The organism is Waltera acetigignens (assembly GCF_025567015.1).
GTDB classification, from domain to species: Bacteria; Bacillota; Clostridia; order Lachnospirales; family Lachnospiraceae; genus Acetatifactor; species Acetatifactor acetigignens.
In genome coordinates this window covers 24,402-69,091 of the sequence record NZ_JAOQJO010000003.1, presented here as the reverse complement: position 1 = coordinate 69,091, position 44,690 = coordinate 24,402, and the positions used below count along the sequence as shown (strand labels likewise).

Annotated in this window: 43 protein-coding genes and 3 pseudogenes; 10 read left to right on the top strand and 36 right to left on the bottom strand. The window is 38.6% G+C overall.

Going from position 1 to position 44,690, the window contains the following annotated elements:
• The 4 genes from yaaA (OCV96_RS19585) to OCV96_RS04510 form a co-directional block, all read right to left on the bottom strand.
• On the bottom strand, window positions 1–167 hold a 167-nt coding region (gene yaaA / locus OCV96_RS19585; RefSeq protein ID WP_425609804.1), incomplete at its 3' end, for a peroxide stress protein YaaA.
• A complete protein-coding gene (bcp, locus tag OCV96_RS04520) occupies window positions 164–622 on the bottom strand; it encodes a thioredoxin-dependent thiol peroxidase (RefSeq protein WP_117467542.1) in 459 nt (152 codons plus the stop codon). The genes bcp and yaaA (OCV96_RS19585), both read right to left, overlap by 4 nt.
• 51 nt (window positions 623–673) lie before the next feature.
• A complete protein-coding gene (locus tag OCV96_RS04515; RefSeq protein ID WP_227063394.1) occupies window positions 674–1,630 on the bottom strand; it encodes an aromatic acid exporter family protein in 957 nt (318 codons plus the stop codon).
• 38 nt (window positions 1,631–1,668) lie between these two features.
• Window positions 1,669–2,109 carry a flavodoxin family protein gene (locus OCV96_RS04510; RefSeq protein WP_227063399.1) on the bottom strand — a complete coding sequence of 147 codons (441 nt, stop codon included), beginning with the start codon at window positions 2,107–2,109 and terminating at the stop codon, window positions 1,669–1,671.
• Window positions 2,110–2,295: 186 nt separating this feature from the next.
• Here OCV96_RS04510 and OCV96_RS04505 point away from each other — a divergent pair, with 186 nt between their 5' ends.
• Entirely contained in the window at window positions 2,296–2,625 is a 330-nt protein-coding gene (locus tag OCV96_RS04505; RefSeq protein ID WP_227063401.1) for a hypothetical protein, read from the top strand.
• Between the two features lie 63 nt (window positions 2,626–2,688).
• Here OCV96_RS04505 and OCV96_RS04500 read toward each other — a convergent pair whose 3' ends face one another.
• Window positions 2,689–2,916, bottom strand: a complete 228-nt coding sequence (locus tag OCV96_RS04500) for a type II toxin-antitoxin system MqsA family antitoxin (protein ID WP_021925096.1) — start codon at window positions 2,914–2,916, stop codon at window positions 2,689–2,691.
• Window positions 2,917–2,921: 5 nt separating this feature from the next.
• A complete protein-coding gene (locus tag OCV96_RS04495) occupies window positions 2,922–3,233 on the bottom strand; it encodes a DUF4258 domain-containing protein (RefSeq protein WP_022153072.1) in 312 nt (103 codons plus the stop codon).
• Window positions 3,234–3,712: 479 nt separating this feature from the next.
• Between OCV96_RS04495 and OCV96_RS04490 the strand changes: the two genes are divergently transcribed.
• Window positions 3,713–3,862, top strand: coding sequence for a hypothetical protein (locus tag OCV96_RS04490; RefSeq protein ID WP_227063403.1), 150 nt, complete (start codon window positions 3,713–3,715; stop codon window positions 3,860–3,862).
• Window positions 3,863–3,968: 106 nt separating this feature from the next.
• On the opposite strand, the gene OCV96_RS04485 is transcribed toward OCV96_RS04490, so the two are convergent.
• The 6 genes and pseudogenes from OCV96_RS04485 to OCV96_RS04460 form a co-directional block, all read right to left on the bottom strand.
• Window positions 3,969–5,084, bottom strand: coding sequence for an anaerobic sulfatase maturase (locus tag OCV96_RS04485; protein ID WP_022152699.1), 1,116 nt, complete (start codon window positions 5,082–5,084; stop codon window positions 3,969–3,971).
• A gap of 205 nt (window positions 5,085–5,289) precedes the next feature.
• Window positions 5,290–5,550 (bottom strand): annotated as a pseudogene (locus OCV96_RS04480) (hypothetical protein); the annotation flags it as partial.
• Between the two features lie 6 nt (window positions 5,551–5,556).
• Window positions 5,557–6,369, bottom strand: a complete 813-nt coding sequence (locus OCV96_RS04475) for an HAD-IIA family hydrolase (RefSeq protein WP_227063405.1) — start codon at window positions 6,367–6,369, stop codon at window positions 5,557–5,559.
• A 156-nt stretch (window positions 6,370–6,525) separates the two neighbouring features.
• Window positions 6,526–7,326 (bottom strand): AraC family transcriptional regulator, encoded by an 801-nt coding sequence (locus OCV96_RS04470; RefSeq protein ID WP_262593652.1) that lies wholly within the window; start codon window positions 7,324–7,326, stop codon window positions 6,526–6,528.
• A 111-nt stretch (window positions 7,327–7,437) separates the two neighbouring features.
• On the bottom strand, window positions 7,438–8,835 hold the full coding sequence (locus OCV96_RS04465; protein WP_262593651.1) for an MFS transporter: 1,398 nt from the start codon (window positions 8,833–8,835) through the stop codon (window positions 7,438–7,440).
• A 158-nt stretch (window positions 8,836–8,993) separates the two neighbouring features.
• Window positions 8,994–12,032, bottom strand: coding sequence for a glycoside hydrolase family 2 TIM barrel-domain containing protein (locus tag OCV96_RS04460; protein ID WP_262593650.1), 3,039 nt, complete (start codon window positions 12,030–12,032; stop codon window positions 8,994–8,996).
• Between the two features lie 201 nt (window positions 12,033–12,233).
• Here OCV96_RS04460 and OCV96_RS04455 point away from each other — a divergent pair, with 201 nt between their 5' ends.
• Window positions 12,234–13,097, top strand: a complete 864-nt coding sequence (locus tag OCV96_RS04455) for an AraC family transcriptional regulator (RefSeq protein ID WP_262593649.1) — start codon at window positions 12,234–12,236, stop codon at window positions 13,095–13,097.
• A gap of 319 nt (window positions 13,098–13,416) precedes the next feature.
• Here the strand turns inward: OCV96_RS04455 and OCV96_RS04450 are convergent, their stop codons facing one another.
• The 8 genes from OCV96_RS04450 to OCV96_RS04415 all read right to left on the bottom strand — a co-directional run bounded on the left by OCV96_RS04450 (window position 13,417) and on the right by OCV96_RS04415 (window position 20,394).
• Complete coding sequence (locus OCV96_RS04450) at window positions 13,417–13,893, bottom strand: VOC family protein (protein WP_227733916.1); 477 nt, start codon at window positions 13,891–13,893, stop codon at window positions 13,417–13,419.
• Between the two features lie 16 nt (window positions 13,894–13,909).
• Window positions 13,910–14,413, bottom strand: coding sequence for a VOC family protein (locus OCV96_RS04445; protein ID WP_172594680.1), 504 nt, complete (start codon window positions 14,411–14,413; stop codon window positions 13,910–13,912).
• Between the two features lie 30 nt (window positions 14,414–14,443).
• Window positions 14,444–15,118 (bottom strand): SDR family NAD(P)-dependent oxidoreductase, encoded by a 675-nt coding sequence (locus OCV96_RS04440; RefSeq protein WP_118538754.1) that lies wholly within the window; start codon window positions 15,116–15,118, stop codon window positions 14,444–14,446.
• Between the two features lie 10 nt (window positions 15,119–15,128).
• On the bottom strand, window positions 15,129–15,965 hold the full coding sequence (locus OCV96_RS04435; RefSeq protein ID WP_118538752.1) for a sugar phosphate isomerase/epimerase family protein: 837 nt from the start codon (window positions 15,963–15,965) through the stop codon (window positions 15,129–15,131).
• A 6-nt stretch (window positions 15,966–15,971) separates the two neighbouring features.
• The gene (locus OCV96_RS04430; RefSeq protein ID WP_118538750.1) at window positions 15,972–17,063 is read right to left on the bottom strand and encodes a Gfo/Idh/MocA family protein; all 1,092 of its coding nucleotides are present in this window, start codon (window positions 17,061–17,063) and stop codon (window positions 15,972–15,974) included.
• A gap of 31 nt (window positions 17,064–17,094) precedes the next feature.
• Window positions 17,095–18,015: a carbohydrate ABC transporter permease gene (locus OCV96_RS04425; RefSeq protein WP_243026400.1), complete on the bottom strand. Its 921-nt coding sequence runs from the start codon at window positions 18,013–18,015 to the stop codon at window positions 17,095–17,097.
• A gap of 9 nt (window positions 18,016–18,024) precedes the next feature.
• Window positions 18,025–18,876, bottom strand: coding sequence for a carbohydrate ABC transporter permease (locus OCV96_RS04420; protein ID WP_118538748.1), 852 nt, complete (start codon window positions 18,874–18,876; stop codon window positions 18,025–18,027).
• A 63-nt stretch (window positions 18,877–18,939) separates the two neighbouring features.
• The gene (locus tag OCV96_RS04415; protein WP_118538746.1) at window positions 18,940–20,394 is read right to left on the bottom strand and encodes an extracellular solute-binding protein; all 1,455 of its coding nucleotides are present in this window, start codon (window positions 20,392–20,394) and stop codon (window positions 18,940–18,942) included.
• Window positions 20,395–20,739: 345 nt separating this feature from the next.
• Here OCV96_RS04415 and OCV96_RS04410 point away from each other — a divergent pair, with 345 nt between their 5' ends.
• Window positions 20,740–21,609, top strand: a complete 870-nt coding sequence (locus tag OCV96_RS04410) for an AraC family transcriptional regulator (protein WP_118538744.1) — start codon at window positions 20,740–20,742, stop codon at window positions 21,607–21,609.
• Between the two features lie 18 nt (window positions 21,610–21,627).
• On the opposite strand, the gene OCV96_RS04405 is transcribed toward OCV96_RS04410, so the two are convergent.
• From OCV96_RS04405 to OCV96_RS04360, 10 genes and pseudogenes are all read right to left on the bottom strand, one after another.
• Window positions 21,628–22,419, bottom strand: a complete 792-nt coding sequence (locus tag OCV96_RS04405; protein WP_118540027.1) for a hydroxypyruvate isomerase family protein — start codon at window positions 22,417–22,419, stop codon at window positions 21,628–21,630.
• A 23-nt stretch (window positions 22,420–22,442) separates the two neighbouring features.
• Window positions 22,443–23,396 carry a beta-galactosidase small subunit gene (locus OCV96_RS04400; protein ID WP_262593648.1) on the bottom strand — a complete coding sequence of 318 codons (954 nt, stop codon included), beginning with the start codon at window positions 23,394–23,396 and terminating at the stop codon, window positions 22,443–22,445.
• Window positions 23,380–25,299 carry a glycoside hydrolase family 2 TIM barrel-domain containing protein gene (locus OCV96_RS04395; protein ID WP_118540028.1) on the bottom strand — a complete coding sequence of 640 codons (1,920 nt, stop codon included), beginning with the start codon at window positions 25,297–25,299 and terminating at the stop codon, window positions 23,380–23,382. The genes OCV96_RS04400 and OCV96_RS04395 overlap by 17 nt, the downstream gene beginning before the upstream one ends.
• A gap of 152 nt (window positions 25,300–25,451) precedes the next feature.
• A pseudogene (locus OCV96_RS04390) lies at window positions 25,452–25,748 on the bottom strand (anaerobic sulfatase maturase); the annotation flags it as partial.
• A 21-nt stretch (window positions 25,749–25,769) separates the two neighbouring features.
• Window positions 25,770–26,330, bottom strand: a complete 561-nt coding sequence (locus tag OCV96_RS04385) for a chromate transporter (RefSeq protein ID WP_118505531.1) — start codon at window positions 26,328–26,330, stop codon at window positions 25,770–25,772.
• Window positions 26,327–26,899, bottom strand: a complete 573-nt coding sequence (locus OCV96_RS04380) for a chromate transporter (protein WP_118505533.1) — start codon at window positions 26,897–26,899, stop codon at window positions 26,327–26,329. The genes OCV96_RS04385 and OCV96_RS04380 overlap by 4 nt, the downstream gene beginning before the upstream one ends.
• Window positions 26,900–27,013: 114 nt before the next feature.
• Window positions 27,014–28,507 carry an ABC transporter substrate-binding protein gene (locus OCV96_RS04375; protein ID WP_118505535.1) on the bottom strand — a complete coding sequence of 498 codons (1,494 nt, stop codon included), beginning with the start codon at window positions 28,505–28,507 and terminating at the stop codon, window positions 27,014–27,016.
• Between the two features lie 40 nt (window positions 28,508–28,547).
• On the bottom strand, window positions 28,548–29,390 hold the full coding sequence (locus OCV96_RS04370) for a carbohydrate ABC transporter permease (RefSeq protein WP_022152703.1): 843 nt from the start codon (window positions 29,388–29,390) through the stop codon (window positions 28,548–28,550).
• 12 nt (window positions 29,391–29,402) lie between these two features.
• Window positions 29,403–30,350, bottom strand: coding sequence for a carbohydrate ABC transporter permease (locus OCV96_RS04365; protein ID WP_022152704.1), 948 nt, complete (start codon window positions 30,348–30,350; stop codon window positions 29,403–29,405).
• Window positions 30,347–31,858: a sulfatase-like hydrolase/transferase gene (locus tag OCV96_RS04360; RefSeq protein ID WP_262593647.1), complete on the bottom strand. Its 1,512-nt coding sequence runs from the start codon at window positions 31,856–31,858 to the stop codon at window positions 30,347–30,349. The genes OCV96_RS04365 and OCV96_RS04360 overlap by 4 nt, the downstream gene beginning before the upstream one ends.
• Window positions 31,859–32,015: 157 nt before the next feature.
• Between OCV96_RS04360 and OCV96_RS04355 the strand changes: the two genes are divergently transcribed.
• From OCV96_RS04355 to OCV96_RS04345, 3 genes are all read left to right on the top strand, one after another.
• Window positions 32,016–32,897 (top strand): helix-turn-helix domain-containing protein, encoded by an 882-nt coding sequence (locus tag OCV96_RS04355; RefSeq protein ID WP_118505539.1) that lies wholly within the window; start codon window positions 32,016–32,018, stop codon window positions 32,895–32,897.
• Window positions 32,898–32,996: 99 nt separating this feature from the next.
• Window positions 32,997–33,374, top strand: coding sequence for a hypothetical protein (locus OCV96_RS04350; protein WP_262593646.1), 378 nt, complete (start codon window positions 32,997–32,999; stop codon window positions 33,372–33,374).
• 431 nt (window positions 33,375–33,805) lie between these two features.
• On the top strand, window positions 33,806–36,145 hold the full coding sequence (locus OCV96_RS04345) for a phage tail tip lysozyme (RefSeq protein WP_262593645.1): 2,340 nt from the start codon (window positions 33,806–33,808) through the stop codon (window positions 36,143–36,145).
• A 117-nt stretch (window positions 36,146–36,262) separates the two neighbouring features.
• Here the strand turns inward: OCV96_RS04345 and OCV96_RS04340 are convergent, their stop codons facing one another.
• The 3 genes from OCV96_RS04340 to OCV96_RS04330 all read right to left on the bottom strand — a co-directional run bounded on the left by OCV96_RS04340 (window position 36,263) and on the right by OCV96_RS04330 (window position 39,387).
• A complete protein-coding gene (locus OCV96_RS04340) occupies window positions 36,263–37,543 on the bottom strand; it encodes a hypothetical protein (protein WP_262593644.1) in 1,281 nt (426 codons plus the stop codon).
• A gap of 483 nt (window positions 37,544–38,026) precedes the next feature.
• On the bottom strand, window positions 38,027–38,755 hold the full coding sequence (locus OCV96_RS04335) for a hypothetical protein (RefSeq protein ID WP_262593643.1): 729 nt from the start codon (window positions 38,753–38,755) through the stop codon (window positions 38,027–38,029).
• A gap of 308 nt (window positions 38,756–39,063) precedes the next feature.
• The gene (locus OCV96_RS04330) at window positions 39,064–39,387 is read right to left on the bottom strand and encodes a helix-turn-helix domain-containing protein (protein WP_262593642.1); all 324 of its coding nucleotides are present in this window, start codon (window positions 39,385–39,387) and stop codon (window positions 39,064–39,066) included.
• 236 nt (window positions 39,388–39,623) lie between these two features.
• Between OCV96_RS04330 and OCV96_RS04325 the strand changes: the two genes are divergently transcribed.
• Window positions 39,624–40,859 carry an accessory gene regulator B family protein gene (locus OCV96_RS04325; RefSeq protein ID WP_262593641.1) on the top strand — a complete coding sequence of 412 codons (1,236 nt, stop codon included), beginning with the start codon at window positions 39,624–39,626 and terminating at the stop codon, window positions 40,857–40,859.
• On the opposite strand, the gene OCV96_RS04320 is transcribed toward OCV96_RS04325, so the two are convergent.
• Window positions 40,807–41,046, bottom strand: coding sequence for a hypothetical protein (locus OCV96_RS04320; protein WP_022154489.1), 240 nt, complete (start codon window positions 41,044–41,046; stop codon window positions 40,807–40,809). The genes OCV96_RS04325 and OCV96_RS04320 overlap by 53 nt on opposite strands.
• 451 nt (window positions 41,047–41,497) lie before the next feature.
• Here OCV96_RS04320 and OCV96_RS04315 point away from each other — a divergent pair, with 451 nt between their 5' ends.
• Window positions 41,498–41,872, top strand: coding sequence for a desulfoferrodoxin family protein (locus tag OCV96_RS04315; protein WP_022154488.1), 375 nt, complete (start codon window positions 41,498–41,500; stop codon window positions 41,870–41,872).
• 4 nt (window positions 41,873–41,876) lie between these two features.
• Entirely contained in the window at window positions 41,877–44,048 is a 2,172-nt protein-coding gene (gene nrdD, locus OCV96_RS04310) for an anaerobic ribonucleoside-triphosphate reductase (protein WP_118548260.1), read from the top strand.
• Between the two features lie 90 nt (window positions 44,049–44,138).
• On the opposite strand, the pseudogene OCV96_RS04305 reads toward nrdD, so the two are convergent.
• Together OCV96_RS04305 and yaaA (OCV96_RS04300) are read right to left on the bottom strand one after the other, a co-directional pair.
• Window positions 44,139–44,363 (bottom strand): annotated as a pseudogene (locus OCV96_RS04305) (TraX family protein); the annotation flags it as partial.
• Window positions 44,360–44,690 (bottom strand): peroxide stress protein YaaA (gene yaaA, locus OCV96_RS04300; RefSeq protein WP_262593640.1); only part of this gene is annotated, 331 nt, incomplete at its 5' end. The gene yaaA (OCV96_RS04300) and the pseudogene OCV96_RS04305, both read right to left, overlap by 4 nt.

The window sequence follows — 44,690 nt, the reverse complement described above, 5'->3', positions numbered from 1 at the left end:
GCAATCTTATCGTTACATTTCCAGACTGCTTTCAGCTCCTCTTCGGACTGACTCTTCATAAAACTCAATATCTCTGCTGTCTGATCCATATGTTTTGGCACGTTAACCGGTGCAAGGCTGTCCGTATCGCTTACCATCTTTTTTGCTGGAGACAGTATGATTTTCATCCTTCTAATTCCTTAAGCATATTTTCAGGGTCATCTGCTGCTTTGACTTTATCATTAGCCTTGATGATGACTCCCTGTTCATCGATAAGATATGTGGTCCTTACCACGCCCATAGATATTTTTCCATAATTTTTCTTTTCTTTCCAGACATCATATGCTTCAATGACTTTACGCTCCGGATCAGCTAAAAGTGTAAATGCCAGACCATATTTTTCTTCAAATCTCTTATGAGAAGCCACGGAATCTTTACTGACTCCAAGAATGACCGCACCCTTTTCCGCAAACTGCGGATATCTCTCTGAAAAACCGCATGCCTGTTTCGTACATCCTGGTGTGTTATCCTTTGGATAAAAATATAAAATCACTTTTTTGCCTGCATAATCACTTAATTTATGCATTACACCGTCCTGATCCGGCAATTCAAAATCGGGTGCTTTTTTTCCTGCTTCTAACATATATGTTTTCCTCCACTTTCTTATCTAATTTGGTTTTTACATTATAATACATCACCTTGCTGTGATAAAGTCTTTTTTGATGTCAAGAAACGCTTTCATGTCTTCCAGGATATGATACAACATGGACCGGTTTTCAAATTCCTGTCGTGTGACCGGGAGCTGCTGCTGTTCATAGTGGTGGCGCAGTCTCTCTAACTCCGACAGCAGGGTTTCCACATTATTTTGTTCTGCAAACTCATCGGCAGTCTGCCGTATAAAATCTGCCAGTGCTTTTCCCTGCTCCGGCGTAGTGGTCAGGCGGATGATGTCCGCATATATTCTTTTCAGTATCACGCACTGTCTCGCTCTCATCTGCATATATTCATAATAGTAATCATCCTCTGTGATCAGATGATTATTCATATATCGTAATGCCTCTTTTTTCAGATTCACGAGCATTGCATCCAGTTCATCAAAACAGCTTCCTGTATAATCCGTCTTGTCCTCCAGTTCTATGTAGATCGCCATTCTGTGTAAGATGTATACGATTTTGTCATCCACGGTTTTCTGATACTCTAACAGTTGCCTTCTGCCATCCGGCATATAGAGATTCCACAGTGTGCCTATCCCCGCTCCGATCATAAGAATCAGAAATTCGTTCAGAATCATGGACGGACTGCAGCTCTTTGCTGAAACATAATGCGTACAAAGCACTGCAATAGGAGCAATCGCTTCCTTCATGTCTAATGCCATGCAGCTAAACAGATATGGGATCAGTACAATACCGAATGCCCATACGTGATATCCGGCAAGCGGAAAGATCACTGCTGACAAGATCGTCATGATCACAAATATGATCATGCGCTTCGCTGTTATCCGCACAGTTTCCTTCTTCGTATCCTGGATCGTCAGGAGAGTGATAATTCCTGCGGCATACGCAAACTGAAGCTGCAGGGCTGCTGCAAGCAGTACGGCCGCTACGGAGCCGGTAACATATTTGATAAGTTTTATGGTTTCCTCAGTTTTCATTTTACTATCTCGAATCTTTGATCCTTTGCCATTTCTGTCTACCTCCGAATGATTCCTTTATAAAATGTTACCGCATCTGCTAGATCTTTGTCATTGGGATGTCCCTTTGCAATCCCCCCAACCAGCTTGAACGGTCCGAAGGTATCGTACCCCTTACAGGAAAATTTCCCGGCAATCTTCCCCTGCTTGCTTTTTACAATTTCTTCTATTGACCGGAATGCCGCATTGCCGCCACAGGTGCAGATCAGAAAAGCATCTTTATCTGCCGGTAAATTGACAGAAGCAAAATTGAGTACTGTCTGATGAAATTTTCCATAATACACCCCGGAAGCAAAGCCGATCAGGTCATATCCAGACAAATCTCTTTCTTTTTCCTTCGTGGCATCGATCAGATCTACCACGTTTTCACCGGCGATTGCTTCCACCACCTTTTTGGTATTTTCATGGTGAACCGATGCATAAATAATTGCTGCTTTCATGTACTCATTCTCCCTGATAATTTTCTCTGTTTATCATGCTATTTCATGTTCTAGCAATGGTTTAATTTTACTATAAATAACCGTCCCCTGCCGCCTGTCGCAGTTCCTTTTCTTTGTGCCATGTTTTTTCGACCATTATAAACTATCTTTCTGACTTTATCTTATCATGCTAAAAATACCAATTCAATGAAATTTGAACAGAATATCCGGACAAATGACCGCCAGTCTTCAAAAGGAAATCAGTTAAAATGGGAAAACGAAGGTATATGGTATAAAGCTGATTATACCGGATACGAAGGTCTGGTCGAATACATGATATCCCATCTGTTAAAAAAATCATCACTGGCAGAAAATGAATTTGTTTGTTATGATCTTGAAGAAATAAAATATGGAACTGTGATTTATAATGGGGTAAAGAGTCCTGATTTTTTGGGCAAAGGTTGGCAGATTATTACTTTAGAACGTCTATTCCGGAACTTTTTCGGAGAAAGTCTCCAAATGCGATGGATTGAATAGTACAGAGAAAAGATAAAAAGAAGAAAAGAGAGGGGCCTCGGCACCCTCTCCCGATATAGAAGATTATGCTACCTGTGGATAGTCAATAACTGCAATTTCCTGCATCAATTTCTTTGCCATATTTACAATCGTTTCAAGTCGCTCAGCAACTTCATCCGTATAATATTTTTCTCCACACTGCTCACATTCAAGGCATGGAACATTCTTAATTACAATAATGCAATTTTTATAATTTACGACGTGTGTTGTTGTACTATTTACGGTTGTACTATTTTTGCAATACATACACATATCCATCACCTCTTTCTTCGTGTCTTTAAATCATCTTCAAATTTCTTTGTATCTGGATAGTACGCTGTTATGATATATATATTTATATTATCACAACCTGCAACAATATGCAAAATCCGTCCATTTACATTATATCCAAAAATCAGACAGCTTGGATTAGGAAAATCATCTGGATAATCCTCTATGATTTCGCCGGTTGCAATTCCATTTTTTACGTCGGCACGACTGATATCTCTTTCCTGCATTCGCTGTAAACAATGCTGTGTCCAGAGAATTTTTGATTCAGCACACAATTGTTGATATATTTCTAAATTCATTCGTTCCCTCCTTAACATTGTTGTAATCTATAAATATTATACATCAGTTTTACCTCATATAATACCTAAATCTAGTTTACTCTATCTTTAGCTCATATCGTTACAAAAACCTTATATCTCTTGTATTATAATTATAAGGCGTTAACAAATCGGATTTTGATAGGGGAAGGCATGAATATGATTATAGTAATGGAAAAAACACAACTTCAGGACTTGCTTCGAGCGCAAACTATTCAGCTTTTATTGTTGGATTATGATGAAAATCATATATTTTTCCTTTTCATAAAGCGTAACATAATATTACCTATGTATTGTTGCAAAAATACTCCGGAAAATCAATAGTCTTTTGTGACACAACATTAGCACTAAACTGTCCTCGCATGGCACGGCTTTGCGATTTTCACTGTCGCTTTACTATGCTACAATCCCATCTTTGGCTCTATAAAGTGTCAAAGATGGGAGAAGGAGATCTTGTCTTGATGAGTATTGATGCCTTTGAAAAAAGGGAACAGACACTGCAGCTACATGCAAATGTCTTACAAGCCGAGCAGGAACGCATAGACAGTGCTCCTACCCTCAGTGTATCCGAAGCCAGAAAGCAACTCAGGGAGCGCATGAAAAATGTATAATGTTAAGTGGCGTACATATAGCAATATAAATTACGAGACAATTGTGATTTTGTGTAATTGGGTGGATGGATTGAAAAATGTTTCCCCCTCTCATAAGTTCTACCTTCTACCTTTTTATTGTCTCAACAATATGAATCATTTTCTCTAAGCATTGTTCAAAAAAGAAACGATAGCTTTCGCAATAATAATTTGCATATTCTCCTTTAGCAACATCAAATTCCCTATTTCTTCGACAGCCCCCTCTGCATAGTGTATGGAACTTACATTCTATGCAGTCTTTTGCAGACTTTTGCGACTGCTCCACAAATGCAATTGATTTTCGCTTTTCATCAATCTCTACCAAACGGTCACTATTAAAATTGCCTAGTCTGTATTCATCTAACATATAAAAATCGCACGGATACACACTACCATCGGCTTCCACCACATTCTGTATACCACAGATTCCTCGTTGTTCGCAGGATTCCGGCTGATATCCAAGCAGAATTCCTATATAGTTTTCAAATTGTCTTATATAAGGATGTTCTCCATTTTTCCAATCCTCGTACCATAAGTTAAATAACTCTACTAAAAACCGTCCATATTGTTCAGGTTTTAAGGCAAATGAACTTTTCCCCCTAATTTCCCCCAACGGATCCAAACATGCAATATACTGTTGATATTTCCACCCCTGCCTCTTATAATAATTATATATTTCCGTCGCATGATAAGCAGCATTCTGTGTTACTACCGTCAGAATATTGTAATCCACTCCATATTGATCCATAAGATCTGCCGCAGACTTAATCCGATCAAATGTCGGATTTCCATTTTTGTCATGACGGTACATATCATGAAGCTGTTTTGTACCATCTATTGATAACCCAATTAAAAATTGATTTTCTTTGAAAAATTTACACCATGCATCATCTAGCAGATATCCATTCGTCTGCAAAGCATTATTCACCCGTATTCCATGCTTGTTATAATGCCTCTGGTATTCCACAGCTTTTTCAAAAAAAGTAAGTCCACGCAAAGTAGGCTCACCACCTTGATATACATAGCTTATTAACCCTTCAGCATGAATCATAGTCTTTCTAATAACATTTTTTAGTGTTTGTTCTGACATAAACCCATACGAATCCTGTGACCTTTTTTTCATTTCATCACAATAGAAACAGTAATCACATTGCATGTTGCACATCCCTGATGCAGGTTTTATCAGTACGCTGATTGTCGGCATATCATCCTCCCTATATTTTTCTTATATAAGTGCTACTAATACTTTTAATACCCCAGCCAATATCATCACAAAAACAGGATTCCATTTTGTTTTCCTAAGCAGTACCACACTGATTGCAAAAATCAGCACCATGTCCCATTTAACTCCATCAATGTTGATAATACCACTTCCCCAAAAGGCCGTGCAAACATCAGCCAATGACACTCCGCTCCCCAAGTTTGAATGTCATTACCGGAGAGAACTGGCTTGTGCTGCCACCTTCCCAGATTCCGTCCTTTTCATGATAAAGTGCTGGAGTAAATTTTTCAGATTTTTCTAGTTTAGAGTAATCAACATTCTTCATAGAATCATATGAAAATGTATTTTTATCTTCTCCTTTTGGAATTTCATAAGAAGGAAGTAAAATTCCCTGTTCTATTTCCATGATAAGGAAAAGATGTGGAGATGCATGACGTTTTCCAGTTATCGAACACTATTTCTCTTTTGCTTTTGCTATACTGGCGATATCTCCCACTCCATTCAATACCATTGTCGGAAGATAAGCATAAGTTTTGAGTGTGTCCTTCGTTGAACATCCAGAGAGAACCAATACAGTAGACATACCACTTTCCATTCCTGAAATCACATCTGTATCCATACGGTCCCCAACCATTACTGCTTCTGCTGAATGACATCCAAGCATATTTAATCCTGTTCTCATCATCAGTGGATTGGGTTTTCCACAGAAATATGCCTGTGTTCCTGTTGCCATTTCTATCGGTGCAACCAATGCACGACAAGCAGGAGCAATGCCGTTCTCAATCGGTCCGGAAACATCTGAGTTTGCTCCGATCAGCTTTGCACCTTTCAGAACTAAATTCGTTGCTTTTGTTAATGTATCCAATGAATAGGAGCGTCCCTCTCCCACAACAACATAATCCGGATTTACATCATTCATTGTGATACCTACATCATAAAGTGCATTTAACAGGCCGGCTTCTCCTATCACAAATGCCGAACATCCTGCCGCCTGTTCTTTTAAAAATGCGGCTGTTGCCAATGCACTGGTATAAAAATGTTCTTCTGGCACATTAAGTCCCATCCTAGCCAGTTTCTGATTTAATTCTCGTGGTGTATATCCACTGTTATTTGTCAAAAATAAATATTCTTTCTTTTCATCATGTAGCCACTGAATGAATTCTGGAACACCTGGCAATATCTGATTGCCATGATAAATTACACCATCCATATCACAGATAAAGCCTTTTTTCTCATTAAAATCAATTACTGATTTTCCCATATTCATATATGTCCTGCCTTTCTTTCTCTTTAGAGTATGCCTTGTTCTTTCACTTCAGAAAAATCTGTTTTCTACGACCATTTTAACATTATATCATCCACACATAAAATCAAATACATAGTACTGTGAAATCGAAGTAAATATTTCTATCAACAGAACCTTTTATGACAACATCTCTTTCACACAAGTACTCCGATAATCACTCGGTGATATTTTATATCTTTCTTTAAATACTCGGTTAAATGTTCTCTGACTTTCAAATCCACTATCCAGACAAATGTTTGTAATAGAATCGCTCGTATTTTCCAAGCGATGACATGCATAGTTCAACCTTGCATCATTAAGATACTGATTGAAATTTCTATGAAAGATTTTGGAAAAGAGTCTGGATAAGACATATTTACTCACACCCAGGTCTTTTGCCATTTCTTCCAATGATAACTTTTTCTTGAAATTTGCTGATATATAGGAAACCGTCTGGTAAATAAGGTCTTTGCTCCCCACATGACTCTTCTCTACTAGATTCAGTTTTCCTATGCAGCGCGCAAACACAATTTGAAGATATGCCTGTGCAACAGTAATATCCGACTGTTCTGTCTCTAAAATTGCATTTATAACCCTATATACCTCTGATTCAACCTTTTCCGCTGTGATGATTGGGTATTCAGGAGCCATGGATTGCATGATATCTGCAAATTTGGCAATCGTAAATGGCGATGCAATCAGATAAGTCACTGTATTTACCCCTGGTGTCAGTACCTGATAGTGATGAATAACATTTGGAAATACAAAGCCTATATCTCCTTTTTCCATATGGTAAAGTTCCTGTCCGACACCAAGCTCTAATGTCCCACTCGTTACACAAACAATCTCCAGTGCATTATGAAGATGTGGTTCAATATGTTTTGACTTCCTATTTATTGCTATGATCTCCTCTTTTGTGTCAACATATTTTAATTGCATGAAATACTCCCCTTTGCAACATTTGTCTATATCTTCTTTCGATTTGGCAAGCAATTCTTTTACACCTATCTTATAATCAACTTGTAAATAAGGAAAGGAGGAATTACAAATCTAATTTATGTCCGATTTATCTGTTACTTCATCTGCAGCAATTCCTTTTTCTGCTTTCAGTTTTTTATTTGCATCTTCAACATTCATTCTTGAAAGTGCAAACATAATCAATACATCAAAGATTAACGGAAGCCAAAGATACATGAACTGCATCATATCAAGTGCAGACTGTGGCTGAGTTGCATTTGTTCCGACATATCCACTGAGCTCAAGCATCCATCCAACAACAGCGGTTCCAATACCTCCACCGATTTTTACACCAAGAGAAGTACAAGAGTACATCGTTCCATCAATTCTCTTTCCCCGTGTAAGATAAGTGTATTCAGAGCAGGATGCAATAACAGCATTCATATCTCCCTGCCATGGTCCCTGACCTAAGGCTGCAAGAGCTGTAAACGCCATCATCAGCGGAACACTACCCATATATCCGGCAACAACAACAAGTGCTCTACCGATGACTGCTAAGACATAACCTCTTAAGTTCAGTTTATACATGCCTTTCCACTTACCAACTAATGTCGGTGTAAAAATCAGGGCAATAATCAGTGGAATATTTACTGCCCATGCAAATTGTCCAAACAAATTCTTATTTTTCAGTACCCATGTCATGTAATAAATGCCAGCTCCAATCATGGCACCATATAACTGCTGTAAAATATATGTTCCACAAATCATCATGTAATATTTGTTTTTGACAAGAAGCTTGAATGCCTGTACCATTCCATACTTTTCATTATTATTCTTTACTTCTCCTTCATTAAGTTCCTCCTCCGGAAGTTCCTTAACAGAAAGTGCTGAAATCGTATTTACGACCAGACCAATGATTGCATAGATAATAGCAACCGTTCTCCATGCTGCAGCATCTCCACCACATTTATCTACAAATCCAACTGTAATCGCCTGAATCAGAAGACTTGTTGAAAATGCAAAAATAAAACGGTAAGATCCCATCTGTACACGCTCTTTGCTGTTCTTTGTAATCAGTGACGTAAGTGCTGAGTAAGCAATATTGTTTGCTGTATAAAACACGCCATTTAACAGTGTATATGAAATAAAGAACCATGCATATTTAGCCGTTGTTCCCAAACTGACCGGTACTGTAAAGCAGCAGACCAGCGTAATGGCACAACCAATATATCCGTATAGCATCCATGGCTTCGCTTTTCCCATTTTACTGTGTGTTTTGTCAATCATTGATCCAAAAAATATATCCGTGAAACCATCAAATAGTTTTGATACGGCAATCAGGGTACCTACGACACCTGCAGCAAGTCCTACTGAGTCTGTCAGATAGGGCATCATGAAGGATGTCAGGAACGCATAGACCACATTTCCTGCGATATCACCCGAACCATATCCGATTTTGTTATACCATTTCAAATACTTTTTTTCTTCCATAGGATTCTTTTGCTCCTCATATTCATTGCACTTAGAATCTCAAGATGCCTAATTCTAAATTTTTCTTTTGTTTTGTTTTTGTCTGATTGTTCTGTATATCCGGATCTTGCAGAACAGCCAGACTCTTTTTCCTTGTTTACGAGTTACTTGAAACTTTATTATCCCTTTACATACGGAACCAGAGTAAACCGGAACCGGAATAATACATCATCAAATCGGTACTGCTCCAATACAACCGGTCCACAACTATTAGAACCAATGCCATTTAATGCGTAGTCAACACAAAATACCACACTATCTGATTCTATTAATTCATAATTATGCGTTTTCTTCTCAAGTTCTTCCTGTGTATAATAAGAAGCATTGAATGAAAATGCCTTTTCTGCGGATGCCACAATTCCATATCGGCTGTTGTTAAGCTCTACATATTCACAATCGTAATGGCTTCCATTTTCCTGTGGACGGATATAGTCCTCATGTAAATCCCCTACATTTGCCCGGTACAGACCGTGACTCGCTGCCTGATGCTTGTCACGATAGCTCTCCTGCGGTCCCATTCCAAAGTATCTGATATCTGCAAGTTTCTTATCCAGGAACATCCTCACACCAAATCTTGGCAAATCTGGGAATTCTCCATCTTTTGTTGCTTCTATGTCTGCATCAATCTTTCCTGAAGCATCTATTTTCCATGTAATCGTCACATCAAGAATCTTCTGCACTGTCTCTGCCACAACAGAAGCATGGCTTACAATCTTCACACCATGTTTTCCCTGCACAACCTCTGTCGTATAAGCTCTTGTATAAGCCTTGTCATAGTGGGCTTTTTTCCATTCAGCTTTGATATACATATCGTTATCTGTTGGTGCTCTCCAGATATTTAATTCCATCGGATGGTTCAAATATTCCCTTCCTGCAAATTTCATCTCTGTAAAGAGTGCAGTACGTCGGTCGATGGTATACGCAAATTCACGACCTTTGATGTGAATCTGTGTATCATCTTCATTCACCTGTAATTCAGAGTCCGTTGCTGTTTTTTCCAACCATTTTTCCGCCAACTGGCATTTGGCATCCTTCTGGCTTACTTCGATCTCATCAAATCCAAGGATGTGATTCTCTTCCAGCAATGGCATTTCTTTTTTCAGGTAGTAAATGAGTTTTAAATAACATTTCCCATTCTCTGGCACACTGATCTTCAGGTTTGTTTTTCCTTCCCCGTGTGATGCCACAGAAAATTCCGAAAGTATGCCTTTGCTGATCACAAGACCATCCTGTGTCAGTTCATAGCTGATCTTCACATAATCTTTCAGGTCATCAAAATCCATGTAGTTGTGAAGCACCAGCTCTCCACTTTCTTTATCATAGGAAACAACTCTTACAGGGCGATATACATTCTTGTATTCCAACAGTCCTGTGTGTACAGTTCTGTCCGGATATACCAATCCATCCATACAGAAATTGCCGTCATGGATCTCTTCTCCATGATCTCCTCCATAAGCATAGATTGTCTTTCCATTCTCGGCAGTACCATGAGCAATCGCATGGTCACACCATTCCCAGACAAAACCACCACACATTTTATCGTTGTCCTGAATCATTTGGAAATAATCTTCAAAATCTCCAGGTCCATTTCCCATGCTGTGGCAGTACTCGACTAGAAGGAATGGCTTGCTTCCGTCCTTGTCCAGATATTCCTGAATTTCGGAAAGTGCCGGGTACATCCGGCTGTACACATCCAGATTGCTGTAATCATATGTTTCATCATAATTACGGTATCTTGCACTCTCATATTGTGTGATGCGGTCTGGATCATAATTCTTTGTCCATTCTAGTGCTTTTTCAAAGTTGCAGCCATAAGCACTCTCATTTCCCATTGACCACATAACAATACAGAAACGGTTTTTGTCACGTTCCACCATGAGTTTTACACGATCAACGATTGCCTCTTCCCATACCGGATCATCTGCAATCTTCTCGTTCCATCGCTTGAACCGATTGTAATCGGTGTCTTCTTTTCTGTAAATCATAAATGGACCATGAGCTTCAATATCTGCTTCATCTATCACCATGAATCCATACTTGTCACACATTTCATAGAAAAATGGTGCGTTCGGATAGTGGCTGGAACGGATCGCATTAAAATTATGCTGCTTCATTAACGTAAGATCGGTTGTAATCTGTTCCAGACTGATTGTAAATCCCGTAACCGGATCGGAATCATGTCGATTGACTCCACGGAATTTAATCTTCTGCCCATTTAGATAAATGACCTGGTCTTTAATCTCTACCTTTCTTAATGCAATGTGATCCACAATTACTTCATTTTCTGTTTCAAGAATCAGTTTATACAGATATGGATTTTCTGTATTCCAAAGTTCCGGACTTGCGATTTCTAATACAGCTGTTCCTTCTTCGTCAATACTTCCTAGTGCTACAACTGCTCCATTTTTATCTTCAATCGAAATTTTTACATTTGTTGGAGAGTAGAATTTCACATCAAGTTCTACCTTTGCAAGTATATCCTCAATCTTTGATTTTATATGATAATCGCTGATTGCCTGCTCTGGACGTTTCAAAATGTACACATCCCGGAAAATACCACTCATACGGAATTTGTCCTGATCTTCCAAATAAGAACCATCACACCACTTCATTACCAACACTGCCACCGTATTTGTTCCATCCTGAAGTACATCTGTAACATCAAACTCACTGGTCATATGGGAAACCTGGCTGTATCCTACATAAGAACCATTGATCCATACATAAAAGCAACTGTCTACTCCTTCAAAGTTCAAAAAAGCTTTTGATGCTTTCTCATCTCTACTGTACTCAAAATTATGTACATAGGCTCCACACGGAATATCCTGCGGCACATATGGTGGATCAAATGGAAACGGATACCGGATGTTTGTATACTGATGTGTATCATATCCTGCCATCTGCCATACACTTGGAACCTGAATCTCATCAAAATTTTCTGTATCATAATTCTTCTCAAAGAAAGAATCCTTAATATTATAGATGCTGGTAAAATACTGGAATTTCCAAGTTCCGTTTAATAACTGCATACGGTCTGATTCTTCCCTGTGTTCCACCAAATTATCCATTCTTTTGGATGCTGGAATATAATAGGCTCTGGCTGGCATTGTGTTTTCGTGCAGTACGTTTAAGTTTTCATAATAACGTGGTACAATCATAAATAGCTCTCCTTCAATACATATACTTTTTTGTTTTTTGCTTTTCTAAAATAAACCTTAATACTTTACTTATATGCTTGCATTCCTTTGTTATGTTATATATAGCTTATCTTATTCTGCAAAATATGTCTATGAATTGGATTGGATAAAATATGCACTAAATGATACAATAATAAAAAGTGTGAAAAGAGGTGCTGCTCTATGTATATGAATACTGGTTATCTGAATCACTCCCACATGGATTTCAAAAACAAAAGTCGTCCACTGATTGTAGGAAGCTGTGGCACTTATCGCCTTTCCAGCTATCCAAAATTGCCAACCTACCGTCCAAAGGGACGCCTGGATTATCAGATCATCTATATCACTGCTGGTTGTGGGCATTTTCATTTTGACAATGTAGATAACGAAACGATTGTTCCCGCCGGTAATATTGTGCTGTACAGACCGAAGGAACTTCAGAAATATGAATATTATGGAGAAGATAAGACAGAAGTATACTGGATTCATTTTACAGGTAGCAATGTAAAAAATATCTTGCGTCAGTATGGATTTCCGGATAAAGAACGAGTTTTCCAAATCGGCACATCTATGGAATATGAACGGATTTTCAAGAGTATTATCATAGAGCTTCAACACTGTCAAAACGACTATGAGGAAATGCTTGTTCTTCTGCTTCGTCATCTGCTAATCAATTTCCACCGAGAACTGACACGGGAACATATTCTGAAAAGCGAATACCTGGATCAGGAAATGAACACTGCAGTGACCTATTTCAGCGAAAATTATAATCAGAGCATCAACATAGAGGATTACGCAGCCTCACGAGGAATGAGTGTCAGCTGGTTTATCCGGAATTTCAAAAAATACACCGGTTCCACACCAATGCAATTCATCGTAGGAACCCGGATCAACAATGCTCAGATGCTACTTGATGCAACAACCTATTCCATCAATGAAATCTCTAAAATCGTCGGATATGATAACCAGCTATATTTCAGTCGGCTTTTTCACAAGCTGAAAGGATATTCACCGAGAGAATACCGAAAGCTGAGAAACAAATTCTGAAATCCACAAAGAGGATACCATCGAATCATCAAAACAATGATTTGTGGTATCCTCTTCTCACTTTTGCAATTCTTATTTTACAAACTCACTCCTTTAAATGTATCTTTTATGTTCTGTTAATAATCATACATCATCATATATGTAAAATCCGCAATTTCAGTGAACCTACATTGAATTTTTCGAGACTACCTGTTTTATTCATAATTCCATAAATACATTTAAAAAGAAAATCTTGTGCAGAAATGACACTGCACAAGATCTCACATACACAACAATACTTAACAAACACTCATTAATAGGGACAAAACAAACTAATTGATTACTTATTAAAACTCTGTAATAATTCCAATCTACATTTTAACGTTTCTTCGCAGAGTAAATAAATATATTTTCCGCTTCCATCACCGTAATTGCCCTCCTGCTCAAAGGTAGCACCCATCTCCTCCTGCAAACGTTTAGCTACTTCGTCTGCATCATCCACCTGGAATGCAATGTGATGGATTCCTTCTCCATAGGTATTAAGGTAATCCCTCCATACAGAAGGCTCTTCATTGGGCTGAATCAATTCCAGCTGAACACCAGGGGACATATCAAAAAATGCCATGACGCATGCCGCATCCGGTGCCGGTTTCCCATAAATCTGTGTCTGTGTCACATCAAATGTGCCGCAATCACATGTAGGGGGTATTTCACATCCAAACAACAAAGCAAACTGCTTTTTTGCTTTCTCAATATCGTTTACCACAAATCCTACTTGTGCAAATTTAGACTGACTGACAATTTTCTTAACATCCATTTCTAGCTTATCCTCCTTAATTGTTTTTTGTTATTTGGGCCCGAATTTTATTCATTACTTCACTGTTGTCTCTGTCCACCTTAATATTCAGCTCTGTTTTTAAGCTGTCAAAAGTGTCAACAAATGAATAACTCTGATCGGGATAATAACCTATATGATAATATCCATCTGTTCCGCATGCTTCCTTGATTGTGCGGAACGCCTCTTCCTCATCCGGAGTCAGGAATGCCATATGCATCATTCCCTCCCCATGCTTTTCCAAGAATGTCTTCCATGGGCTGGGTTCATCTCCTGGCTGAGTAAGCTCCAAAGTAACATTTTCCAATTGAATTACACTAATTCTGCAATTTGTATAAATCTCCGGATGTCCATTCGTTAATACCGGAGCAACATCAGGTCCCGGTATATTCCATATTCTTGGTCTTTCAATACCAAGTATTTTTGTCCAAGCATCTACTACCTTGTCAAGATCCCTCACCACAAATGCGATGTGTACAAGCTTTTTTGTTCCAATTGACATATTCTTTCCTCCTCGTATATTGTCATCCATTTATAAAGGCATTGCATTACCACGATAATCAATAAACCATTGATCCTTTTCTATATGCGTTGTTCCTTCAAGAATATTGCAAAATCCGATAGCAGCTTCTTCAGGTTCTATCTGTGCTGTAGTTCTTCCCATATCTGTATTCATTCTCCCAGGGTGCACGGCATATACATTTATGCTTTCGCCAACTGTCACCCGCAATGTCTGAATGATTTTATTGGCAGTTGTCTTAGAAACCCCATATGCCGGGAACAAGCTACCTTCATTCGCAAAGCTACCTCCTTCTGATGTTACTCCAATAAACAATCCTGACTTTTTGATAACAGGTAAAAAATCTCTAAATACCGTGATCAATCCAAGCGCATTTACTTCTATCTGTTTCCGAATATCATCTAAGCTTTCTGTCAGCAGAGTCTCTGTGCGATCAGATTGAAGTAAAATACCTGCTACGTATACAACCGCATCTATTTCCCCCACATGATGCTTTGTCCATTGTACTGCATCCCTTATCTGTCCTTCATCTGTAGCATCCATCTGCAGATAAATTAGATTCTCTCTTTCAGAGATAGTGTCATCCAATCTTCTAAGCCCTGCGACAACAGTATGACCTTTTTCCGCCAACATTTGTGCCAATACATGTCCCAGACCTCTCCCGGCTCCGACAATCACAATCTTCATTTTTATCCTCCTAAAACACTACATTTGCATCTTGTAATCGTTTCTTCACATAGGTTAGACTTTTTAAGTACTCTTCGTCTGTGTCTAGATGTTCAATAATTACTGGCATATCGTGATTATAGTTCTGAAGATGTTGAATTAATTGTTCAATATCCAATATGCCATTTCCACAGTTGGTTTCTTCCAATTGAAAAGTCAATTCTCTTTTAAGTCTTATATCCTTTAGGTGACAACTCAATATTCGATCCCCAATCTTGTCAAAACACTCTTGCATAAATTCATTGATGTGAAAATATCGCTGTGGGGAATTAATCATATTGACAAAATCAAAATGAATCCCAAATTCTTCTCTATTTATATCCTTCTCTAATCTTAAATACTCATCCGGGCCGGTTGGATACATCCATGGCATGGGTTCAATACTATATTTGACCCGATGAGGTCGTACCTCATCAATCAGTTTTTTTGTATAACTGACCAGTTCACTCCATGCTTCCGTAGAAAAGTTTTCAGGATATCCTCCATCCCAAATCGGTCCGCCAAAGGTTCCAGCAACGTTGACACAGCAGACCGCACCGATTTCATCTGCAAGCCTTAGCTGCCTTCGTGCATATTCCCGAGCTTCTTCTCTTTCTTTTGGATTGACAGCAAAAACATTTTTCCAGATTCCCACCTCTGCGATCAACAGATCATGTTTTTTTGCTTCATTCATGTAATCTGCAACTAATAGATCTGATGCAGTACAGTCAACAGGAAAAACGACAGCTTTGCATCCCAACAGTTCCATTTTTTCTGCCCATTCTTTAGGTGTTGTATGTTTCAATGCAGTGGAGATCCCCAATCTCATAACTCATTACCTTTCTTCATATTCCGTCTCTAACACTTGAGGTAGTCCTGTTTCTGCAGATTTAATAATGCTTGTAATAATATCCACAACATGAACTGCCAGCTGTGCATCCTCTTTCTCATTATTATCTAATTTATGAACAAGATCTACCACACCTGCTCCTCGTACGAAATTGCCCACATCCTGATATAATTCGGGAAGTGTGCAAAAGCCTCCGTCATTTTGATCCTGTCCGCCAAAGCATTCTGCAAGCATTTGTTCCCTTCGATATACCTTCGGAACCCCTCCGGTCATATTAGGATCCGGTGCTTCTAAGGTTCCATCTGTCCCATATATCTCCATGTGCGGCATGGTACTTTTGGAAATATCAAAACTAAAGTTCATATTAGCAAGCATCCCATTTTTTAAATCAGCAATCACTGCGAAATGAGTAGGTGTTTCTACCGGAATTTTGCAACCAAACCGTTCACTGGTATACACTGTTCTTTCAGCAAATCCTTTCTTCGCATTTGCGTACACTTTCCTGACAGATCCAAAAAGTTTTACTAACGCAGATAAATAGTATGGTGCCATATCATATAAGGGTCCTCCACCTTCTTCATAAAATGCTTCAGGTCTTGGATGCCATGTTTCCACTCCTGCACTCATCATATTGGCATTTACATATAAGGGTTTTCCAATCCACCCATCATTGATTAATTTCTTGCAAGTACTGAGTGAACTACCCAAAAAGGTATCCGGTGCGCATCCCACTGCCAAACCTTTTTTTCTTGCCAGTTCTTGTATTTCCCGTGCTTCTTCCAATGTCAAAGCAAACGGTTTCTCACAATATACATGTTTACCTGCCAACAGTATTTTACGATTTACTTCTGTATGCATCTTGGGCGGTGTCAGATTTATAATAAGCTCCGTCTCTGTATCGTTCAACAATTCATCCGGAGTTCCCCACCGTAGAATATTATACTGTTGGGCAGTCCTTTCTGCTACATCTGAGTGAACATCCGCAACCATACAGATTTCCAGTTCCCGGTATAATCTCTGAATGTCCTGAATATACTGTTTACTGATCACTCCGCAGCCCATAATACCAATCTTCATATGTCTCCCAACTCACCTTTCACAGTCTGATTTATGAATTATTTGACTCTCCAAATTTTAAGAACTTAAATAATATAAGAATAATCGCAAATGCTACAACCAGCATAATCCATGCCTGTGCAGACGCATATCCCATTTTAAAATAGGTGAATGCATTCTGATACAGATAAAGCGAATAAAACATTGTTGCATTATTGGGTCCGCCCTGTGTCATAATGTATGGCTCTGCAAACCACTGAAAGACGCCAATCACTAGAGTAACCATGTTATATAAAATGGTAGGCTTCAGCAAGGGTAGCGTAATGGAAATAGTCTCCCTAAAAAAACTTGCCCCATCGATTTCAGCCGCTTCATACAATGTTTCTGAAATATCCTGCAAACCTGCCAAATAAATTATGATAGCATTTCCACAGGTCCATATCATCATCATGATAAATGCAGGCTTTGCCCATGTAGGACTTGCAAGCCAACCGGGACCTTTAATACCGATATATCCTAATAGCGTATTGACAACTCCAGTTTCTGGCTGCATAACCCAAATCCAAAGCAGACAAGCCACTACGGTAGGTACAAGCGTTGGAATAAAGAACACAACTCTCATCCAGCCAGTATGTCTTAATTTTTTGCTATTAAGAATTACAGATACTGCAACAGCAAAAAAAGTGGTCACCGGCACCCCGATTAACATCATGTACGCTGTATTCTTACATGCTTTAATAAACGTCTGGTCATGAAAAAGGGTGACATAGTTTTTTACTCCCGTAAATACCGGCTCTTTAATAACGCTATAGTCACAAAAAGAGTAATATAAAGAGCTTAATATCGGGTACAGAGTGAATCCTAAAAATCCTATAATCCAGGGAAGCACAAACAAAATACCATTTTTTGCTTCAGCCCTTCTCATTCTCGAGTTTTTATATTCGCTAAATTCCGTTTTGACTGTTTTCTTCATAACGGCCTCCTATCCTTTGATTCCGCTCATGGTTATACCCTGGATAAAATACTTCTGAAGTACAAAAAACAGAAGCAAGACCGGAAGTACCATCACAACCCCTAACGGTAACAGTAAATCCCAGTTGGGATCATAATTAGACTTTAGCATTGATGCCGCAAGTGATAAGGTATACAATCTATCACTTCCCAAGAATACTAACGGTCCAAGGAAATCATTCCACGCTCTGATAAATGCCATAATTGCTACAGATGCTAATGCAGGTTTTGAGATTGGCATAATTACTTTTAAGAAAATTTCAAATTCATTTGCTCCATCAATACGCGAAGACTCTGTAATTTCTTTTGGTACTCCCGTAAGGAATTGCCGTAATAAAAATATATAAAATGCATTTCCAAAAAATTGCGGAACAATCAGCGGAAGGAATGTTCCTACCCAATGCATTTTGGTGAACATTAAATACAAAGGGATCATTGTTACCTGATACGGAAGAATCATTGTGGCAAGTACAATCATAAACACTTTATCTCTTCCGGGCCAGCGTAATCTTGAAAATCCATATGCTATCAAAGAATTAGAAATCAAAGCTCCTACTACACTGAAAAAGACAATTATTAATGTGTTTTTTAAATACCGTAAAAAAGGAATCTGCTGAAACATATTTATGTAGTTATCAAAGTCAAAGTGCTTTGGCAGCCATCTGAACGGTACCTGAAAAAGTTCGCTGGTGCTTTTAAACGATCCCATTACAAGGAAGAAAAAAGGAATAAGCCAAAGCAGTGCGAAGAACAAAAGGATGAAATATAATATAAATTTTCGGAAGAAGACTCCCATTTTGTAAAGACGCATATTTTTCTTCATATTGTTTCCTCTTATTCAGACAGGATAAAGCAATACCTTATCCTGCCTGAAATCACTTGTTATTTACTTCGCATCCATTGTTGCCTGCATTTGATCCTGAAGAGTCTGTAAAGCAGCCTTTGCATCAGCATCCGGATTATATATCATGTTCTGTCTCAGTGCAATAAACTGATTCGACAGTTCTGCAGATACAGAACAAAGTGCCGGAATTCCATTTTCAGGAGAGTTTGCAATTTTACGTTCTAGTGCATACATTTCATCACCATTTTTTGTCAAGCTGACATCATCAAATGCCGCATCGATAACCGGAATGGATCTCCACACAGAGAAATTATCTTCATTGATACTTCCCTGTTCAGCAAATTTAATAAACAGTGCAGCTAACTGTGCTTTATCAGGGTCTGTTCCTGCAGGAATCGCAAAGACATTGGTTCCAAACGTTGTACTGTTTGCGCGTCCACCTTCGGGGACAGGAACTGCACATACTTCGTATGGCACATCGGGTGCATACTCCTTTAAAGCCTCGGAAAACCAGTTTCCGGTAATAGTCATGCCTACTTTTCCAGTCATAAACGGATGATCGGGGGAGAACATCTGTCCCAATCCAGAAGTAAAGGCATTGATTTTTTCCGGATCATATTTTTTAGCATATCCCTGAATCCAAGCCATATAATTCAGCATTTTATCCGAAGTTAAATCCACTTTTCCAGTTGTTTTATCATAAGGATCCGCGCCAAACAGATACGGCAGGATAAATGCCTCATTTCCGGAATCAAGCCACGGCACAATTCCAAGCCTGTTATAGGATCCGTCAGCAGCTTTCACTGTCATCGCATCAGACCAGCTATCCAGTTCTTCAATGGTCTTAGGTGGATTTTCAGGATCCAAACCGCACTCTTTTGCAATTTCTGGATTATAATATAGCATGATAACATTGGTATCCTGAGGAATCAGATAGCAGACGTCATTATAATACATGACATCCTTGCAACCTTCAAAAAAGGAAGACACATCCAAGTCAATTTCGTCTAACACTGCATCAAGTCCCATAAAGGATCCTTCTGCCGCATACTGATAACACGATATAGAATTGTCTGTCACGATCAGATCAGGAGCAGTTCCACCTGCTATTGCGCTAAGGAGCTTACCATTATTTATTCCTGCGCCATCAGGTACAAACTGTAAATCACACTTTATTCCAAGATCTGCATAGGCTTCGTTGAATGCATCAACTCTCTTCTGCTCCCATATAGCAGAGTCACCCGTATATGCCGACCAGAATGTAAAGGTACCGGTTTTCCCAATATCCGTCACTTCTACTTCAACATCATTATCTCCCATTTTTACAGTTTTTACTGTGGTTGTCTTGTCTCCGTCAAGGCTGACGGCCTGTGTCTGAGCTGATGATGTTTGAGAAGCATCCATATTTTCAGTATCTTTGGTGCCTCCGCAGGCAGTCAGGCTAGATGCAATTAACATTGTCGCCATCACCGCTGCTAATGCTTTTTTCTTTTCCATAAATGTACCCTCTCTTCAATTCATTAAAAAGCGATTAATAGTTGCGTCATCATATTTAACAAGCTTGTTTTGTATGTAAGTGTATTCTATCTCTAATTAGCATTTTTTGCTTATAATATTTTGTTATGTACTTATTATTTTTTGTCATTTATTTCATTCTCATTGACTGAATAATATAATTTTGTAACAAAATTAACAAACATATTGACTGTATCGCCTAAAAATAGTAGTATATTTGTATATTATATCGTATAACTTTTCCTAAATTTACGGATAATTTGTTTTAAATTATTGTTATTGTAATTGCTTATAAATTGCTATTGAATAAGCAAAAGGAGGCTTTGTATGCAATCTTCTGAAAAAATGGAAAACATAATTACAGATCTTGATTATAACGTCAAATTTTCCTACATGGGTGCGCCAAGATCATTTCCTGAACATTGGCACGAATTTGCGGAGTTTATTATCGCAACTGATAATAATGGCAGTTACTCTGTCGGAAACGAGCAATACCACCTTGACACCGGGGATCTCCTCTTAATCTGGCCGGGTGAAATGCACAGCAATATATCTGTAACTTCAAATAGTTCTCTCTTGCTTCAATTTGGTGATAACTTTATTTATAACTGTCATGACCTAATGATTAACTATAGGCATTTTAAAACCTATCACAAAATAGGCCGCGAGGATATGACAGAATTAAACGAAATATTAACCTATCACATGAAAGAAGCCTATCATATTTTTAAATCACATGACCCTTTTACCGAAACAGCTTGTACTATACAGATTTATTCAATGCTGATGGCTTTAGGTAAATATATTTATAATAATATAAATACAAGTCAGATTACCTCCAATTGCAGTAGCCAAAATTATATTAAAATACAAAATGCATGCACTTATATTTCTCAAAACTGTGAAAAAGATCTGTCTCAAAAGGATATATCCGATATTTTTGGATTTAGTCATTTTTATTTTTCACGGTTATTTAAAGAATATACACATATGACATTTAATGATTATCTATCGAACGAACGTATTCAGCGAGCTACCCGACTGTTATGTGAGGAAGCCCTGCCAATTACGGAAATAGCTTATCAATCCGGATTTCAAAGTATTTCTAACTTTAATCGCGTTTTTAACAAAATAACGCATTATTCTCCGTCTGAATACCGTAAAAAATACAATGGAAATCAAGAGCCCACAAGTTAATGTGGGCTCTTTTAACACTTATACCAATATATTTTCCATAACTTTTTTCAAGGATTCTTCCGCCGAAAAGGCAGTCATGTATTCCAATCCAACATATCCATCGTATCCATTATCAGCAAGTTCCTGAAGCAAGTATGTATAATTGATTTCTCCGCCGGTAATAGGACCTCGACCAGGCACAGCCGCTGCATGAAAATGTCCTATTTGGTTCAAATGGTCAAATATATTAGAATACAAATTTCCTTCTGTGATTTGTTGATGATAGATATCAAATAATATCTTCACATTATCCGAATCTATTTTCTCTAATATGTCAAAAGCTTCTCTCGAAGTAGACAAATGATATCCCGGATGATCTACCAGTAAATTTAAAGGCTCTATTACAAGCTCTATTTTTTGCTCAGCCGCAAGGTCCCCTGCTTTTTGCATAGTATCAATGAAAGTGCATCTATGTTGATCTCTCGTTATGCCTTTTGCAGCTGTTTCATATTCCCATCCAGCCTGTACGATCAATCTTCCACAGTCAAGTACATGAGCCGTTTCCATACTCCTTTTTAAACCTTCAAGGAATTCCTGCTGTTTTTCAGGATCTCCAGGATTAATAAACTCCGTACAGAAAGCTGCTGTCTTTAGTCCTGTTTCTTTCTGAACCTCTTTTATACGTTTAATATCTTTATCCTTCCATGACCAAAATTCATAAGCTTTATATCCAAGTCTGTGAATTACACTCATTGCCTCTACGAATGATAATTTACTCTCCCGAAATACTGCATCAATACAAACAGAATAGTTTAATTTTTTTGCTCCCATACAATTTCTCCTTTCTTATTTTGTCAACTAATTATAAATGAATATCGGATGTCTTCTTTTGCACTTACATGATACGATGGTTCTACATCGGCTCCCCAACTATTAATTCCTCCAATGCCTCTTGTCGCTCCATAAATACACAGTACAGTTCTCCTTGCTGGCGGAAGCTCTTCCTGATGAGTTGCATTTTCGATTTCATATGCCGTATATGGAAGACATGAAAAATGAAAATTTTCTCCACTCTTACATATTTTCAGCATATGTTTACCAGGTGACGGCATACTATTATCCTGTATAGTATCTCGATATATTTCAACCCATTCTGTATCCATATGCATTCCACATTCCTGCGGAACCAAATATGGTGTCATAATCGGTTTTTCAATGAAAACACCTCTATGGGCTCCCTTCTTTCTGTCCGGGTAGATTTCTCCCGACAACCCTTCATACCTATATTCCTTTGCAAGCGTCGGCATAAGTATACGTAGTCCAAAAACCGGAAGCTCTGGAAGTTCCGGTCTTCCATGGAAGAGGTTTTCCACAAGAATTTCTCCATTACTGTTAATCTGATAGGATACTTCCACCAATGTTTTGGGAATTGTAATAGTTTCATAGGTAAAGATTATTTTTACATGATCAGCATATTCATTGGCTGAAAATGCATTATTATAAGGTGCACATGGTAATCCGATATCTTTGTCATCAACTATCACTTGTTTCTTCACACAATGTATAAACATATCAGCGGACATCCACGCTCCACTCTGCACTTGGAATCCACAGCCCCGATCATTATCGGTAAGCGCTCTCCAAAAGGCTGGTTTAGGACATCTAAACAACCACTCTATTCCGTCTTTTACGAGTGACTCCATTCCTCCAGCCACATAAGAAAAAATATAAGAAAAGTTATCTCCCGATACTCCCAGAGTACAATCACCGTATACAATTTTCAACATTTTTTTATTCATATTTTGCATAATAGTATTTTACCTCCTGAGTCGCCGGCTTTTCTGTTCGGTCTGCGAACACAATTCCATTTCCGGAAAATTCATAATCGGACGGTCTGTCATCGAAATCTCCACCATAACGAAGAACCTGTTCTCCAGTCACTTCATCCTTGACATAAATCGCCTGATCAATATAATCCCATATAAACCCTCCCTGAAACATTGGATATTTGTCCAGGAGGTTCATGTAAGAATCCATTCCACCAAGAGAATTTCCCATACAGTGCATATATTCACATAATACATATGGCTTTTTTGCATTCTGATCAAGATACTGTCTGACTTCATCCGGAGTAGCATACATTCTGCTTTCCACTTGAGATATTTTATCCTCGTAGCTTCTGTTAACAGATACTCCTTCATAGTGTATTAGTCTTCCGTCATTTTGATCCATAAAATATTGATTCATTGCTTCAATATCATCTCCGGCATATGACTCATTTCCCAACGACCAGAACAATATGGAAGTATGGTTCTTAAAAGTTTCATAATTCGATTGGGCACGATCAATCACTGCTTCTTTCCATTGAGGTATTGATCCGGGGACGTTATATGACGGCTCTATCGCACCCATTTTTTGCCATGATCCATGGCTTTCCAAATTGGTTTCGGCCATCATATATATTCCTGCTTCATCACACATATAATACCATGGAATCTGATTTGGATAATGACATGTCCTGACTGCATTAATATGATTCTGCTGGAAAAGCATCAAGTCAATTCGCATTTCTTTTTCTGTAATGCATCTTCCTTTATGCGGTTCCCATTCATGTCGATTAATACCTGTCAGAATCAGCCTCTTTCCATTTAAATAAATAACTTTATCTATAATTTCAAGTCTTCTAAAGCCAATTGCATAAGGTACAATTTCTATCAGACAATTATCCTGATCTCTTACCTCCAAGCAGAAATCATAAAGATATGGCTTGTGATGATCCCACGGAGTAATGGATATGGGTAACGTATCTTTAAGAGCACCAGTTACCTGAAGAATGTTCGAAGTTCCCTTGTCGCTGTATTGCATTTTCATGTCCTGGCTCCAGCAGATTTTTCCTTTATCTCTCAGTACCGCCGTTACCCTGATGTCTTTTGCGTAGACCATGGACAATTTTGCATTAACTTCCAAATTTCCCTGTATGTTTGAGTTCCACAATATTGGGCGAATAAAAATGTCTTCAACATGTACACAAGGCTTTGCCTTAAGTTTAACACTTCTAAATATACCGAAAAAGCGAAAGAAATCCTGATCTTCCAAAAATGCAGCTGTACTCCTTTTATGAACCTCAACGCAAAGTTTATTTCCCTCTGTCCTAATATATGGAGTAAGATCAAATTCCGATGGTGTAAAGCTATCTTCTGCATATCCTATAAACTCACCATTCAGCCAGATATACATTGCCTGTTCTACTCCTTCGAAGCAGACGTAAACCCTATTTCCCTGAAAAGTCTCAGGCAGATCAAATGTGCAGACATATGATCCTACCGGATTATACGAAGCTTCGCTGAACATTCCAGCACCATTTCCAGCATTTTCAATGCTATATGCAGGTCTGCGATACTCATGTCCTTCCCATGGATACATGGTATTAATATATTGTATTTTATCATAGCCTTGCAATTCTATATGTCCCGGCACTCTGATCATATCAAAGTTCGAATCATCGTATCCTTCTTTGTAGAAATCAGCTGGTCTCGATGCTGCATTCTTACTGTATCTAAACTTCCATAAGCCATCCAGCAGCATCACCCATCGGTCTGATTTCTTCTCCATATCATTATAGCTTGCATAATAAGCATGGTCACTATGTGCATCCTCTCTGTTGACTCTAAAAATCTCAGGATTATCCAGCCATCTGATATCTGCCTTCATCATTTATACCTCTTCCTAATATAATAAATTAATCATTCCCAAAATCTTTCCAATTCTAGTGCTCGCTCACCCCAAATGGCATTTTTATGCAAGCACAATCCACTCGCTTTTATATATTGCTTTTTCCCTTACTCATATACCTGGATATGATAGTTTGTTACCACCGTGAGAATATTATAATCTACGCCACACTGATCCATAATCTTTGCTACAGATCTGATTCGGTCAAATGCTGATGCTCCATCTTTGGTATGTCGATAACAATCATGAATCTCTTTTGTGCCGTCTACAGAGAGTCCTACAAGAAAATGATTTTTGAGTGTCTGCTCTGTCATAAATCCATAGGATTCCCGTGCTCTCTTTTTTGTTTCATCGCAGTAGAAACAGTAATCACACTTCATATTGCATAATCCTGATGATGGTTTTATAAGTACACTAATCGGTGGCATATATTTCTCCTGTCTGCTTTCCTATATTAATACTGACATAGCTAACTTCATCACTCCTGCCAATACCATTACCCAAATGGGGTTCAGCTTAGTACTACGCAGCAGCAATATACATATTGCGAATATCAGAATCATGATCCATTTTGTTCCAAATAGGGATATTTCTATTCCATTTCCCCAAAAGGCTGTTATAAGAATCTGGACTCCGGCCGAAGCGATCATTGCCACCACCGCTGGTCGAAGCGAATGTAATACACCTTGAAGCATATCCATGCTCCGATATCGCAGATATAATTTTGCAAGAATCGTTACAATAATGCAGGATGGTAAGATACATCCTACCGTTGCTACTACTGCTCCGGGTATTCCTGCTATTTTAAGTCCTACAAAAGTAGCCGAATTAACAGCAATCGGTCCCGGGGTCATCTGAGATATCGTTATAAGATCTGTAAATTCCGACATTGTAAGCCATCCATGGCTGGTTACAACCTGCCCCTGTATCAAAGGCATTGCTGCATATCCTCCACCAAAGCTGAACAACCCTATCTGTAAAAAACTCCAGAATAACTGTAAATATATCATTTCATCTTCCTCCTATTTAACAGGAGTGTACGGATTATGCCAATTATTCCGCATACGATTACGATATACACAACATTTATACCAAACAGGCAGGCTGCAACAAACGCTCCTACCATTATAATCAGCGACACGGCTTCCTTCTCTTTCACGATTGGAATCCCCATATCCAACGTGACGGATGCAATTACCGCTCCGACCCCAGCCTGCATGCCTTCCAGAAGCTGACTGATTAACCAGTTATTTCTAAAGGCTTTATAAAATACAGATATTACTGATAAAATCACAAACGGAGGCAGTACCGTCCCAAGGATTGCTACCAACGCTCCCAGAATGCCTGACAGCTTATACCCTACAACAATGGCTCCATTTACTGCGATCGCTCCCGGAGAGGATTGTGCGATTGCCACTAGATCAAGCATTTCATTTTCTTCTATCCAGTGATATTGATCTACAAATTTTTTCTTCATCAGTGTAACGATCACATATCCCCCACCAAAAGTAAATGCGCTCAGATATAAGGTAGATAAAAACAGTTTCAATAGCATTTTTTTCTTGTTTTTTTCTTTCATGGCTGGTCTCTCAATATATTTTAAAATACTACATTACCTATATGCAGAAAACGATGCGATTTCCTTTATAACTAAGTCATCGCATCATTTTCTGCACTCTCTTAATTTATGCACTTACTTCAATGTCTCGTAATCCGCATCCGTGTAGTCTTTCGTCGCATCCCAGTTAGGAAATTCCAATGAGCTATAATCCATTCCAACTGCCTCCGAAGCACGCTTCCACTCTGTAGTTGTATCATTTGCCAGTGTCTTTAATGCACTGTCATAGTCAGTAATACTCTGGGAAATAATGCCCTGCACAATTGCTCCTAAGCTAGGCTGTACATCCTTTACTTCTGCATAAAAATCATTTGCTTTCTCATCTCTCTTTACTAAAGTAGGAACTACTCTGGATGTTTCCTCTGCAATTGTGTAGTATTGCTTCATATGCTCATTGGTCATGTATTTTTCATTGATTTCCGGAATACAAGACACAAAACTTCCACTTTCCACATTGCTCTGCTGATATCCATATTGTTCATCATACAGTGCCATTAAATATTCAGCTGCTTCCTTGGGATGTTTGGACTGCTTATAGATACCCATCCACGGAGATAATTCACCCGCCTGAACATAAGTGTTTGTTACTCCGTCAGGAACAGGAACTGCCATAACTCCATAATTCAAATCCGGATAATTTGCATCCCACTGGGATACACACCACATTCCCTGGCAGAGGAATGCCGCCTGTCCCTGTGCAAATAATTCTCTTGCCTCCGGAGCACTTATATTGATAGTATCCGGATGAATACTTCCATCATCTACCAGACCTTTAATAAATCCAAGCGCATCATTCATTTCCTTGCTGTCGTAAGGCGCCACTCCATTATCCGTCAGCACTTTCTGCGTTGCAGCTACCTTACCACCAGCTGCTGCAGCCAGGGATCTTGCCATAACGTCCATACGGTTCATCTGTTTTCCGCCATCAATCAGACCATAAACATTGCCATTCCCCATCTCTGTAACTTTTTTACAGGCTTCTCTAAACTCTGAATATGTTGTGGGAACCTCCGTAACACCTGCCTGGTTCAAAATATCCTTATTATAGAAGAATAAGCACTGAATGATTGGCATCTGTTCTGTAACTGTATACCAGTCATCCCCAATATCAGTAACTCCCTCTGCAAAGGCATCCGGATCAAACTTATTTCGGAATTCATCGGTTACATAATCGTTAATCGGCTGGAACCACCCTTCTTCTACCGCTGTATTTAAAGTAAGTCCCACCGGAATCGGAAACAAATCAGGTCCCTCACCAGATTTAATCATAGTAACAATAGTATTTTTGAATTGATCTACTGTAAGCATAGTATATTCAATTTTAATATCAGGGTGTGCTTCTTCGAACTTCTTATGAAACTCCTCTCTTTGTGTAGCAGATCCATCGCTCCAGTCAACAACCCGAAGTGTTATTTGCCCATTGGGGTCCTCTTCTGTTGCTGCTATGACACTTGCATTTTCGCCTGTCTCATTTCCATTACCTGTTGAGGGCATTGCACCACATCCTGCCAGGGTTGTTGCTGCAATTATAGCAGTCAATAACAGTGTACCAAGTCGTTTTAATTTCATTTCTTTTTCTCCTCTCTTTGATATAAATTATTGTTTTCAATTAACTTTTAACAGCTCCGGCAATTCCTTCCACAAAATGCTTCTGCATTAAAACAAATAATATAATAACCGGGATTACAGCTATAGAACCTCCGGCAGCAATGCCTGTCCAATCAACAGTATTTTCTCCTTTGAATGCATATAACCCAACCGCAAGTGTCCTAGATGACGGATTATTCAAAGTTAATACCAAAGGAAGCATGAATGCATTCCAAGCCCAAATGGTTTCCATAATGACTACTGTCGTTGCGACAGGCTTACACAGCTTCATCATAATATAGAAAAATGTCTGAAAATAATTGCATCCATCTATCTTAGATGCCTCTTCCAACTCATTTGGTACAGATTGAAAGAAGCTGGTAAACAGAAGCAAAAAGATAACATGCGCTCCTCCTGCCTGTGATAAGATCAATCCAAGCTTGGTACCTACCAGATTCATTCCTTTGACTACTTCATAGGTCGGTATAATTGTACTCACCAGCGGAATAGCAATACTGGCCAAGAAAACTGCCATGCATAGGTTTCTGCCAAGAAATTTATAACGTCCCATAGCATATCCCGCCATCATCGTCATAATCAGCACAATGATAACCGAAAATGCTGTTACAATAATTGTATTGATAAAATAAGTGCCAAAATCCGCTTTCTGCCAGATACGAATAAAATTGTCGATTGTCGGCTGTACCGGAATCAATCCCATACGGTTTTGGAAGAACTCATTCTGGCCCTTAAACGAGGCGGAAATCATCCATAAAAAAGGATATATCCAGAAAAATCCAACGCAAAGCAGCAAACCATGTTTAATCACAGATTTAACGATATGAATCTTTTTTTCTTTGCTCATCTGTTCCACCCCCTATTGTACATTCTTCTGTAGACGGTCTTTCATTGCATTCAGAAGTATTCCTATTATTATAACGGCGCCTCCAAAGAACAGAGCTGCTGCACTCGCATAGCCAAGTCTTGGCATTCCAATCTCACTTGAAAATGCGGTTCTATATACATACGTTGCGATTACATCTGTTGCATAATAAGGGCCACCTTCCGTCATTGTTTTCACAATATCAAATACCTTCAAAGAATTTATGGCACATAATATTGCAATAATTCCTCCTGTGGGTGCAATCAGAGGCAACACAATATGGAAGAAAGTTTGTCTTCTGTTTGCACCATCAATGGTTGCCGCTTCATATACATCTTTCGAAACTCCCTGCAGTCCTGCCAGCCAGTAAATCATATATGTTCCGCAATCCTTCCAAAGCGAAATGATTACCAGTGTAGGCAGCGCATACTTTGCGTTTCCCAGAAAATTAATCGGGTTTTTCAGAATATGTAGTGTGACCAAAAGATGATTGACCGGTCCCTGAACTCCCAAAATGAATATCATGATAATTCCCACTACAGAAGCAGTCGTAACTACAGGAACAAAATACATTGTACGGTATAATCCACGTCCTTTCATTTTTTCATCATTTAGCAGATATGCAAGGAACAAAGACACCGCAAGTTCTAACGGAACTATCATTACCATGTACTTAAAACTATTTATAAAAGCATTCCAAAACAATTCATCATGCATCAGCTCTTTATAGTTCTGTAAGCCGATAAACGTTGCATTAGATGTCATTCCCGACCAATCCAACAGTGAATACTGAATACTGCATATAATCGGATACCCTTGGAATAAGATATAAAATCCAACTGCCAGCGACATAAACATCCAACACCATAGATTTAACTTTAATTTTCTTTTAAATCGAATTCTTCTTGTTGCTGCATCGACCGCATATTTTGTCTTTGTCATTGTTCTCCCCCCATTTCATATAAATACTTGCTTCTGACAGCTTCTTTTATAGGTAACCCTGTATCGTAGTCCAACTGACGAGGCTCATATTCCTCATTTTCTCGTTGTCTTGTAAACCCTTCGTTATCCCAACTTGGACTAAAATTTTTATTCCAGGGTCTAAGAGACCATTGATAACCACGATAAAGATCTCGAGTTGCATTCATATGGGTGACAAGTTTTCTATGATATTCCAGAATTATCTCCAAGTATTCCGGATTATCTATTTCATTTACCATTTCATCTGGATCCTTTTTTAAGTCGTAAAACTCATCTTTGTCAAGCAGATTAATTGCCAATTTATAGTTCTCCGAAATGACACCTCTCATAATTTGAAGCCCACCAAATCCATCATGATCTATCTCATATCTGGTAAACTCTGTATAAACTTCACTGTTTATCTTAATTGTCGTATCGTATATCTGTGGAAGCATGCTCTTTCCTTCCAGTAACTTCGGAATATGTAATCCAAAATAGTCCATCACTGTCGGAGCAATATCAATATGAGATGCCGGTGTTGTAATTACTTTTCCCTTTTCACCACCTTTAATGATCAGCGGAATATTAGTCACCTCATCATAGATAGCTGCGTTTTTAGAAAACAGCCTATGTGCCCCCAACATGTCTCCATGATCAGAGGTATAGATAACCATAGCATTGGGCATCTTTTCTTTAATCACATCCAGAACTCTTCCCATTTCATAATCAACAAAGCTGTTACATCCCAGGAATAATGCTAATCCTTCGGAACTTTGGTTGATCTGTTTTTCATCTGCTGTCAGCTTATCCCCGGCCCACAGTTGTTGCATTAAAGGTTTATTTTTCAAGTCATCTGTAAATTTAGCAGAAGGCTCAAATTTAAAACCTCTGTACATGGTATTATAAGGTGCAGGACATAACGACGGTCCATGAGGTTCGTCATATGATACCGTAAGGAAAAAGTCTTCTTCTTTGTATTGATCCAAAAATCTGATTGCGCGATCCGAACATCTATGAGCATATGTAAATTCTTCTGAAAAATCCGGTTGAAATGACTCATTTGGTTGCCTCGAACATACACGTTCATTTTCACTCAGCTCATTCAGATAGCATTTCATATCATACCAGTAATCTGCATCCCAGCCTTCGGGACAACAACCTAATCCAAAATAATCCCCACCATCCAAATGCCATTTTCCTATATATCCACATTTAATACCATTGTCCGTCAGTCTTTGTCCAATAGTCTTTACATTTGCCCCCAATGGAACTCCGTTCGTTACCATTCCATTTGAATGAGGAAACGTGCCTGTAAAAATTGCACTTCTTGCCGGACCACAAACCGGTTGACAAGTGTATGCATTCTCATACCGAATTCCCTCTTGCGCCAGTGCATCTAAATTTGGCGTAAACATTTTTTTATTACCATAACATCCCACCATGTCTTTTCTTGTGGTATCTGTCATTAATAGAATTATCTGTTTTTTCAAAAGGTCACTCTCCTTTTCTGGATTTGCGCTGTTTTATATAGATATATTAGCATATATTTATTTACATACTATTAACATAAATGCTTTTAATATGGATTTTTCTGCATTTGTATGTTATGATTACGTTGTTTATAAAGGATGGAGTTGATGTAGTCATATGATAAATATTAGCGGTCATTTAAGAGAAGAAAGAAAAATTACAGGTTATTACGATCAAGATGTTCCTCTGATAGTGAATTGTTGTGGGAAGCAGGTCTTTCAGACACAGGATTACTTCTGCAATCGTAAAAATGGCAGACTGGATTACCAAATAATATACATTCACCGCGGAAGTGGGCATTTTTATTTGAATAATGAATGGATTACCTTATCGGCAGGAAATATTGTTTTATATCGTCCAGGCATACCTCAGTATTATTCCTATTATGCAAAGGAAAAACCTGAGATCTACTGGATACATTTTACTGGTAATGAATGTGAAAATATATTAAAACAATACGATATAAAGAATTGTTATATTGGTGAAAGGCTATATTTGAAATTACTCTTTCAGGATATTATCACCGAACTACAACTAAAAAAAATATCTTATGAAGACATTGTATTGCATAATTTTTATATTCTCCTATGCTTTATTCATCGTTCCTTTTATAGTATCTCCAGACCTTTGGATAATGATTTTTCCTTTGACAGGCTACTACTTGAATTAAACTCTAAATATGCAAACAAATGGTCTGTGGCTTCCATGGCTGATTACTGCAAACTAAGTCAAAGTAGTTTTTCACATATGTTTAAGGATCGTATGGGGATGTCCCCCATGCATTATCTAAATTACCAGCGCATTGAGAAAGCCAAAGATTTTCTTTTGTCTAATTCCATGACCATTACCAATATTTCGCGTTTGGTAGGTTTTGATGATCCGCTTTACTTCAGCCGTGTATTCAAAAAATATACTGGTGCATCGCCACAAGCTTATTATCAAAATTTGGGAAATACTAATACACCTGACTGGTTTCTAAACAACACAACACCACAATGATTTTTATTATTTATACAAATATTACATCCGACGAAGTACTATGTTTGAGAAACTCACTATTTCTATCTGTATAGTTCACCTAAAGCAAAGGAGGTTACAATGATACTACATTATTCAACAGAGGTCTCTATTCATGTATCAGATAATCTTGAAGACGTACTATCTCAAATTGGTATGAATGCAAATGACATTGCATTGGCAAAAAGTAAAGTATTACGTCCTGCATACCCAAATGATCTCTATACTCCTTTACCTGACCGCCAAACCACTTTTACATGCATCCCAACTGATAAAATAATAGGTACCACTCGTTCTACTCCTGGTCAAAGTGTTTTTGATAATGTATGCTTTGTACCTGACTCAAAACGTCATAGCGATAAATTTAAACGATATTTTGAAGATTGTTTCTGGACAAGAAAAAACCCCAGAAACAAGAAGTTTCTGAGGCCCTTCAGGAGAGGCGCAGACCGGATTTGAACCGGTGGATACTGGTGTTGCAGACCATTGCCTTTTGTAGCAGAAAAGCGCCTATACTGTGCTTTCTGAGACTCAGCTTAAAAATAAACCATCCTATTACCACCCTATTTTGCCATCTGAACAGTAAATGTCAATAAAATATCTATACCACCTTATCTATATAAATCTCTTATCCACCTCAAAATATGAGGAGGAATCAAAATGGATTACCAAATTGAAATTAAACAAATCGTGGATTATCCACGCTGTCGTATTTACAGAAATTTTTTAAGAGATCTTATGGAAGGAATATCCGAACAAACGGAAGTTCTGTAATCAACGTTTCAGATTCGCACATTCGTGCAGTCATCAAAAAATCAAGTTTACCTTAATCTTTATAAAGGCTTTATTCTAAATGTAAACTTAAAAAATACTGAAAGGTGGTAAATTATATGGATTCAAGAGTATTACAAACACAAGAATGGCTAAACAAAACCTATGGAGAAGTATCTGGTTTTCCTACGGTAGTTGAGGATGGAATAACTGGTAATGCAACATTCAGAGCATTAATTTATGCTCTGCAACTCGAAATTGGCATCAGCAAGCCTGATGGAGTATTTGGCAACGACACTCTCAACAATTGTCCTACCCTACGAGAAAGTCTCATACCAGATTCCGAAATCCCTCGAAATATTATTTATATATTACAAGGGTCATTGTGGTGTAAAGGAATTTCTCCAAAGGGATTTACCGGTATTTTTGGTCCTTTTACTGCTAATGCTGTTTATGAATTCCAAGTAGCCGCTGGTATCACAGCCGATAAAGTTGTATATCCTTATGTGCTTCAGGGCATTATGAATACAGACGGCTATACATTTCAGAGTACAGATGATATATATGATACATATCGACACGAAATCCAGATAGGGCTTAATAAGAATTACGGTGCAACTATTGGATTAATTGCTCCCAATGGGAGATGGGAACGTAAATCACACAAAAACTTGATCAAAGCAATACAAATAGAATGGGGAACAACTGTTGACGGTTTATTTGGCAGTGGTACACTAGGCAAAGCACCAACTCTTTCAAAGAATACTAGCGGTTACATAAATTCAAAGCGACTATTGCAATGGTGTTTAACACTTAACGGATTTTATCCGGGATCTTTTAATGGAATATTTGATACAGATACATATAACAGCTTATATGCTTTTCAAGAATTTGTTGGCTTAAAAGCAGATGGTGTCTGTGGCAAACAATCATGGGCTTCTCTAATTACAAGTTGTGGTTCCTCTGATCGAAAAGCTACCGCTTTAGACACATCAAAAAAAATTACACTTGAAAACGCTGCTGCTATTAAGCAGGCAGGATACACAGATGTGGGAAGATATTTGACAAACACTCCAAATGGGACGCTTGACAAAGCTATGACATTTGATGAACTGGAAATACTACTAGCCGCAGGCTTAAATGTTTTTCCTATTTTCCAAACACAAGGTAATAAAGCATCCTACTTTACAGCAAAACAAGGAACTGAAGATGCACTGACTGCCAAAGAAGCAGCACAGAACCTTGGTTTTCCATCCTCTGCTACAATATATTTCTGCGTAGATTATGATGTTTTAATGGCAGATGTTGAAAGTAAAATTCTTCCTTACTTTAGAAGTGTCAAGACAGCTCTAGGTAATGCCTATAAGATTGGAGCATATGGTCCCCGTTACATATGTACAAAGTTGGCTGAAATGGATCTTTGCACCAGCAGTTTTGTATGCGATATGTCCTCCGGATTCACATGCAATATAGGTCAGAAAATGCCTGAAAACTGGGCGTATGATCAATTTGCTGAAATTAGTGTGGCAAACTCCACATTTAGCGGAATGGACTACGACAAATGTATTGCATCTCCACGCAAAACTGCTACTGCTCCTGAAAACTATATTCCCATCCCTGGCTACGATAACTCACGGTATACATATGATCAGGTTCTTTCTGGAATGGGATATTATCAGTTTGATAGTCAACTACGATACAGTGCTGGTGTTGAAACAATGCAAACAAAACTTAACAAAATAGGATATAATTGCGGAACACCTGATGGTAAATTTAGTAGTGGAACAGATATCACTGTAAGAACTTTCCAGAAAGAAAACAACCTTACTATTGATGGCAAAGCAGATAAAAAAACTCTTATCGCACTAGATGCTGCCATTTATAACGTCAACTTTGACGATATCAATAAACGTTTCGACCCCAATCAGCAAGTCGTATATGAGTGCTTACTCAATGCCGGTTTTGGAAAAATTGCTATTGCAGGAATAATGGGAAATATTCATGCAGAGAGTTCTTTTAATACTAAATGGAGCGGTGATCAAGGTTCCGTTGGTATTTGCCAGTGGTTACCGCCTAGAAGTGATAATCTTGAAGCATATGCAAATTCTGTATCCGGTTCTAAAACAGATATCGCTATACAGGCAGCATTTATTTTAGAAGAGGGAACTAGTAGTGGCACCTATGAAGATAGTCAGGCGGTAACTTGTTTTAATTTCTTGAAGGATACAGACACTATTAACAGTGTAAAAAAAGCAGCAGACTATTTTACAGCACTATATGAACGATGTTATAATCAAGATACTTGGGAGGACGTTAAATCAGCTTGTGCCAACTCTAGTTGGCTAACATTAGATCGGTTTTCTCAGGAGCCAAATATTTGTAACAGCAAATACTATCTTGATACACCTAGCAGAAGAGGTTATGCTGAATCATATTATTCCTGCCTATTAAAGATTTAAACAATTTCAAAGTAGTTAAAATAAGGATTATCTGTGAAACAATTATCATCTCCTGACTATATTATCAGGGGTGATAATTGTTCTCTCTAAAAGTAAACAGTTCATATCACTACTATATTACCACTGCAATACGCTGAAATCCAAATCATCTATTACCATCTCTTCATCTTCTATCTTTAAAGTACCCTTGTTTTCAAATCCTATTTTAATACGTGGAATGCTACCAACATTTTCCCAAAGTTTAATACGTGGAAGACTATTATCACTTTCCCGAAATTCAGTTAAATTAAATTGCTTCCTAAATTCTTCTCCTTTAACTTTTTTTTCATTGATGGTTGCCACCTCCGGGTTATAGTCATCATAAATTCCTGTTAAGTACTTTCCCTTATCATAGGTGAAGCCTACATATCCGCATCCATCAGAACCAGCATTTACAAGAAGCAGCTTATTGTCTTTATAACATAGCCCATTTATCCCTCCCCAATTCACAGGCTCATATAAATCGGCAACCTTTTTACTCGTACCATTTGTATAAGTAAATATGGCCACAGATACGCTGTCTCCTATTATTAATTCAGGCTCTCCGCTATTATCAAAATCATGTATTGCGATATAATAGTACTCATTTGAATCTGTTCTTAAACTATAGGGATCTACTAAATTATCATCTATATTACTTATAATATCTCTATATGTATCTTCCCATTGTTCCTGCATAATGGGTTCTTTTTCTATCAAAAAATTATATATATTTGCAATAGTCCTATCCTGTTCTATAATATTCGCTTCAACATCTGTTATCATATCCTCTGCAAGATAAAATTCATTTTCTCCTGCTAAATATATTGTAACACCGGGACGTGGAACCATACCCGTTGGTCCTGCTCCTGAGTGATAATATGTTATTATTATAATGTCCTCTTTTTCATCATCATTTATATCGCGAAAACCAACTGCACCAACACTATAAAATGTTCCTATATACCCCCTTGAACTATTATTTTCAAACCGATAGGGAAATTTATATAATATCTCATCATCTCTGATTAAATAAAATGAAGCAACTTTCCAATCAATAAGCTCATTAGGCGATGGCCTGCAAGATACAAATGTAACCTCGCCCCAGTCATCTAAGTAAACATCAAATGATTGTTCCGGTATCTTATATTTTTCTATTTTTTCTATGGAATCACTTTCATCCAAATTTTCTTCTTCCTCATTTATTTGTATAATTTCTTCATATTTTGATTCATTTGCATATGCTTCCTGCAACGCTGTTCCTTCTGTTTCACCTTCACTATTTGTTTCTGTCGTTGCACCTATTTCATTTTCTGTTTCACAACATCCTGTCAAGCAAAGAACACATAACCATACTGGTAATATTTTAATATACTTCATTTCGCTATACCCTCCGTTTTCTTTATCTTCGCATACACAATGCTACAATCAAATCTGTATTATTCACACCAAAAAATTCATAGTTGCAAATAATAGAATAATCACTTTCCGATCCATGCACTATATTTTCTTCTGTACCCACATTCTCACCACACCCCAATATGAATCATCCTTTTTCTGTATCACAGTAATATTTAAATAGTAAGGGTATATATCCCAAGTCCCAAAACACTTTCATATTCGGTATCATACTGAATAGAATATCATAAAGTTCCATAACGAGTACCTTGACAACCATAGGCCGCTTTTGCGGCCTGCAGTAAATTTACTTTTGGATGTTCTCCGACAGCTTTGGTGACCAGGGAAGCAGATTCTCCAGAAAACTGCGATCTGTGTCTTCCATGTGTTCTGGGATCACTGTCAACAAATATTCAAAGTATTCGATTTGTAACCTAATATAACAAAACTTAGGAAAAAATATGCTCAACCTTCCCACGGTGCTAGTAATTCTTCTCTCTTATCGTAATAATTATCAATCAACCTAATATCTTCTATATACCATCCATCTTTCCGATAAGATACCTCTGTACATTTTACCGTGTTTTCGTCATCGACTTCATATTGTAATGAGATAAAACGAACCATCGTTTTTCCGTCTTTTTCAAACAAGGTTGCCCCGATATACGATTCTATATCCCACCAGTACTCAACATCACCGAATTTATCCGGCTGTTCTAAATCAATATTTGGATTATGTATAAAGTTATATGGATATTCCACCCAACCGCTATCCTCTAAATGCAGAATATAAATTTCAGTAGCGCCATAATTACTTCCAAAGATATATCTTTTCAATAATACATCCGCCTTACCGTCTCCTGATAGATCACCGGTAGTAATCCTCGAACTATAAACATATCCTTCATAATCCTTTATTGCCGTATCTACGCCATTCACATTCGCTATGAGCCGTGTACCATCTTTTGCTAAGTCATCGCTATCGCCGTTATCTTCAACGCGCACTTTATCCTCTTTCCCATCTCCATCTAAATCTACACTTATTTCGGTTCCAGATTCGATAGGAATGGTACTCGCCTGATAAACCGCTTCACTTTCATCGGTATTATCCGCACATCCCATAAAAAAAATACCACTCATCATTAATAGTAGTATTTTTCTAGGTGCAAATTTTGTATCTAATAATTTCTTCATATAACTTTCCTACCTCTCCTTGTTCATTATACATTATGGCAAATATTCGTCCAACTCTAAGGGCTCTAAGGGCAAAACGGTCTTTTATAAAATATTACATGTAATTTTTACACTAATACAACACATAATCTTGATAATTAATCGTATCATACTTTTTTGGTGCTATCAATGCTCCTTCTGTTTCTTGTATAATAAAAATACCTTTAGGTAATTTGTACTTGAAAAAACAGTTGCGGCGGTACTTTAACAGATCAAGTTTTTTCTCTCCGTAGTCCTTCACATAACATCTCAACCGACTTACCTTTATATTACATTGCATCACATATTTCAATCAATATTTTTAAAATAAACTGTATTTTGATTGCCTGTTCAGTTTCCAATTGATTCAATATATAATATATTTTTTCACCATTTCTTAAACTATGTTCTTCACCATACATAATATAATCACAACTTACAGTAAGTGTTCTTGCTATTTTGCACAAAACGTCTGATGAAAATCCTTTTTTCCCAGATTCTATTTCATACAAAAACTTGGGCGATATTTCTACCATCTCAGCCATTCCTTCTCGGGTATAGTTATGCATTTCTCGTAATTCTCTTATCCTATTTCCTACTTTTTTCCTTTCCATTTATCTTTGCTCCCATCATATTTTATCTTTCGTAATAGCTATTTATTATACATTATTCTATCAAACACTATGCATTTTTAACTTGATTGCAGTTTTTCTTCATCTAAATCTTATTTTTCATCTCAAGAATCAAGTTTTACTATGCTTAAGCAAAATATATCTCATTTAGGTCAAATATACGTAAATATTCATCAGAGTTGATATTCTAATTACATATACGATAGGAGAACAGCTATATGAATAATTTCAAAGCAAATATAAAGCAGAAATATAATATAAGTAATTACCAGGCAGAACAAATTATCTTCGTAATTAAAAGTCTTGGATCGGAATTAAGCAAAATGCTTATAATGGGAATATTATTTCGAAATGAAATATTATTATTTCTTTTTCAGTTAATCTTTATGTGCTTTTTAAGAAGTTTTTCAGGAGGTTTCCATTTCTATTCTTATTGGAGTTGCCTACTTGCTTCTGTATTATATATGAGCAGTCTTGTTTTTATTTTTCCTAATATTACATTACCGCTTTACATGCAGATTTTTCTTTTATCCATAAGTTTCTGCATGGGTGATGGAAATATTGATGGAGGCGGTGGATCTTTTGGTACAGGATCCGAACTAAACGTCTGGCGAAATAACCAGGATGGTGTTCGGGTTACAGTCGTTACCACGGGAGGCAGCGTTGTTGCTACTCCCATTGATTTATCAAACTGCAACATTTCCTCCACGGTGTTAAACTTTGGAAAAGTGTCCAAACTGCAATATACTGCGGGCTCATCGCTTTCCATTAATGCCTCCTACACCTACTCAAAGCCAGCCGTCGCTCTACCAAGAATCATCAGCGGATCTGTGAACAAAGCCAGCATTGCTGCGATAAAACGCTACATCTGCTCAGAGTATGCAGCTAAATTTATCGCATCCAAAACCGGCATCCCCTTTGAGAATCTGATTAATGGGGATTACAAATTGGTGATCGAACCCATTGCCTACTTCACGCACAATGGAAAAAACTATGCCATGACAGCAACGGAGGCTGCCCTTTATAACAAGTTATCCGGAGGTGCATTAAGAAGAGTGCTTCCCTCCCTGACGCACCAGAACCTGCCGCTTGCGCTGTTTTTAGAAAAATCAGATCTTGGATACCCTGCATGGACTGGAAGCACCTCTGGAAAAGTGTCGGATGATGCCATTATCTCTTCCCTGGGCATCGGCATTGTAAGCTACAAAGATGTGCCTTCCGAAGAGCTGGAAGCCCCGGACTATACGTACCGTGTGGATACGGATGTTATTTCCAGCATTATGTTAACCAGTGCCACCGAAGTAAACCCGAAAAATCCGGCGAAAGCAACCTTTTACATTAATGGCGGCACATACACCGTATCCAATATCGTTATGCCTTCAGGGGAGACGGAAAGATCTTCTATAAGAGGAAACTCCCGGACGACAGTATGGACATTGCGATTCTGCTGCTGATCCCGCTTCCGATATGTGCGGCATAAATATGGGTGCGGATCAGCTGGTCAGATAGCACCTTATAGATCTCCAGGGCATCATTGCTGCTTAAACCTTCAAACCGCTCATCCGCTGCAATCCTGTCCTCTGTCTCGATCAGATTGAAAAAAATATTGGTCATTAAATCATTGATGATCTGTGTTCTCAATTGCTACCTCCTGTGGTCCTCGCCCACTGACTTTATGGATGCTGTCGCTCCCTCTTCATACAGCATGAAATGCATCCTCTTACAGTTCTTCTGCGTGCCAAGTACCTTTTGATCTTCCGATGGAACTGACAACTTAATCATAGCAGTTGAACATTAATGCAAACAAAACATAAAAGTCTTAAAAACATCTATCGCTCTACACTATATCTTATCTGAATTTTTTGCAAAAAGCTTTTCCATAATTTATATAAAATTTACGTTAATATTCTTTTTGTACTTACAAATCACTTTGAAATCTGCCATTTTCTGGTGAATCTTGGTAATTATTAACAATTATAATAATAATTCTCATTATCATATTCTACATCCCGGTCTATATCATTTCCGGTCGAAACAAGTTATACTATAAGTGTCAAAATAAATATTTTTTATTAGGCAAAGGAGAAAAGCTATGGAAATTAAATTTTATTTTTGTGATCATTGTAAAAATGTTGCTATAAAGGTTGTAGATCATAAGGTTCCCCTGTTCTGCTGCGGGGAAAAGATGACCGAACTGGTACCCGGCACCGTGGATGCCGCAGTGGAGAAGCATCTTCCCGAATATACGGTAAAAAACGGGATTGTCTCCGTACATGTCGGCTCCGTGGAGCATCCGATGACCCCGGAGCACTATATCTCCCTGATCGCCGTGCAGACAGACCGCGGTGTGCAGTATAAGAATCTGACCCCGGATATGGCTCCGAGAGCAGAATTTGCCCTCTGCGAAGGGGAAACTGTGGAAGCCGTGTATGCTTATTGTAACCTCCACGGTCTATGGGAAGCGTGAGCCTATGAATACTAACAACGTAGAAAACTACAACGAACGTTATTCTCCGGAAAGAGAGACCTATGTGATCAAAAAGGATGGGAGTCTTGAGGCATTTCATGTCCAGAAGGTGATCGATGCTATCGGAAAAAGTGCTTATCGCGCTCTTACGAAGTTTACTCCGGAAGAAAAGGAACAGATCTGTGAATGCGTCATTTCTCATATAGATGCTCTGGAATCCACACAGGTACCCATCTCTGTCATGCACAATATCGTGGAAAATGCCCTCGAGCAGGTACGTCCCATCGTAGCCAAAAGCTACCGCGATTATAGGAACTATAAGCAGGACTTTGTCCGGATGCTGGACGATGTCTACAAAAAAAGCCAGGCGATCATGTATGTGGGCGATAAGGAAAATTCCAATGCAGATTCCGCACTGGTCTCCACGAAGCGCAGCCTGATCTTTAATCAGTTAAACAAAGAGCTTTACCAGAAGTTCTTCCTGACGACAGAAGAGATCCAGGCATGCAGGGACGGGTATATCTACATCCATGATATGTCTGCCAGAAGGGATACCATGAACTGCTGTCTGTTCGATGTGGCGCATGTGCTCTCCGGCGGCTTCGAGATGGGGAATATCTGGTACAATGAGCCGAAGACTCTGGATGTGGCATTCGATGTCATCGGGGATATCGTTTTAAGTGCTGCCAGCCAGCAGTACGGCGGCTTTACTGTCCCCAGTGTGGATCTGATCTTAGAGCCTTATGCCGAGAAATCCTACCGCAGAGCCCTGGCTAAGTATGAGCGGCTGGGTGTCGCTGCAGATCTTGCCGAAAAAGAAGCTCTTGCGGATGTGAAGAAGGAGTTCGAGCAGGGCTTCCAGGGCTGGGAATATAAATTCAACACCGTGGCAAGCAGCCGTGGGGACTATCCTTTCATTACCGTGACAGCCGGAACCGGCACCGGACAGTTTGCCAGAATGGCTTCCGTTGCCATGCTGGAAGTCCGAAGGGGCGGCCAGGGAAAAACCGGACATAAGAAGCCGGTGCTGTTTCCGAAGATCGTATTTTTATATGATGAGAACCTCCATGGCCCCGGTAAACCTTTAGAAGACGTGTTTGAAGCAGGTGTTGCATGTTCTGCCAAGACCATGTATCCCGACTGGCTGAGCCTGACCGGAAAGGGCTATGTCGCAAGTATGTACAAGAAATACGGTAAGATCATCTCCCCCATGGGCTGCAGAGCATTTCTGTCTCCCTGGTACGAACAAGGCGGTATGCACCCGGCGTTTGATGGAGACGAACCGGTATTTGTGGGACGCTTCAACATTGGCGTGGTATCCCTGCATCTGCCGATGATACTGGCAAAAGCAAGAAAAGAGAGCAGAGACTTCTACGAAGTACTGGATTACTATCTGGAGCTGATCCGTAGGCTCCATATCCGGACGTATGCTTATTTAGGGGAGATGCGTGCATCCACGAATCCTTTAGCATATTGTGAGGGTGGATTTTACGGTGGACATCTGAAGCTTACGGACAAAATAAAGCCCGTCCTGAAGACAGCAACTGCCAGCTTCGGGATCACTGCTCTGAATGAGCTGCAGATGCTCTACAATGGGAAATCACTTGTGGAAGACGGTGCTTTTGCACTGGAGGTCATGGAACATATCAACAAGCGCGTGGATGAGTTCAAGGAAGAAGATGGCAATCTCTATGCCATCTATGGAACACCTGCTGAGAACCTCTGCGGACTGCAGATTAGACAGTTTAGAGAGCAGTACGGTATCATCGAAGGCGTATCTGACAGACCTTATGTCAGCAACAGCTTCCACTGCCATGTCTCCGAGGACATCACTCCGATCCAGAAGCAGGATCTGGAGAACCGTTTCTGGAACTTAAGTAACGGCGGCAAGATCCAGTATGTGAAATATCCGATTGGCTATAACACGCTGGCGATCAAATCCTTAATCCGCCGCGCCATGGATATGGGCTTCTATGAGGGGGTAAATCTCTCACTGTCCTACTGTGATGACTGCGGACACGAGGAGCTGCAGATGGATGTGTGTCCGAAATGCGGCAGCAAGAATCTGACCAAGATCGACCGGATGAATGGATATCTGTCCTATTCCAGAGTGCATGGTGATACCAGACTGAATGCTGCGAAGATGGCAGAGATTGCCGACAGAAAAAGTATGTAAATAAAAGATATCTTGAAGGAAAAATTGCAATCAGATAGGAAAAAGGATAGCGCTTCCCGCCATGCGGTTACGCTATCCTTTTTCTATTCCTAAATATTTCCATCTGTTTGTGGTTCTAAAATAACCTTCTATCAATAAAAACATAAAAATCGGGAAAGCTATTCTTCCTAATACGTCAAAAATATCACTTATCACAAGCAATATTCCTCCATTTAAATTAGGATAAATCAAAGCCTTATTGACATGATCTATGAGCATAGACGTAAAGGCGATATACTTTAATTGTGCTCCGGATAATATTTTTCGTCTGTTCATTTTCGTTCAAATACATATTCCGATTCAGATGACAAATCTCTTCTGAAAGTATATCCAAGGCTGTCAAATTTTCGTATCTCTTCAGGATTCTCAATTTCTCTTTCTGCCATGAACCGGACCATCTCCCCTCGGGCCATTTTGGCATATGTCCCTTTCGTTACCAGTTTATTTCCCGATAACTCACAAAAGGAGACCGTAATATAGGTATCCTTAGGTGTCAGATACTTTTCTATGCATTTTGAGTATTCTTTTGATGCCAGATTAATGATAACCCTGCTGTCATCAATCACTGAACGATATAATCTCTCCCCCCAGTAATCATACAGA

What these genes read in the sequence shown, in the direction of transcription:
- OCV96_RS04505 (WP_227063401.1), top strand. Translation starts at nt 2,296, where the DNA reads ATGAAATTTGAACAGAATATCCGGACAAATGACCGCCAGTCTTCAAAA.
- OCV96_RS04325 (WP_262593641.1), top strand. Translation starts at nt 39,624, where the DNA reads ATGAATAATTTCAAAGCAAATATAAAGCAGAAATATAATATAAGTAAT.
- OCV96_RS04370 (WP_022152703.1), bottom strand. Translation starts at nt 29,390, where the DNA reads ATGAGCAAAGAAAAAAAGATTCATATCGTTAAATCTGTGATTAAACAT.
- OCV96_RS04455 (WP_262593649.1), top strand. Translation starts at nt 12,234, where the DNA reads ATGTATATGAATACTGGTTATCTGAATCACTCCCACATGGATTTCAAA.
- OCV96_RS04415 (WP_118538746.1), bottom strand. Translation starts at nt 20,394, where the DNA reads ATGGAAAAGAAAAAAGCATTAGCAGCGGTGATGGCGACAATGTTAATT.
- OCV96_RS04385 (WP_118505531.1), bottom strand. Translation starts at nt 26,330, where the DNA reads ATGATATATTTACAGTTATTCTGGAGTTTTTTACAGATAGGGTTGTTC.
- OCV96_RS04345 (WP_262593645.1), top strand. Translation starts at nt 33,806, where the DNA reads ATGGATTCAAGAGTATTACAAACACAAGAATGGCTAAACAAAACCTAT.
- OCV96_RS04400 (WP_262593648.1), bottom strand. Translation starts at nt 23,396, where the DNA reads ATGCAAAATATGAATAAAAAAATGTTGAAAATTGTATACGGTGATTGT.
- nrdD (WP_118548260.1), top strand. Translation starts at nt 41,877, where the DNA reads ATGAATACTAACAACGTAGAAAACTACAACGAACGTTATTCTCCGGAA.
- OCV96_RS04380 (WP_118505533.1), bottom strand. Translation starts at nt 26,899, where the DNA reads ATGAAAGAAAAAAACAAGAAAAAAATGCTATTGAAACTGTTTTTATCT.
- OCV96_RS04485 (WP_022152699.1), bottom strand. Translation starts at nt 5,084, where the DNA reads ATGCCGACAATCAGCGTACTGATAAAACCTGCATCAGGGATGTGCAAC.
- OCV96_RS04435 (WP_118538752.1), bottom strand. Translation starts at nt 15,965, where the DNA reads ATGAGATTGGGGATCTCCACTGCATTGAAACATACAACACCTAAAGAA.
- OCV96_RS04335 (WP_262593643.1), bottom strand. Translation starts at nt 38,755, where the DNA reads ATGAAGAAATTATTAGATACAAAATTTGCACCTAGAAAAATACTACTA.
- OCV96_RS04420 (WP_118538748.1), bottom strand. Translation starts at nt 18,876, where the DNA reads ATGAAGAAAAATATGCGTCTTTACAAAATGGGAGTCTTCTTCCGAAAA.
- OCV96_RS04365 (WP_022152704.1), bottom strand. Translation starts at nt 30,350, where the DNA reads ATGACAAAGACAAAATATGCGGTCGATGCAGCAACAAGAAGAATTCGA.
- OCV96_RS04410 (WP_118538744.1), top strand. Translation starts at nt 20,740, where the DNA reads ATGCAATCTTCTGAAAAAATGGAAAACATAATTACAGATCTTGATTAT.
- OCV96_RS04445 (WP_172594680.1), bottom strand. Translation starts at nt 14,413, where the DNA reads ATGTCAATTGGAACAAAAAAGCTTGTACACATCGCATTTGTGGTGAGG.
- OCV96_RS04355 (WP_118505539.1), top strand. Translation starts at nt 32,016, where the DNA reads ATGATAAATATTAGCGGTCATTTAAGAGAAGAAAGAAAAATTACAGGT.
- OCV96_RS04340 (WP_262593644.1), bottom strand. Translation starts at nt 37,543, where the DNA reads ATGAAGTATATTAAAATATTACCAGTATGGTTATGTGTTCTTTGCTTG.
- OCV96_RS04425 (WP_243026400.1), bottom strand. Translation starts at nt 18,015, where the DNA reads ATGAAGAAAACAGTCAAAACGGAATTTAGCGAATATAAAAACTCGAGA.
- OCV96_RS04350 (WP_262593646.1), top strand. Translation starts at nt 32,997, where the DNA reads ATGATACTACATTATTCAACAGAGGTCTCTATTCATGTATCAGATAAT.
- OCV96_RS04430 (WP_118538750.1), bottom strand. Translation starts at nt 17,063, where the DNA reads ATGAAGATTGGTATTATGGGCTGCGGAGTGATCAGTAAACAGTATATT.
- OCV96_RS04490 (WP_227063403.1), top strand. Translation starts at nt 3,713, where the DNA reads ATGAGTATTGATGCCTTTGAAAAAAGGGAACAGACACTGCAGCTACAT.
- OCV96_RS04440 (WP_118538754.1), bottom strand. Translation starts at nt 15,118, where the DNA reads ATGAAGATTGTGATTGTCGGAGCCGGGAGAGGTCTGGGACATGTATTG.
- OCV96_RS04495 (WP_022153072.1), bottom strand. Translation starts at nt 3,233, where the DNA reads ATGAATTTAGAAATATATCAACAATTGTGTGCTGAATCAAAAATTCTC.
- OCV96_RS04470 (WP_262593652.1), bottom strand. Translation starts at nt 7,326, where the DNA reads ATGCAATTAAAATATGTTGACACAAAAGAGGAGATCATAGCAATAAAT.
- OCV96_RS04375 (WP_118505535.1), bottom strand. Translation starts at nt 28,507, where the DNA reads ATGAAATTAAAACGACTTGGTACACTGTTATTGACTGCTATAATTGCA.
- bcp (WP_117467542.1), bottom strand. Translation starts at nt 622, where the DNA reads ATGTTAGAAGCAGGAAAAAAAGCACCCGATTTTGAATTGCCGGATCAG.
- OCV96_RS04405 (WP_118540027.1), bottom strand. Translation starts at nt 22,419, where the DNA reads ATGGGAGCAAAAAAATTAAACTATTCTGTTTGTATTGATGCAGTATTT.
- OCV96_RS04395 (WP_118540028.1), bottom strand. Translation starts at nt 25,299, where the DNA reads ATGAAGGCAGATATCAGATGGCTGGATAATCCTGAGATTTTTAGAGTC.
- OCV96_RS04330 (WP_262593642.1), bottom strand. Translation starts at nt 39,387, where the DNA reads ATGGAAAGGAAAAAAGTAGGAAATAGGATAAGAGAATTACGAGAAATG.
- OCV96_RS04510 (WP_227063399.1), bottom strand. Translation starts at nt 2,109, where the DNA reads ATGAAAGCAGCAATTATTTATGCATCGGTTCACCATGAAAATACCAAA.
- OCV96_RS04460 (WP_262593650.1), bottom strand. Translation starts at nt 12,032, where the DNA reads ATGATTGTACCACGTTATTATGAAAACTTAAACGTACTGCACGAAAAC.
- OCV96_RS04515 (WP_227063394.1), bottom strand. Translation starts at nt 1,630, where the DNA reads ATGAAAACTGAGGAAACCATAAAACTTATCAAATATGTTACCGGCTCC.
- OCV96_RS04465 (WP_262593651.1), bottom strand. Translation starts at nt 8,835, where the DNA reads ATGGAAGAAAAAAAGTATTTGAAATGGTATAACAAAATCGGATATGGT.
- OCV96_RS04500 (WP_021925096.1), bottom strand. Translation starts at nt 2,916, where the DNA reads ATGTGTATGTATTGCAAAAATAGTACAACCGTAAATAGTACAACAACA.
- OCV96_RS04450 (WP_227733916.1), bottom strand. Translation starts at nt 13,893, where the DNA reads ATGGATGTTAAGAAAATTGTCAGTCAGTCTAAATTTGCACAAGTAGGA.
- OCV96_RS04475 (WP_227063405.1), bottom strand. Translation starts at nt 6,369, where the DNA reads ATGAATATGGGAAAATCAGTAATTGATTTTAATGAGAAAAAAGGCTTT.
- OCV96_RS04315 (WP_022154488.1), top strand. Translation starts at nt 41,498, where the DNA reads ATGGAAATTAAATTTTATTTTTGTGATCATTGTAAAAATGTTGCTATA.